54 protein-coding genes and 2 tRNA genes (2 of these 56 only partly in view) are annotated in these 55,436 nt (G+C 70.0%); 31 read left to right on the top strand and 25 right to left on the bottom strand.

Annotated features, from left to right (window positions below; all coding sequences use genetic code 11):
• The 3 genes from ACZZZB_RS12830 to ACZZZB_RS12820 form a co-directional block, all read left to right on the top strand.
• A protein-coding gene (locus tag ACZZZB_RS12830) for an LLM class flavin-dependent oxidoreductase (protein ID WP_463529869.1) crosses the window boundary here: on the top strand, positions 1-369 show its end. The gene continues 1,101 nt to the left of window position 1, outside the view; the window shows 369 of its 1,470 coding nt (coding positions 1,102-1,470); the start codon falls outside the window, past its left edge; the stop codon is at positions 367-369.
• Positions 366-1,628 carry an acyl-CoA dehydrogenase family protein gene (locus tag ACZZZB_RS12825; RefSeq protein ID WP_463529868.1) on the top strand — a complete coding sequence of 421 codons (1,263 nt, stop codon included), beginning with the start codon at positions 366-368 and terminating at the stop codon, positions 1,626-1,628. Before ACZZZB_RS12830 ends, ACZZZB_RS12825 begins: the two co-directional genes overlap by 4 nt.
• Before the next feature lie 159 nt (positions 1,629-1,787).
• Positions 1,788-3,023 carry an acyl-CoA dehydrogenase family protein gene (locus ACZZZB_RS12820; RefSeq protein WP_463529867.1) on the top strand — a complete coding sequence of 412 codons (1,236 nt, stop codon included), beginning with the start codon at positions 1,788-1,790 and terminating at the stop codon, positions 3,021-3,023.
• Between the two features lie 117 nt (positions 3,024-3,140).
• Here ACZZZB_RS12820 and ACZZZB_RS12815 read toward each other — a convergent pair whose 3' ends face one another.
• The 5 genes from ACZZZB_RS12815 to ACZZZB_RS12795 form a co-directional block, all read right to left on the bottom strand.
• On the bottom strand, positions 3,141-3,590 hold the full coding sequence (locus ACZZZB_RS12815) for a hypothetical protein (RefSeq protein WP_463529866.1): 450 nt from the start codon (positions 3,588-3,590) through the stop codon (positions 3,141-3,143).
• Between the two features lie 378 nt (positions 3,591-3,968).
• Positions 3,969-5,351: an LLM class flavin-dependent oxidoreductase gene (locus ACZZZB_RS12810; RefSeq protein WP_229939672.1), complete on the bottom strand. Its 1,383-nt coding sequence runs from the start codon at positions 5,349-5,351 to the stop codon at positions 3,969-3,971.
• Positions 5,352-5,374: 23 nt separating this feature from the next.
• Positions 5,375-6,889, bottom strand: a complete 1,515-nt coding sequence (locus ACZZZB_RS12805) for a hypothetical protein (protein WP_229939673.1) — start codon at positions 6,887-6,889, stop codon at positions 5,375-5,377.
• A gap of 87 nt (positions 6,890-6,976) precedes the next feature.
• The gene (locus ACZZZB_RS12800) at positions 6,977-7,378 is read right to left on the bottom strand and encodes an MmcQ/YjbR family DNA-binding protein (RefSeq protein ID WP_229939674.1); all 402 of its coding nucleotides are present in this window, start codon (positions 7,376-7,378) and stop codon (positions 6,977-6,979) included.
• Between the two features lie 39 nt (positions 7,379-7,417).
• On the bottom strand, positions 7,418-7,831 hold the full coding sequence (locus tag ACZZZB_RS12795; RefSeq protein ID WP_086475320.1) for a winged helix-turn-helix transcriptional regulator: 414 nt from the start codon (positions 7,829-7,831) through the stop codon (positions 7,418-7,420).
• Positions 7,832-7,910: 79 nt separating this feature from the next.
• Here ACZZZB_RS12795 and ACZZZB_RS12790 point away from each other — a divergent pair, with 79 nt between their 5' ends.
• Complete coding sequence (locus ACZZZB_RS12790) at positions 7,911-8,708, top strand: NAD(P)H-binding protein (RefSeq protein ID WP_463529865.1); 798 nt, start codon at positions 7,911-7,913, stop codon at positions 8,706-8,708.
• A 58-nt stretch (positions 8,709-8,766) separates the two neighbouring features.
• Here ACZZZB_RS12790 and ACZZZB_RS12785 read toward each other — a convergent pair whose 3' ends face one another.
• Both ACZZZB_RS12785 and ACZZZB_RS12780 read right to left on the bottom strand, forming a co-directional pair.
• Entirely contained in the window at positions 8,767-9,804 is a 1,038-nt protein-coding gene (locus tag ACZZZB_RS12785) for a DUF418 domain-containing protein (protein ID WP_463529864.1), read from the bottom strand.
• A gap of 79 nt (positions 9,805-9,883) precedes the next feature.
• Positions 9,884-10,126 carry a hypothetical protein gene (locus ACZZZB_RS12780; RefSeq protein ID WP_064296841.1) on the bottom strand — a complete coding sequence of 81 codons (243 nt, stop codon included), beginning with the start codon at positions 10,124-10,126 and terminating at the stop codon, positions 9,884-9,886.
• 38 nt (positions 10,127-10,164) lie between these two features.
• On the opposite strand from ACZZZB_RS12780, the gene ACZZZB_RS12775 reads away from it, so the two are divergent.
• Positions 10,165-10,656 (top strand): MarR family winged helix-turn-helix transcriptional regulator, encoded by a 492-nt coding sequence (locus ACZZZB_RS12775; protein ID WP_191941939.1) that lies wholly within the window; start codon positions 10,165-10,167, stop codon positions 10,654-10,656.
• A 27-nt stretch (positions 10,657-10,683) separates the two neighbouring features.
• On the opposite strand, the gene ACZZZB_RS12770 is transcribed toward ACZZZB_RS12775, so the two are convergent.
• Entirely contained in the window at positions 10,684-12,066 is a 1,383-nt protein-coding gene (locus tag ACZZZB_RS12770; protein WP_463529863.1) for an MFS transporter, read from the bottom strand.
• Positions 12,067-12,208: 142 nt separating this feature from the next.
• Here ACZZZB_RS12770 and ACZZZB_RS12765 point away from each other — a divergent pair, with 142 nt between their 5' ends.
• From ACZZZB_RS12765 to ACZZZB_RS12735, 7 genes are all read left to right on the top strand, one after another.
• Positions 12,209-13,480: a coiled-coil domain-containing protein gene (locus ACZZZB_RS12765; protein WP_194644971.1), complete on the top strand. Its 1,272-nt coding sequence runs from the start codon at positions 12,209-12,211 to the stop codon at positions 13,478-13,480.
• Positions 13,481-13,602: 122 nt separating this feature from the next.
• The gene (locus ACZZZB_RS12760) at positions 13,603-13,830 is read left to right on the top strand and encodes a hypothetical protein (RefSeq protein WP_463529862.1); all 228 of its coding nucleotides are present in this window, start codon (positions 13,603-13,605) and stop codon (positions 13,828-13,830) included.
• Between the two features lie 446 nt (positions 13,831-14,276).
• Positions 14,277-15,257, top strand: a complete 981-nt coding sequence (locus ACZZZB_RS12755; protein WP_463529861.1) for a MetQ/NlpA family ABC transporter substrate-binding protein — start codon at positions 14,277-14,279, stop codon at positions 15,255-15,257.
• Between the two features lie 100 nt (positions 15,258-15,357).
• Positions 15,358-16,497 (top strand): methionine ABC transporter ATP-binding protein, encoded by a 1,140-nt coding sequence (locus ACZZZB_RS12750; protein WP_192019180.1) that lies wholly within the window; start codon positions 15,358-15,360, stop codon positions 16,495-16,497.
• Positions 16,490-17,155 carry a methionine ABC transporter permease gene (locus ACZZZB_RS12745; RefSeq protein WP_071260563.1) on the top strand — a complete coding sequence of 222 codons (666 nt, stop codon included), beginning with the start codon at positions 16,490-16,492 and terminating at the stop codon, positions 17,153-17,155. The genes ACZZZB_RS12750 and ACZZZB_RS12745 overlap by 8 nt, the downstream gene beginning before the upstream one ends.
• Complete coding sequence (locus tag ACZZZB_RS12740) at positions 17,152-18,333, top strand: acyl-CoA dehydrogenase family protein (RefSeq protein ID WP_192019179.1); 1,182 nt, start codon at positions 17,152-17,154, stop codon at positions 18,331-18,333. The genes ACZZZB_RS12745 and ACZZZB_RS12740 overlap by 4 nt, the downstream gene beginning before the upstream one ends.
• Positions 18,330-19,529: an acyl-CoA dehydrogenase family protein gene (locus tag ACZZZB_RS12735; RefSeq protein WP_192019178.1), complete on the top strand. Its 1,200-nt coding sequence runs from the start codon at positions 18,330-18,332 to the stop codon at positions 19,527-19,529. The genes ACZZZB_RS12740 and ACZZZB_RS12735 overlap by 4 nt, the downstream gene beginning before the upstream one ends.
• 79 nt (positions 19,530-19,608) lie before the next feature.
• Here ACZZZB_RS12735 and ACZZZB_RS12730 read toward each other — a convergent pair whose 3' ends face one another.
• From ACZZZB_RS12730 to ACZZZB_RS12710, 5 genes are all read right to left on the bottom strand, one after another.
• Positions 19,609-20,538 carry a carbohydrate ABC transporter permease gene (locus tag ACZZZB_RS12730; protein WP_085513716.1) on the bottom strand — a complete coding sequence of 310 codons (930 nt, stop codon included), beginning with the start codon at positions 20,536-20,538 and terminating at the stop codon, positions 19,609-19,611.
• Positions 20,531-21,460 carry a carbohydrate ABC transporter permease gene (locus tag ACZZZB_RS12725; protein WP_463529860.1) on the bottom strand — a complete coding sequence of 310 codons (930 nt, stop codon included), beginning with the start codon at positions 21,458-21,460 and terminating at the stop codon, positions 20,531-20,533. Before ACZZZB_RS12725 ends, ACZZZB_RS12730 begins: the two co-directional genes overlap by 8 nt.
• Positions 21,461-21,471: 11 nt before the next feature.
• On the bottom strand, positions 21,472-22,806 hold the full coding sequence (locus ACZZZB_RS12720) for an ABC transporter substrate-binding protein (protein ID WP_228501925.1): 1,335 nt from the start codon (positions 22,804-22,806) through the stop codon (positions 21,472-21,474).
• Between the two features lie 23 nt (positions 22,807-22,829).
• Positions 22,830-24,062, bottom strand: a complete 1,233-nt coding sequence (locus tag ACZZZB_RS12715; protein WP_463529859.1) for a Gfo/Idh/MocA family protein — start codon at positions 24,060-24,062, stop codon at positions 22,830-22,832.
• Positions 24,063-24,444: 382 nt separating this feature from the next.
• Positions 24,445-25,233, bottom strand: a complete 789-nt coding sequence (locus ACZZZB_RS12710; RefSeq protein ID WP_079706484.1) for a DeoR/GlpR family DNA-binding transcription regulator — start codon at positions 25,231-25,233, stop codon at positions 24,445-24,447.
• 175 nt (positions 25,234-25,408) lie between these two features.
• On the opposite strand from ACZZZB_RS12710, the gene ACZZZB_RS12705 reads away from it, so the two are divergent.
• From ACZZZB_RS12705 to ACZZZB_RS12675, 7 genes are all read left to right on the top strand, one after another.
• Positions 25,409-26,293 (top strand): SIS domain-containing protein, encoded by an 885-nt coding sequence (locus ACZZZB_RS12705; protein ID WP_159876038.1) that lies wholly within the window; start codon positions 25,409-25,411, stop codon positions 26,291-26,293.
• Positions 26,290-27,168: an ROK family protein gene (locus tag ACZZZB_RS12700; protein WP_192019174.1), complete on the top strand. Its 879-nt coding sequence runs from the start codon at positions 26,290-26,292 to the stop codon at positions 27,166-27,168. Before ACZZZB_RS12705 ends, ACZZZB_RS12700 begins: the two co-directional genes overlap by 4 nt.
• Positions 27,165-28,115 carry a 1-phosphofructokinase family hexose kinase gene (locus ACZZZB_RS12695; RefSeq protein ID WP_463529858.1) on the top strand — a complete coding sequence of 317 codons (951 nt, stop codon included), beginning with the start codon at positions 27,165-27,167 and terminating at the stop codon, positions 28,113-28,115. Before ACZZZB_RS12700 ends, ACZZZB_RS12695 begins: the two co-directional genes overlap by 4 nt.
• Positions 28,112-28,951, top strand: coding sequence for a class II fructose-bisphosphate aldolase (locus ACZZZB_RS12690; RefSeq protein WP_463529857.1), 840 nt, complete (start codon positions 28,112-28,114; stop codon positions 28,949-28,951). Before ACZZZB_RS12695 ends, ACZZZB_RS12690 begins: the two co-directional genes overlap by 4 nt.
• Before the next feature lie 571 nt (positions 28,952-29,522).
• A complete protein-coding gene (locus tag ACZZZB_RS12685; protein WP_153303529.1) occupies positions 29,523-29,693 on the top strand; it encodes a hypothetical protein in 171 nt (56 codons plus the stop codon).
• Between the two features lie 145 nt (positions 29,694-29,838).
• Positions 29,839-31,419: a cation:proton antiporter gene (locus ACZZZB_RS12680; protein ID WP_064296856.1), complete on the top strand. Its 1,581-nt coding sequence runs from the start codon at positions 29,839-29,841 to the stop codon at positions 31,417-31,419.
• A 73-nt stretch (positions 31,420-31,492) separates the two neighbouring features.
• On the top strand, positions 31,493-32,521 hold the full coding sequence (locus ACZZZB_RS12675) for a YdcF family protein (RefSeq protein WP_463529856.1): 1,029 nt from the start codon (positions 31,493-31,495) through the stop codon (positions 32,519-32,521).
• Positions 32,522-32,618: 97 nt separating this feature from the next.
• Here ACZZZB_RS12675 and ACZZZB_RS12670 read toward each other — a convergent pair whose 3' ends face one another.
• The gene (locus ACZZZB_RS12670; RefSeq protein WP_463529855.1) at positions 32,619-32,993 is read right to left on the bottom strand and encodes a hypothetical protein; all 375 of its coding nucleotides are present in this window, start codon (positions 32,991-32,993) and stop codon (positions 32,619-32,621) included.
• A 126-nt stretch (positions 32,994-33,119) separates the two neighbouring features.
• Between ACZZZB_RS12670 and ACZZZB_RS12665 the strand changes: the two genes are divergently transcribed.
• Positions 33,120-34,010: an alanyl-tRNA editing protein gene (locus tag ACZZZB_RS12665; protein ID WP_463529854.1), complete on the top strand. Its 891-nt coding sequence runs from the start codon at positions 33,120-33,122 to the stop codon at positions 34,008-34,010.
• 26 nt (positions 34,011-34,036) lie between these two features.
• On the opposite strand, the gene ACZZZB_RS12660 is transcribed toward ACZZZB_RS12665, so the two are convergent.
• Positions 34,037-34,549, bottom strand: coding sequence for a DUF4190 domain-containing protein (locus tag ACZZZB_RS12660; RefSeq protein WP_463529853.1), 513 nt, complete (start codon positions 34,547-34,549; stop codon positions 34,037-34,039).
• 180 nt (positions 34,550-34,729) lie between these two features.
• Here ACZZZB_RS12660 and ACZZZB_RS12655 point away from each other — a divergent pair, with 180 nt between their 5' ends.
• Positions 34,730-36,967: a HelD family protein gene (locus ACZZZB_RS12655; RefSeq protein ID WP_463529852.1), complete on the top strand. Its 2,238-nt coding sequence runs from the start codon at positions 34,730-34,732 to the stop codon at positions 36,965-36,967.
• Positions 36,968-37,069: 102 nt separating this feature from the next.
• Entirely contained in the window at positions 37,070-37,780 is a 711-nt protein-coding gene (locus ACZZZB_RS12650) for an endonuclease/exonuclease/phosphatase family protein (protein WP_079706474.1), read from the top strand.
• 132 nt (positions 37,781-37,912) lie between these two features.
• Here ACZZZB_RS12650 and ACZZZB_RS12645 read toward each other — a convergent pair whose 3' ends face one another.
• The 3 genes from ACZZZB_RS12645 to ACZZZB_RS12635 all read right to left on the bottom strand — a co-directional run bounded on the left by ACZZZB_RS12645 (position 37,913) and on the right by ACZZZB_RS12635 (position 40,725).
• On the bottom strand, positions 37,913-38,656 hold the full coding sequence (locus ACZZZB_RS12645) for an RNase H family protein (RefSeq protein ID WP_191941950.1): 744 nt from the start codon (positions 38,654-38,656) through the stop codon (positions 37,913-37,915).
• 91 nt (positions 38,657-38,747) lie between these two features.
• Positions 38,748-39,641, bottom strand: a complete 894-nt coding sequence (locus ACZZZB_RS12640; RefSeq protein WP_137244118.1) for a putative RNA methyltransferase — start codon at positions 39,639-39,641, stop codon at positions 38,748-38,750.
• A gap of 181 nt (positions 39,642-39,822) precedes the next feature.
• Positions 39,823-40,725 carry a hypothetical protein gene (locus ACZZZB_RS12635; protein ID WP_463529851.1) on the bottom strand — a complete coding sequence of 301 codons (903 nt, stop codon included), beginning with the start codon at positions 40,723-40,725 and terminating at the stop codon, positions 39,823-39,825.
• A gap of 102 nt (positions 40,726-40,827) precedes the next feature.
• On the opposite strand from ACZZZB_RS12635, the gene ACZZZB_RS12630 reads away from it, so the two are divergent.
• Both ACZZZB_RS12630 and ACZZZB_RS12625 read left to right on the top strand, forming a co-directional pair.
• Positions 40,828-41,076 (top strand): DUF2795 domain-containing protein, encoded by a 249-nt coding sequence (locus ACZZZB_RS12630; protein ID WP_192019163.1) that lies wholly within the window; start codon positions 40,828-40,830, stop codon positions 41,074-41,076.
• Between the two features lie 208 nt (positions 41,077-41,284).
• A complete protein-coding gene (locus ACZZZB_RS12625) occupies positions 41,285-41,968 on the top strand; it encodes a hypothetical protein (RefSeq protein WP_463529850.1) in 684 nt (227 codons plus the stop codon).
• 199 nt (positions 41,969-42,167) lie between these two features.
• Here ACZZZB_RS12625 and ACZZZB_RS12620 read toward each other — a convergent pair.
• The 6 genes from ACZZZB_RS12620 to serS form a co-directional block, all read right to left on the bottom strand.
• Positions 42,168-42,256: transfer RNA gene (locus ACZZZB_RS12620), tRNA-Ser, on the bottom strand.
• 202 nt (positions 42,257-42,458) lie between these two features.
• Positions 42,459-43,799, bottom strand: a complete 1,341-nt coding sequence (locus ACZZZB_RS12615) for an LCP family protein (protein ID WP_463529849.1) — start codon at positions 43,797-43,799, stop codon at positions 42,459-42,461.
• A gap of 91 nt (positions 43,800-43,890) precedes the next feature.
• Positions 43,891-43,975, bottom strand: a tRNA-Ser gene (locus tag ACZZZB_RS12610).
• Between the two features lie 96 nt (positions 43,976-44,071).
• Entirely contained in the window at positions 44,072-45,319 is a 1,248-nt protein-coding gene (locus ACZZZB_RS12605; RefSeq protein ID WP_079706469.1) for an LCP family protein, read from the bottom strand.
• 146 nt (positions 45,320-45,465) lie between these two features.
• Entirely contained in the window at positions 45,466-46,290 is an 825-nt protein-coding gene (locus ACZZZB_RS12600; RefSeq protein ID WP_086475291.1) for an HAD family hydrolase, read from the bottom strand.
• Positions 46,287-47,552, bottom strand: a complete 1,266-nt coding sequence (gene serS, locus ACZZZB_RS12595; RefSeq protein WP_463529848.1) for a serine--tRNA ligase — start codon at positions 47,550-47,552, stop codon at positions 46,287-46,289. Before serS ends, ACZZZB_RS12600 begins: the two co-directional genes overlap by 4 nt.
• A gap of 57 nt (positions 47,553-47,609) precedes the next feature.
• Here serS and ACZZZB_RS12590 point away from each other — a divergent pair, with 57 nt between their 5' ends.
• Positions 47,610-48,578, top strand: a complete 969-nt coding sequence (locus ACZZZB_RS12590; RefSeq protein ID WP_137244124.1) for a diacylglycerol/lipid kinase family protein — start codon at positions 47,610-47,612, stop codon at positions 48,576-48,578.
• 22 nt (positions 48,579-48,600) lie between these two features.
• Here the strand turns inward: ACZZZB_RS12590 and ACZZZB_RS12585 are convergent, their stop codons facing one another.
• Positions 48,601-50,049 (bottom strand): aromatic amino acid lyase, encoded by a 1,449-nt coding sequence (locus ACZZZB_RS12585; protein WP_463529847.1) that lies wholly within the window; start codon positions 50,047-50,049, stop codon positions 48,601-48,603.
• Between the two features lie 160 nt (positions 50,050-50,209).
• Between ACZZZB_RS12585 and ACZZZB_RS12580 the strand changes: the two genes are divergently transcribed.
• The 6 genes from ACZZZB_RS12580 to hutU form a co-directional block, all read left to right on the top strand.
• The gene (locus ACZZZB_RS12580; RefSeq protein WP_079706464.1) at positions 50,210-50,929 is read left to right on the top strand and encodes an IclR family transcriptional regulator; all 720 of its coding nucleotides are present in this window, start codon (positions 50,210-50,212) and stop codon (positions 50,927-50,929) included.
• Positions 50,926-52,017 carry an ABC transporter ATP-binding protein gene (locus ACZZZB_RS12575; RefSeq protein ID WP_079706463.1) on the top strand — a complete coding sequence of 364 codons (1,092 nt, stop codon included), beginning with the start codon at positions 50,926-50,928 and terminating at the stop codon, positions 52,015-52,017. Before ACZZZB_RS12580 ends, ACZZZB_RS12575 begins: the two co-directional genes overlap by 4 nt.
• Positions 52,014-52,664, top strand: coding sequence for an ABC transporter permease (locus ACZZZB_RS12570; protein ID WP_162852302.1), 651 nt, complete (start codon positions 52,014-52,016; stop codon positions 52,662-52,664). Before ACZZZB_RS12575 ends, ACZZZB_RS12570 begins: the two co-directional genes overlap by 4 nt.
• Positions 52,661-53,395 carry an ABC transporter permease gene (locus ACZZZB_RS12565; RefSeq protein WP_463529846.1) on the top strand — a complete coding sequence of 245 codons (735 nt, stop codon included), beginning with the start codon at positions 52,661-52,663 and terminating at the stop codon, positions 53,393-53,395. The genes ACZZZB_RS12570 and ACZZZB_RS12565 overlap by 4 nt, the downstream gene beginning before the upstream one ends.
• 75 nt (positions 53,396-53,470) lie before the next feature.
• The gene (locus tag ACZZZB_RS12560) at positions 53,471-54,397 is read left to right on the top strand and encodes an ABC transporter substrate-binding protein (protein WP_463529845.1); all 927 of its coding nucleotides are present in this window, start codon (positions 53,471-53,473) and stop codon (positions 54,395-54,397) included.
• 132 nt (positions 54,398-54,529) lie between these two features.
• Positions 54,530-55,436, top strand: partial view of a urocanate hydratase gene (hutU, locus tag ACZZZB_RS12555; protein WP_159876082.1) — the 5' portion only. The gene runs 755 nt beyond the window's last position; 907 of the gene's 1,662 nt are visible here — the first part of the coding sequence; the start codon lies at positions 54,530-54,532; its stop codon lies beyond the right edge, outside the window.

The following is a 55,436-nucleotide window of genomic DNA, read 5'->3' as shown; positions in this document are numbered from 1 at the left end:
GGGCCCGTGTTCGTCGGCAGTGCCGCGACGGTCGCCGACGAGATCGAGCGCTGGATCGACGTCGCCGGGACCGACGGCTTCAACCTCGCCTACGTCATCACGCCCGGCACGTTCGAGGCCGTCGTCGACCTGCTCGTGCCCGAGCTGCGTCGCCGTGGCCGCGTCTGGGACGAGTACCCGGAGGGGACGCTGCGCGGCCGCCTGAACGGCACCGGCTCTCCCGTCGTGCCCGAGTGGCACCCGGCCCACCGCTACCGCGGTGCGTACGTCGGGCAGCCGTCCGCCGCCGACGACACCGCGCCTTCCCTCTTCGACACCGACAACGCCGACGAGACCAACGCCTACGCCCCAGAAGGAGCCTCAGCATGAGCATCGACACGATCAGCACTTCGACAGGCTCAGTGACCGGGCAGCCGGTCCCCGAAGGGCGTACGCACTGGTCCGGCACCGCCGACGACGCCGAGCTCGCGCACTGGGACGCCGTCGCCACCGAGGTCGCCGCCAAGCTCGCGGTCGACGTCCTCGAACGCGACCGCGCGAACCTCGACCCCACCACCGAGCTCGACCTCCTCCGCGAGTCGGGCCTCGTCAACCTGCTCGACCCCGCCGAGTTCGGCGGGGGTGGCGGACACTGGGAGAGCGCCTTCCGGGTCGTCCGCATCCTGTCGCGCGTCGACGCCTCCATCGGCCAGCTGCTCGCCTACCACTACATCAACGCGGGCAACATCGGCTTCACCGCCGACCCGGCCACGCAAGCCGAGTGGCACCGCAAGACCGTGGAGGGCCGGTGGATCTGGGGCGACTCCGTGAATCCGACGGACCCCGACCTCTCGCTCACCCAGGACGGCGACGCGTTCCGTCTCAACGGCCTCAAGCGGTTCTCGACGGGCGCCTCGGCCGGCGACGTCATCCTCGTCAACGCAGTCGTCCGCGGTGGCGACCACGACGGCACGATCTTCCAGTTCGTCCTCGACCACGACCGCGCGGGCATCACCTACCTCGGCGACTGGGACGCGCTCGGCCAGCGGCTCTCCGCGTCGGGTTCCGTGCGGTTCGAGGACGTCCTCGTCGAGCAGACGGACATCCTCGGCACCGTCGGTGACGAACCGTTCTCCTCTCTCGTGACGCCCGGCATCCAGCTCGCGTTCGGCAACCTCTACCTCGGCATCGCGGAGGGAGCGCTCGCGCAGGGCACGGAGCTCGTCCGGGCGCGGAAGAACGCCTGGTTCCTGAGCCACGCCGAGACCTACCGCGACGACCCGTTCGTGCAGCGCGTCGTCGGCGAGTTCGTGTCGTCGATCGCCGCCGTCGAGGCGCTCGCCGACCGCACGAACGCCCGCTTCGACCGCATCATCGAGCGGGGAGCTGACGTGACAGCGGAAGACCGTGGCGCCATCGCCATCGAGATCGCGAAGCTCAAGGTCGTCTCCACGGAGCTCGGCATCGAGGTCGCGAACCGCATCTTCGAGGTCACCGGGTCCAGCTCGGCGAAGGCCTCCGTTGGGCTCGACCTGTTCTGGCGGAACGTGCGCACGCACTCCCTCCACGACCCGGTCGACTACAAGAAGCTCGAGGTCGGCGCGAACCACCTGAACGGCGAGCTGCAGCCGATCTCGCTCTACACCTAGGCCTTCGCGCCACTCCCGCCCTTCGACAGGCTCAGGAACCACCCGTCGACAGGCTCACGGGCCGAACCCCAGCCCAGGGACCGGACCAGCCCTCGGTCCCTGAGCACCTCCACCGGTCCCTGAGCTTGTCGAAGGGCCCACTCAGGAACGGACTCCACCATGACCACCACCTCCACCACTGCCCGCCCGGTCGGCTTCGCGGCCGCCCGCGAGCTGCTCCTGCCGCTGTTCGCCGAGATCCAGGCCGGCGCCGTGGAGCGCGAACTCGAGCACCGGCTCCCGCGCGAGGAGGTGCGGAAGCTCGCCGCCGCCGGCTTCGGCGCCCTACGGGTCCCCGCCGAGTTCGGCGGTTCTGGACTCACCTTCCCGGAGTTCACCGAGCTCCTGATCGAGCTCGCAGCGGCGGACTCGAACCTCCCGCAGATCTTCCGTGGGCACATCGCCCTCGTCGAGGACCAGCTGGTCGCGGCCCCGAGCGACCGACGCACCGCATGGCTCGAGCGGTTCGTCGCCGGTGAGATCGTCGGCAACGCCTGGAGCGAAGTCGGCTCCGGCGCACTCGGCGTCTCCGGAACGGTCGTCACCGAGCGCGACGGCCGCTACGTCGTGAACGGCCGCAAGTTCTACACGACGGGCAGCATCTACGCCGACTGGACGGACGCCACCGCGCGACTCGTCGTCGAGGGCAAGCCCGACACCGAGGTCACCGTGCTCGTCCGCACGAACCAGCTGGGCGTGACGATCGCCGACGATTGGGACGGCTTCGGGCAGCAGCTCACCGGCACGGGGACGATCGTGTTCGAGGACGCGGTCGTCGACGCCGACCAGCTGCACCCCTTCACCGAGCGGTTCCGCTACCAGACCGCGCTCTACCAGCACGTGCTCATCGCCGTGCACGCGGGGATCGCGGCGGCGGTCGAGCGCGACGCCGGGGAGCAGATCCGCGCCCGTACCCGCGTCTACACGCACGGTCTCGCGCCACTCGTGAAGGACGACGGGCAGATCCAGGCGGTCGTCGGCGAGATCTCGTCGATCGCGTTCGTCGCGAAGCAGACCGTGCTCGGGGTCGCCGCTGCGATCGAGCGGGCATCGGAGACCGCCGCCGACCGCGATTCCGCGGACGACGTGCAGGCGAACATCGAGGCCGAGATCCGTTCCGCCCAGGCGCAGGTAGTGCTCTCAGAGCTCGTCCCACGGTCCGCGACGCTGCTGTTCAACACGCTCGGCGCCTCAGCCGTCAGCCGCACGAGCGCCCTCGACCGCCACTGGCGCAACGCCCGCACGGTCGCGTCGCACAACCCCGTGATCTACAAGACGCGGATCGTCGGCGACTGGTCCATCAACGGAACGCCGCCGCCCTTCGTCTGGGCCGTCGGTACGGCCAAGCCGCAGTAGCCCGCCGCGGCACGAGACCAGGGCATCGGCCCGAGAGCAGGACATTCGCCCGTAAGCAGGACATTTCGCTTCGAAACGTCCGGCTCTCGGGCGGATGTCCTGCTGCCAAGCGGAGGATCAGCGAGCGGGGACGTCGTCCGCGGGTGCGACGTCAGGTCGGAGCCGTGACGCTCCTGCCATGAACAACCAGACTCCGATGACCGCTGACGCCGGCACGGACAACCAGTACGCCAGAGCCCATTCAGGCGACGTGAAGAGCCCGACGAGGAACACCACCACCCCGGCGACGAGCGCGACCGCGCCGAGGATCCGCAGGGCAACGACTCCACCGTCGAGCCAGTCAGCCGGTACCTGGGCACGTCGCGCGCTCATGGCGACCACACCCGCGGCGATGATGAGCCCGAGGGGCCCGATGATGAAGAGCGCCGGGGCGTCGAGCACGTGCGTCGACGCCAGCGAAGGCAGAGACCCGAAGACCGAGATGGCCCCCGAGGCGACGATGCGTCGAGCCTCACCAGCGGGCATCGGCCCCCGGCGCGGAGCAGCGATCGTGGTAGCGGTGGTCATCTGAGCCTCCCTCGGTTCCGTGCGGGCCACCATACCTGGCGACCCAGGCGCATGCCACCGACCGCCGCCGGGTAGCGCGGCGAGGCCGCAGGAGCCAGACGGCATGCAACCCCAGAACACAGCCGGTCCCTGAGCCATTCGTGGTCCCTGAACCGCAGCCTCTCCGGTCCCTGAGCTTGTCGAAGGGCAGCCCCACCGGACGAGCCCTTCGACAAGCTCAGGGACCGGAGGAGGTCACTCGATGGTCGGGGACCGGGACGTCACACCGGAGACCACCTGCCGGCAGCCCGCGGCACGAGGGCAGGGCATCCGCACGAGGGCAGGACATTCCGCGTCGAAACGTCCTGTTCTCGGGCGGATGTCCTGCTGCCAGGCGGGTCAGCGGCCGGCGAAGGCGCCGCGGTAGGCGCGCAGCGGGTGCGTCTCCGGGAGGGTGGGCTCCGCACCGAAGAGCTTCTCGCGGAGCGTGCCCGGCGCGTACTCGCGCTGGGCGAGCCCGCGCTCCTGCAGCACCGGCATGACCTCGTCGACGAAGACCTCGTACGAGTGCGGGATCATCCAGTTGGCGACGTTGATCCCGTCGATCCCGGCCGCGCGCCACTCGGCCAGGTGGTCGGCGATCTGCTCCGGCGTGCCGACGACGCGGCCACGCAGCTTCGCGGTGAGCTTGGCGAGATCGCGCACGGTCGGCTCGCGGTCCGGCGAAAGGGCCTTGAGCGCCTCGAGCATGCTGTGCCCGCCCTGGGTCTCGACGTCCTTGAGTGGGGTGTCCGGGTCGATCGGCTTGCCGGTCGCCTGGTCGGTACCGAGGTTCGAGTGCGCGAGGAACGCGTCGGCCGACAGGAGTTCGTCGTACTCGGCCTCGATACGCTTCGCCTCCTCCTCGGTGCTGCCGACGATGAACGACATCGCCTGCCAGAACTTGACGTCGCGCGGGTCGCGGCCGGTCTCGGCGACGAGCGCGCGCGTCGACTCCGCGGACGCCCGCGCCGCCTCGATGCTGGGCGCCATCATGAACTGCACCTCGGCGTAGTTCGCGGCGAACGCCTTCCCCGCGCCGGACGAGCCTGCCTGGAACAGGAGCGGCGATCGCTGCGGCGACGGCGACGACAGGTGCGGGCCCTCCACGCGGTACCGTTCGCCGACGTGGTCGATGCGGTGCACCTTGGTGGGGTCGGCGAAGACGCCGCTGGCCTTGTCGGCGAGGAGTGCGCCGTCGTCCCACGACCCCTCCCAGAGCTTGCCGACGACCGCCACGTACTCCTCGGCCCACGCGTACCGCTCGTCGTGCTCGACGAGGCGGTCGAGCCCGTAGTTGCGCGCCGCGTTCTCGAGGAAGCTGGTGACGATGTTCCAGCCGACCCGACCGCCGGACGCGTGGTCGATTGTCGAGATCTTCCGCGCGAAGGTGAACGGGTGCTCCTGCAGGATCGACGACGTGAACGCGAGGCCAAGGTGCTCGGTGCTGATCGCCAACGCCGACAGCAGCATCGACGGGTCGTTGCTCGGCAACTGCATGCCCTCGCGGGCGTTCACGTCGAAGGACGCCCCGGCACCGCCGTAGACCCCGACGACGTCGGCGAAGAAGATCGTGTCGAACCGGCCCCGCTCGAGCGTCTTCGCGAGGTCGACCCAGAGGTTCACGTCGTCGAAGGTGTGCTGCTTCGCGTCCGGGTGGCGCCAGAGGCCGTGCTGCATGTGGGAGCCCGTGTTCATCACGAAGGCACCGAACTGGAGGCGGGAGGGCTGAGCGGCGGTCATCCCCTCACGCTACCGGCAGGGGCTCAACCGAAGGTGCCTTCGAGGTACACGTCGCCGTCGGGGCCGATCGTGTGGATCTGGTACTCGGCGGGGTACCCGGAGGGGCTCGTCCCGGCAAGCGCCGGGTCCCGGAGGATCGCGTCGATCGCGGCTGCGGCCTCAGGGGTCACGTGATTCACGTAGAGCTTCGGCTGTGCTGTGAGCTCGAACTCCGCGTTCGGGTTTGCGACGACGACCCCGACGATCGCGTCGACCATCGCCGGGCTCAGCTCGAGCGGGTCGAAGACCATCGAGAACCGTTCGGGGACCGAGACGTAGGCTCCGTCGGGGGCGATCTCGGCCAAGGCGGCGACGACGCCCGGCAACGCTGCGATCGAGGAGACGGTGATCGCCGGCCGATCGCCCGTGATGACCATCTGGACGCCGAGCGCCTCCGCGCGCAGCAAGCGATCCACCTGGGTGGTCAGGGTGCCCGCCGGGAACTCGGAGGGGACGAGCTGCAACCGCCAGGGCGCCGCTTGCGGGTCATCGGCGGCCAGGTCGGTGCCGCTCGACTCGCGGGCCATGACGACCATGACGATCGCGGGCTGGATCTCGGCGGCCTGTGCTGCAGCGGCTTGCTCCTCCGAGACCTGCCGCGCAGCCTGAGCTGCTGCGAGCACCTCGTCGGCGCCGGCGTCGGCGGCGATCAGGACGGTCGCCCCCGCACCGACGACCTCGACGGACGCCACGCCGTCGAGCGGTTCCAGAGCCTGCGTGAACGCCGCGGCCTCCCCGCCGATGGGCGGACCGACCACTGGCTCCAGCGCGGGCGGGCGGAAGAGTCCGATCGATCCGGCGACGACTGCGACCGCGAGGACGGCACCGAGGATGAGCAGGAACCGACGCCGTCCACCGCGGTCGGCGAGCGTGGCGAGGCCGATGACGGCCGCGACGACGAGCAGGATCGGCAGCCCGTAGACCACCGCCAACCACACGATGGTCCCGAAGGAGGTCCAGCCCACGAGCCATGCTGGCGAGTTGCCACCGGTGATCCCGAACGCTGCGATGACGCAGATCACGAGGCCGACGACGGCCACCGGCACAAGCCCGAAGAACGCACCGAACCCGCGGGACCTGGCCCATCGTCCGCCGAGCTCGGTCGCCGGCTGCACGAGGAGGAGCACGACCGCGAGGGCGAGCCAGAGGAAGGATCCGATGGTGCCGAGGACGCTGTACCACTCCCCTGCCGGCGAGAAGGAGACGGCGTCGGACCAGGTCGCCGGGTTGGGGCCTCCCGTGATCCGGTACCCGTCACCGTCGCGGTACTCCATCTGTCGGGCGAGGATCCCCCACGCGGCGATGACACCGACGACGACGGAGACCACCACGGTCGTCGATGCTGCGAGCACGGCGCTGCGCAGCAGGTAGGCGCTCGTGCGCGGGTGGCGCGCGAAGCGGCTTCGGAGCCCTGCTCGACCGGTCGGCGCCGGACTGCCGGACGGCGCCGCGTCAGGCTCGGCATCGGCGATCCGCATGCCGGATCCGTCGTCGCTCACAGCTCCCCGTCCTCGAACCGCAGCGCGCGGCTCCCCCGCTGGTCAGTCTGGCATGGTGCCGTCCGTGGGGCGAGGTCGCCGCCTTCGTCAGAGCGCGTCGAGCGCGCGGAGCTGGCGTTGGAGGGCGACCTGCCTATACGAGGTGTCGATCAGTTCGGCGATGAGCCCCCAGTCGACGTCATCGAGCGTGCGGGTGTCGTCGCCGTCGAGGCCGGCGTCGAACGCGAGTTTGCCCGACGGGCCGTCGTACTTCGGCGACCAGAACCGCTCGTCCTCGAGCCAGGCACCGCGCTCCTCATCGGCCGGGGTGAACGTGATGCTGTGCGGGATGCGCATCTCCGACCCGACGGTCACGAACACCCGCTTGCCCGCCTTGAAGCGCGGGCGTCCGTGGCCGAACGTCTCGACCGCCTCCGGGTAGGCGAGGCACAACCGTCTGACGCGTTCGACGAACGGATCGTCGGGATCGTGAACGATCGGATGCTCCATGTGCTGACGCTACTCCCCGCCGGCGTCACGCGACAGCGATCACCTGATGCGGTGCCCCGGGTGGGCGGCGTCGTACGCCGAACGCGACGCCGCGATCGCGGGCCGTTGCTCGAGCGACCAGTCGGCGAGCGTCTTGATCAGGTGCGAGAGCCCCGCACCGGACGAGGTGAGGGCGTAGGACACCTGCGCGGGCACCGTCGGGTACACCGTCCGGTCGACGAGGCCGTCACGTTCGAGTCTGCGGAGGGTCAGCGTCAGCATGCGTTGGGAGATCCCGTCGATCGCCCGCTGGAGCTCGCGGAACCGACGGTCGCCCGACGCGAGCTCGACGACGACGAGGACCGACCAGGTGTCGCCGATGCGGTCGAGGACGTCCCGGATACCGCAGTCCGGGTGGTCCTCCTTGCCGCAGGGTTCGAGGTCGGCGGTTACCGCGGTGTGCGTGAGTGACATGGAAGTGCCTTCTTGTGGGGCCGGAACGGGGGACGCAGACTCGTCCGAGTCATCAGTCCGAACACCGAAAGGCCCTGAAATGATCCTCGTCACCGGAACCACCGGCCAACTCGGCAGCGCGATCCTCGATGCGCTCACCACCCGTGGGGCCGCACCGCTCGCGAGCAATCGCAGCGGTCAGGACGGCGCGCGACGGATCGACTTCGACGACCCCGACACCGTCTCCTTCGTCGGGGTCGACACGCTCGTCCTCGTGTCGGCGGGTGAAGCCGAGGACGACGTCGTGATCGCCCGACACGAGACGGCGATCACCGCGGCCGAGCGGGACGGGGTGCAGCACGTCGTGTACACGAGCCTCACCTCGGCCGGAGACCACCTCGCGTTCGCGCTCGCGCACCGGTGGACCGAGCGTCGACTGCAGCACAGCAGCCTGTCCTGGACGATCCTGCGGAACGGCCTGTACGCCGAGCTGTTCGGGTCGCTCCTGGCATGGTCGGGGGACTCGCTCGGTTCGGCGTTCGGCGACGGCGCGCTCGCCGCCGTCGCGCGAGCCGACCTCGCCGAGGCCGCAGCCGTCGTCGCGATGTCACCGTCGGACCACGTCGGTCGCAGCTACGACCTCGTCGGCGAACCGATCACGGCCGCACAGGTGGCCGATCGACTGGGCGTCCCAATCCAAACCGTCTCCCTCGCCGAGCAACGGGAGGCACTGACTGAGGCCGCGCTCAAGCCGTTCCAGCCCGCCATGCTCATGTCGATCTTCACCGGCGTCCGGCACGGATTCCTCGACGGCACGGGTGACGATCTCCGGACGCTGCTCGGACGCGAACCAGCGGACGCGGTCGCGGTCGCGGCCGCCTCACTCCCACCCCGCTGAGTCGCCCGGATCTGCACGAATCCGAACCGAAACCGTGCAGTTCAGGGCGACTCAGTGCTCAGGCGGCCGGCAGCGCAGCGCCCCGCAGCGGGACGACGCGACGCCAGGTGGCCATCCGCCAGACCCACTCGACCGGCCCGTAGCGGAAGTGCCGCAGCCAGACCCGGCTGAGCACCGACTGCACCGCGATGAGCGCGAGCGCCCCGACGCTCACCGCGGCCAGGTCGTCGATCTCCCGGAAGGGGACGAGCAGCCCGACGACCGCGAACACGGCGCTCGCGGCGAGGTAGTTGGTGAGCGCCATGCGGCCGAGGGGTTCGAATACGGCCGCGAGGGCTCGACGCACCGGCGTCTGCCAGAGCAGCGCGAATCCGGTGACGTACACGACGGCGAGGACCCCGCCCGCGATCCCACCGGCGGTCGTGAACCGCGGGTCGCCGGGCTCGGTGGTCTGCCAGACGATGGCCGGGACGGCGAGGGCCGTCGCCACGAGGAAGGTGATCCACACGGGCCGCCCGCCGGCGTCGAGCACCTTCGGCAAGCCGTACGCCGCCGCCCCCGCACCGGCGAGGAACAGTCCGGGCAGGGTAGCGAGCCCACCGCCGGTGAGCGCGTAGGCGGCGATCGTGAGCACGACGCCGGACCCGAGCAGCGCCCAGCGCGGCAACCACAGCATGAGGGGGAGCATGAGGATCCCGCAGATCGCGTACTCGCGGAGGATCTCCCCCGGGTAGAGGAACCCGTGCGCGATGCCGATCACCGCCAGCGCACTCAACCGCAGCAGCATCGGCACGAGCGCGCCGGTGCCGCGACGGCGGGCGCCCTGGATCACGAGCATCGCGCTCAGCCCGAAGAGGAAGGCGAAAATGGGGACGAACCGCGTCTGCACCGCGAACTCGAGCACGGTGTCCATGAGCGTGGACTGTCGCTGGTCGAACGGGATGTCGCTGCCGAGCCGGGTGATGTCGGGGACGTTGACGAAGAGGATGCCGACGAGTGCGAACCCGCGGAGGGCGTCGATGAGGTGCCAGCGACGCGAGGTGGCGTCGCCGGTGGACGGGACCGGCGGCGTGGAAGAAATGTTGACCTGAGGCATATCACCAGTTCAGCAGGCGTGGCGGAAGCCCGCATGCACCTGGAGGATGACGTCCTGCCACCCGGGATGGAGATCGCCCTCAGGCAGCTGGCGCCTTCGGGCAGTGCAGCTGCGTGCGCGGGCCGGTCGTGCGGTCGACGATGTGCTCCGACATGGCGTGGCCGCAGATCGGGCACCCCGACTGCGCGGCCGGCGGCAACGGCTCCTCGTTGTAGGGACCGAGGGGCGGCGGACCGAGCACCTTCCACATGCGGCCGTTCACCCAGCCGTACAGACCACCGGCCTCGCGCACGGACTCCCGGAAGGATCGCTTCTCGCTCATATTGATGAGTGTACTAATCATTTGGGTACGATGGGACCGTGACCGCCAACGAATCCACCACCGTCGCCACGGCCGATGACCTTCTCCAGCTCGAGAACCAGGTCTGCTTCGCGCTCGCCGTCGCGTCGCGCAGCGTCATCTCGCTCTACAGGCCGATCCTCGAACCGCTCGGTCTCACCCATCCGCAGTACCTCGTGATGCTCGCCCTCTGGCAGCACAGCCCGCGCTCGGTCAAGGACCTCGGCGGAGCGCTGCAGCTCGAGCCGGCGACGTTGTCCCCGCTCCTCAAGCGCCTCGAGACCGCCGGGCTCGTCCGACGCGACCGCAGCCGACTCGACGAGCGCGTCCTCGACGTCTCACTCACCACCGCCGGCCGTGAGCTGCGCACCCAGGCGGAGGCCATCCCGCACCGGGTCATGAACGAGCTCCGGATGGACGCCGAGCACCTCACCCAGCTCCGCGAGATGCTCCACGCGGTGATCGGGGCGGCCACCACCGCGCCCGCCGTCACGGGTGTCGACCCGCGCTGACCGAGGGCTCGCCGCCAGGCGACAGCGTCAGGCCGGCGACGAGGCCGTCGTCTCCGGCGCGGTCGCGGTCCGCGGATTCCGGATGCCGACGAACGACACCACACCGCCGACGAACATGAACACGGCGGTCGCCAGGACCACCCGTGGGAACCCGTCGACGCCGAGCGCGCCACCGGCGATGATGCCGACCAGGGCGATCGACACGAGGCCGGCCACGCGCGACACCGCGTTGTTGACCGCCGATCCGATGCCGGCATGGGCCGGGTCGATCGATCCGAGGATGCCCGCGGTGAGCGGCGCGACCGTGATCGCGAGGCCGAGACCGACGAGCAGGATGCCCGGGAACAGCTGCACCCAGTAGTTCAGGTCCTGCTGCGCACCCATCATCAGCAGGAAGCCGACGCCGGCGACGATCGGCCCGATCGTCATGAACAGCCGCGGTCCGTGCTTGCCGGCCAGCTTGCCGAACCAGGACGACAACGCGAGCATGACGAGCGTCGGCGGCAGCGTCGCGATGCCTGCCAGCGTGGCGCTGAAGCCCGCCGTCTGCTGGATGAAGACGGCGATGGCGAAGAAGCCGAGCGAGAGGGCGCCGTAGATGAAGACGGTCGCGATGTTGCCGTAGCCGAAGTTGCGCACGCGGAAAAGCGACAGCGGCAGCATCGGGTCGGGGTGGTGGCGCTCCCACCAGAGGAATGCGATGAAGGACACGACCCCGCCGATGAGCGGCACGAGCAGCATCGGGCTCGACCAGCTGTAGCGCTCCTGCTCGATGAGCGCGAAGACAGGGCCGCCGAGCCCGACGGCGCCGAGCACCGCGCCGACGACGTCGATCCGCGGGCGGTGTTCGGGCTCGGGTACGCGGTCGGTGCGCATCATGAGCCACAGGGTGACGATGATCGGGATGATGTTGATGGCGAAGATGAGGCGCCAGGACAGCGTGTCGACGAGCACCCCGCCGAGCAGCGGGCCGGTGATGCCTGCGGCCCCCGTCCATGCCGTCCAGGTGCCGATCGCCTTGCCCTGCGCGACGCCGCTGAACGTCGAGATGATGATGGCGAGCGAACTCGGCACGAGCAGCGCGGCCGCGCCACCCTGGAGCAGCCGGGCGACGATGAGGACCTCGGCGGTCGGTGCGACCGCGCACAGGATCGAGGTGACGCCGAAGCCGATGAGCCCGATGCGGAGGATGCGGATGCGCCCGAACGCGTCGGAGAGCGAGCCCGCGAGCAGGATCAGGGACCCGAGGGTGATCAGGTAGGCGTCGACCACCCACTGCTGCACGATGAGGCCGCCGCCGAGTTCCTTCGTCATCGCGGGGAGCGCGACGTTCACGACCGAGCCGTCGAGGAACGCCACGAACGAGGAGAGGATCGCGATCGTGAGCACGAGGCGCTGCTGGCGGGTCATGGGTTCAGGGTAGCCCCGCGGACCGACGTGCCGAGCGTGATCCCGAGGACGCTCGACAGCCGTCGGAACGCCGTCGACGACCGACGTCCGACGCCACGTCCTTCCCAGCCGATCCCCGTTCCGCGTTCGTAGACTGGAGCCCATGGACGACCTGTGGTGGCTCCCCTCGCTGATCGTGTTCGGGGGCGTCGGCATCATCGTCTGGTTGCTCGTCACCCTGCTGCGTCGGCGCAACCCGAAGACCCCCGTCGCCTCCATCGACGACCTCCACCGCCGCGCGGGCATCGCCCTCGTCCGCACCGACGACGCGGTCCGCGAGGCCGAGGACGAGGTCGGATTCGCCGAAGCGGAGTTCGGGCGCGAAGCCGCCCGAGGGTATGCGGCCGACGTCGCCTCGGCGCGCTCGGCGCTCGGGGAGGCGTTCCGGCTCCGTCAGTCGCTCGAGGACGAGATCGCCGACACGGAGGCGCAGCGCCGCGCCTGGAACGAGCGGATCATCAGCGTCTGCGAGGACGTCGAGCGCACGCTGAGCGCCCGACTGCGCGGCTTCGACGAACGCCGTGGCGCGGAGCGATCGGCGCCCGAGCTCCTCGACCAGCTCGAGCGACGCATCGACCGCGCGCGCGAACGACTCACCACCACCGGCCTCGCGATCGCCTCGGCCGCCGATCGCTATGCGGCGAGCGCCGTCGAGGACGCGCGGGTGCTCCGCCGGACCGCGCAGGACGCAGTCGACCAGGCGACGGCCGATGCGGCGACGACGAAGGATCGGATCGACACCGGCCGGCCGGCCGCCGCGGCACTGCACGCCCTGGGGCGCGAGCTGCAGCAGGCGGAGGACCGGCTGGACGCCGTCGAGCGTTCGCTCGCGGGCATCGCTGCAGCGGAGACCGAACTCGCCGCAGCGGGGCGGGAGCTCCGCACGGTGATCGCCGAAGCGGAGGCGTTGGGCGCGGCGGTGGAACGCGCGGAGACGGCCGCCGTCATCGCGGCTGCCGTCGAGCGGGCGAACCGTGCGCTCCTCGAAGCGGAGTCGACCACGTCCACGGACGGCGACCGCGTCCTGCCCGATCCGGTGCGACGTCTGGAGGCGGTTCGCGCCGCCGACATCGATCTCGACGCCGCCCTCGCGACCGCCCGGAGCGCGCAGCAGCGCCTCGACAACGCTCGCGAGGCGCTGCGCGGGGCACTGTTCACCGCGGACAGCAACATCCGCGTCGCCGTCGACGTCATCGCCGCGCACCGAGGGAGCGTGGGTGCCGACGCGAGAACGCGCCTCGCCGAGGCACAGCGGCAGCTCGCGCTCGCGGAGGCGGCAGCGGTCGACGATCCGGTCGAGGCGCTCGACGCCGCCCGCCGGGCCTCGCGGATCGCCCAGGACGCGGACGCATTGGCCCGGTACGACGTCGGGTGACCCTCGCCACCTGACGAGTGGAGGTCGACACTCAGCATTCATGTTCTAGAATATGAGAACCGCTGTCGCGACGTACTCACCGTCATCGCGAAGCCCTCGCCGCCGACTCCCGAGAGGACCCCGTGCCCAGCTCGTCCGCGCGCCCGCCGCGCTCCGCGTCCCCGATCTTCACGACGCTCACCCACGGGTTCGACGCGCAGGCGGCGTCATCTGCTCCGGAGCAGACCCGCTCGACCGGAACACCGATCCAGCACGGGTCACCGCTCGCCTCGGCCGACTGCCCCATCTTCGATCAGCTCGCGGGCCGCCGCCTCGCCCGCCGCCGGAGTAACTTCGTTCACCCCGCCTGACCCCACCCTTCGACAAGCTCAGGGACCGGAAGAGGTGCGCGCAGCGAACACGGTCGCTACGTTCCGGATTCGGCCACGGGCCTCCGGATTCGTTCGCTGAGCCCCAGCCCCGGTCACTGAGCTTGTCGAAGTGCCCACCACCCTTCGACAAGCTTCAGGGACCGGAGTGGGAGCTCATGGGCCGGAGAGGGAGCTCAGGGACCGGAGGAGGAGCCCAGGGACCGGAGGAGGAACTCAGGGACCGGAGTGGGAGCTCAGGGACCGGGGGTGCGGAGCGCCGGTGGACGTGCCGCAGTGTAGGGACGATCGCCCGTCCGTGCAGCACGTTTACGTTTCATCTCGAACGGTGACGGTCGGCGGTAACGCAACGGGCGTCCCTCCGCACGCCTGTGGAAACTGGCTCCGTGCACGCACCAGTGCACCCACAGACAGAGCCGAGGACCATCATGAGTGAGCACACGGGACCAGAACCGACCGAATTGCGGGCGTCGATCGCCTCAGGCAAGCGGAAGCGCCGGAACCTGCTGATCGGCGGTGTCGCGGTCATCGCCGTCGCCGCGATCGCTGTCGTCATCTCCGTCGTCGTCGGTGGCCAGAACGGGACTGCTGACGCAGCGACCGGTTCCGGCGCACCCGCGGAGCGCCTCAGCGTGAAGATCGCGGTGTCCGAGGACACGCAGTTCCAGGACGCCGTGAAGGAGGTCGCCGCCGAGAAGGGCCTCGACGTCGAATGGGTGAACGTGAAGGACTGGGTCCTCCCCAACACCGAACTCGTCGCCGGCACCGTCGACGCGAACGCCTTCCAGCACATCCTCTACCTCTCGGCCTTCAACGCGGAGAACGACGCCGACCTGACGCCGGTGTTCTCGACCGTCATCACCCAGTGGGGGATCTTCTCGAAGACGCTCACCGACGTCGGGGACCTCGCCGACGGCGCGCGCATCGCGATCCCCGACGACCCGTCCAACGGCGGCCGTGCCCTGAACATCCTTGCTGCGGCCGGACTCATCGAGATCGCAGCGGACGCCGGGAACTTCCCGACCGTCGAGGACGTGACCGCGAACGACAAGAACCTCCAGTTCGTGCCGCTGCCGGCGACGAGCATCCCGCAGCAGTTCGACGACCCGTCCCTCGCAGCCGTCGTCGTCGGGACCTCCTACTTCGACCCGAGCCAGGGCATCACGAAGGACGACGCACTCTTCCTCGACGACTCGCTCTCCGAAAAGAACCTGCCCTACGTCAACGTCATCGCCACCCGCGAGGAGGACAAGGACAACCCGGCCTGGAAGATCCTCGAGGACACCTACGCCGACCCGCGCGTCGCCGAGGCGCTCGACGACGAGTTCGCCGGGAACTCGGTCCTCGTGAAGGTGCCGGTGAAGGACCTCCGCGACAAGCTCGCCGAGCTCGAAGCCGAAGCCGAGTAGGACGACGGCGGCCGGTCATCGCCTCCCGCGATGACCGGCCGCCACCACGCAGTGGCCGTCCGGGGTCTCCCGGACGGCCCTCCCGCGAGAGGAGCAGGTGATGAACACAGCAATCGTCTTCGAGGACGTCAGCAAGACGTTCGAGGTGAAGGGCCGTGCCTTCGAGGCGCTGCGCCACGTCGACCTGACGGTCGAGCGGGGTGAGATCTTCGGCATCGTCGGGTACTCCGGCGCCGGGAAGTCGACGCTCCTGCGCACCGTCAACGCCCTCGAGCGGCCGACGAGCGGGCGGGTGGTCGTCGAGGGCCTCGAGATCTCCGCGCTCGCCGGGCAGGCGCTCTACGCCGCCCGTCAGCGGATCGGCATGATCTTCCAGCAGTTCAACCTCCTGGAGTCCCGGACCGTCTACAAGAACATCGCCTACCCGCTCAAACTCGCGAAGGTGCCGGACGCCGAGATCCTCGACCGCGTCGAAGAACTGCTCGCGTTCGTCGGGCTGAGCGACAAGGCCCTCGCCTACCCGTCGCAACTCTCCGGCGGGCAGAAGCAGCGGGTCGGCATCGCCCGCGCCCTCGCCACCCGCCCCGAGATCCTCATCTCCGACGAGGCGACCAGCGCCCTCGACCCGCAGACGACCGGCGAGGTCCTCGAGCTCCTCCGGCGGGTGAACGAGGAGTACGGCGTCACGATCCTGCTCGTCACCCACGAGATCGACGTCATCCGCGAACTCGCCGACCGGGTCGCCGTCATGGAGGACGGCGAGGTGGTGGAGCAGGGCAGTGTGTACGAGGTGTTCTCGGCACCACGCACCGCGACCGCGCGACGCTTCGTCTCGTCGGTGCTCCACCACATCCCCTCCGACGAGGTGCTCGCGAAGATCCGGGCGGTGCACCACGGGCGCCTCGTCCAGCTGCACGTCGAGGACCGCGACACCAACCACCCGTTCCTCTCGCGGGTCGCCCGCGACAACGACATCGACTTCAACGTCGTGTTCGGCGGCGTCGACGAACTCCAGGGGCGACTGTTCGGCAGTCTCACGGTCGAGCTGCTCGGACCGGACGACCGCGTGGACGCCGCCATCGCGGGGCTCCGAGCCACGGCGACCGTCACCGCGATCGACCCTGCGCACGCCCTTCGACAAGCTCAGGGACCGGGCGTGGGGCAACACGGACCGATCGCCGCCGGGCACGAACCGCTCGCCGAGGACCCCGACTCCCTGAAGGAGCACACCCATGCGTGACTTCGATCCCGACGCGTTCTTCCCGCGTCTCCTCAAGGCCATCGGGGAGACCGGCCTCATGGTCTCCGTCTCCTTCGCCGTCGCGACGGTCATCGGGATCCTGCTGGGCCTCCTGCTCTATGCGAGCCGGCCCGGCAACCTCCTGCAGAACCGCGTCGTGTTCGGCGTCCTGAACTTCATCATCAACGTCATCCGACCGGTGCCCTTCCTCATCGTCGCGATCGCGCTCATCCCGCTCACGCGGCTCGTGTTCGGCACCGGCCTCGGACCGCTTCCGGCGACGATCCCGCTCATCCTCGTCGCGAGCGTCGCCATCGGGCGCGTCTCCGAGTCGAACCTCGTCGCCGTCTCACCGGGTGCCATCGAGGCCGGCGCGGCCATGGGGGCGAGCCCTGTGCGAGTGCTGTTCACGATCGTCGTACCCGAGGCGCTCGGCCCACTCATCCTCGGACTGACCTACATCCTCGTCGCCCTCGTCGATGCGACGGCCGTGGCCGGGGTGCTCGGCGGCGGCGGCCTCGGTGACCTCGCCATGACCTACGGCTACCAGCGGTTCGACTGGATCGTCGTCGGACTCGTCGTCGTCACGCTCGTCCTGCTCGTGCAGCTCGCCCAGTTGCTCGGCAACGTGCTGGCGAAGCGGGTGCTGCACCGATGAGCACCGACGATTTCGACTCGTTCCTCTCCTCCATCCGCGGCGGCGCCGTGTCGCGTGAGGCCGACCGGCGCCTCCTGTTCGACGAGGTCGCCGAGCTCAAGCACCTGGGCTTCGCCGCTGCCAGAGTGCCCGTCGCGTCCGGCGGCGGCGGGCTCACGCTCGAGCAGCTGTTCGCGCGGCTCATCGCACTCTCGGCGGCGGACTCGAGCCTCGGGCACGTCTGGCGCGGACACATCCTGTTCGTCGAGGCGCTGCTCGCTTCGCCCGACGCCGCCTATCGGGAGCACTGGTTCGCCCGGCTGAGCGCCGGCGACCTCGTCGGGAACGCGCAGTCGGAGCGGCACGCGACCGCACACCTCGAGACCGTCCTCGACCGCGACGACGAACTCCTCACGGTGACCGGCACGAAGTACTACACGACCGGCAGCATCTACGCCGACTGGATCTACCTGTCCGCGCTCGACGGGACCGACCGCGTCGCGGTGACCGTCTCCGCGCACGATCCAGGCACCCGCTCGGTGGACGACTGGGACGGCTTCGGACAGCCGTTGACGGGAAGCGGGACGACCACCTTCGACCGCGTGCCGGTGGACCCGCGCGACCTCGTCGTTCACAGCAGCGACGCGGCGGGGTGGCACCGGACGGGCGCCCTCCAACAGCTCATCCTGCTCGGTGTGGTGGCGGGCATCGCGCAACGTGCCCTCGAGGACACCGTCGACTATGTGCGCGCCAGGCGACGGACCGTCGGCCACGCGGGCGAGCACCTGCCACGCGAGGATCCGCTCGTGCAGTCGATCGTGGGCCAGCTGAGCAGCGTCGTGCACACGGCCCGCGCGCTCGTCCTCGCGTCTGCTCGGACCCTGGAGGAACCGGCCACCGATCCCGACGCCGCGCGTTCGGCGCTCCTGGAGGTCTTCCGCGTCCAGCAGGTCGTCCTCCCGCTCGTCCTCGATGCCCTCAGCCGCCTGTTCGAGGTCGGTGGTGCCTCCGCCGTCGGCCGGTCGACCGCGCTGGACCGGCACTGGCGGAACGTCCGGACGATCGCCTCCCACAATCCCGCCGTGCAGCGTTCGGCGGCACTCGGGCAGTTCGAACTCAACGGCACCCTGCCCGAGTGGCAGGCTCCGGGGGCGCGGCCCGAGACCGAGCCCGTTCCGGCGGATGGAGAGCAGGCATGAGCGAGACGGCGACGATCGACCGGGACCTGGCGCAGCGCTTCGCACCGCTCTTCGACGAGCTCGGGCGGGACGCCGTCGAGCGGGAACGCGAGCGCCGGCTGCCGTATGCCGAGGTGGAGGCGCTGCGTGAAGCGGGCTTCCCCCGCGTGACGCTGCCGCGACGGTATGGCGGCGAGGAGGCCACGCACGGCGAGCTGTTCGAGCTGCTCGCCGAGCTGGCCAGACGCGACCCGAACCTCGCGCAGCTGTTCCGATCCCACTTCTCCTACATCGACCGCACCCTGCACGCGCCGGCGTCCGCGGACCGCGAGGCGCGCCTGGCCCGGCTGGCCGACGGAGCCATCGTCGGCAACGCGAGCCACGAGCGGTCGACCGCGAAGGTGGGCTCCCTCGCCACCCGGCTCACCGAGACGCCGGGCGGTCTCCGACTGAACGGGACCAAGTTCTACAGCACGGGGACGCTGTTCGCCGACCTCGTCGGGGTCGCCGCCGAGCAGGACGGCGAGTTCGTCTCGGTGCTCGTCGAGACGGAGGCCGCGGGTGTCGATCGGATCGACGATTGGACCGGGTTCGGACAGCGGCTGACGGGCAGCGGCACCACCGTCTTCACGGAGGTCGCCGTCGACGCGTCGGCGGTGACCCGACGCGAGCCGGAACGCCCCTCGCACGGCGGCGCGTTCGTACAGTTGGTCCTGCTGGCGGCGGTGACGGGCATCGGCCGCGCAATCGTCGACGACGCCGGTGCGTTCGTCCGGACGCGGACCAGAACCTACAGCCACGGTGCGGCGTCGACCGCCCAGGCCGACCCGATCGTGCAGGAGGTCGTCGGTGAGCTGTCGGCGAAGTCGTTCGCCGCCGACGCCGCCCTGGCCGCCGCGACGACCGCACTCGGTCGTTCGAGCGCGGCGATCCTCGGTGCCGACCCGGATCTCGTCCAGGAACGGATCGCCGCCGTCGAACTCGCGACGGCGCGCGCGCAGCTGGTGATCCTGCCCGCCGTGCTCGACGCCGCGACCGCCCTGTTCGACGTGGGCGGTGCGAGCGCCGTCGAGACGCACCGGGCGCTCGACCGGCACTGGCGGAACGCCCGCACGATCGCCTCACACAACCCGTCCCGCTTCAAGGCCAGGGCGATCGGCGACCACGTCGTGAACGGGACGCCGATCGCCTCCTGGTGGAGCACCGGCGAGGCGTGACGCCCCGCCGGTCACGCCCTTCGACAAGCTCAGGAACCGGAAGCAGCGCAGAGACCCGGTCACTGAGCTTGTCGAAGTGCTACTTCAGCCCGGAGAACGCCAGCCCGTCGATCACCCGGCGCTGGAGCACGATGAACAGGATGAGTACCGGTGCCATCGCAAGGATCGACGCCGCCATCATCACCGGGTAGTCCGTCGTCTTGTCACTCGAGAGCGTCGCGAGACCGGCGGCGAGCGGCATCGAGTTCGCGTAGGTGGACACCACGAGCGGCCAGAGCAGTTCGTTCCACGACCACAGCACGGTCGTGATCGCGAGGACGCTGATGCTGGGCCTCGCGAGCGGCAGCATGATCTTCCAGAAGATCTGGAACGGCCCGGCGCCGTCGATCCGTGCCGCCTCCTCGAGCTCGGTCGGCAGGTTCAGGAACGCCGTCCGCATGAGGAAGGTGCCGAACGCGCTGAAGAGGCCGGGTGCGACGATGCCGAGCGTGGTGTTCAGCCAACCGAAGCCCTGCACGATCTGGTACTGCGAGATGAGGTACGCCTGCGAGGGCACCATGAGGATCGACAGCGTCACGGCGAGCAGCACCGCGCGCCCCCGGAACCGCATCCGAGCGAACGCGTACCCCGCCATCGTGCAGAGGACGATCTGCGCGAGCGTCCTGATGACCGTGATGACGATCGAGGTGCGCAGCTGATCGAGGAACGGGAGGCGCTCGAACACCGCGGCGTAGTTCTGCCACTGCAGTTCGGCCGGCCAGAACGTGGGGACCACGCTCTGCACCTCCGCGTTCGTCGACAGCGACATGATGATCTGCCAGATGAACGGGAACGCCATGATGAGGCCACCGACGCCGAGCACGATGTGGGCGACGACGTGCGACCCGCGCCGCTGGCCGGGCCGACCGGCGTCGCGGCGTCGCGCGGACGCGGCGGACGGACGACCCGAACCCGGAACGGTGACGGCACGGGTGGTGAGCGGTGCTGTGGCCGTGAGTTGCTCAGTCATTGTTGACCCATCGTTTCTGGAGCCGGAACTGGAGGAGCGTGACGAGTCCGATGATCAGGAAGATCACGATCGCGATCGCCGCCGCATACCCCTTGTCGTTCTGGACGAAGCCCTGGTCGTAGAAGAAGTAGACGAGCGACATGCTCTTCGGGAGCACCGGGTTGGTGCTGCCGAGGATCGCGTACAGCAGGTCGAAGAGCTGGAAGCTCGAGATGACCGTGATGATCGTGACGAAGAAGATGCTCGGGGTGAGCAGCGGCACCGTGATCGAGCGGAACTGCCGCCACCGGGTCGCGCCGTCGAGCTCCGCCGCCTCGTACAGCTCCGGTGCGATGTTCTTGAGCCCGGACGCCAGGATGATCATCGAGAAGCCGAGAGACGACCAGAGGCCGACGATCGCCACGGCGAACATCGCGGTGCCCGGCGTACTGATCCAGTAAGGGCCGTCGACACCGACGAGCGACAGCGTGTAGTTGAGGATGCCGAAGTCACCGTTGAAGATGATGCGCCAGACGATGGCCACGGCGGTCGGCATCGCGACGTACGGCAGGAAGAAGAGCACCCGGTAGAAGCTCGCGAACCGGAGCCCCGGGAGGTTCAACAGGCTCGCGAGGTAGACGGCGATCGGGATGCCGAGGAGCACCACCGCCGTGTAGATCAGCGTGTTGCCGAGGGAGGAGTAGAGCCTCGGATCGGCGAACAGCCGGACGTAGTTCTCGACGCCCGTGAAGGTGGTGCCGCCGAACACGCCCCACTCGGTGAACGAGTAGTAGGCGGTCTGGATCATCGGCCAGATGAAGAAGACGCCGATGCCGGTGAGGAGCGGGAGGACGAAGACCCACGGCCAGGCACCGTCGCCGCGGGCGGCACCCCGCCGGGCCGCTCTCGGTGAGGAGAGCGGCGCCGACGGGGTGCGCAGCACGGTCTGACCGGTCACTTCTTGGCCAGCGCGGCGTTCATCTGCTCGGCGAGATCCTTCGCCACGTCGGCGACCGGCTTGTCGCCACTGAACGCGTCGGGCAGGAGCTCGACCTCGAGCGCGTTCCACGCGGCGGTGTTCTCAGACACCGGCAGTGGCTTCGCGTAGTCGAGGGCGTCGAGGAAGACCTGCAGGTTCATCGTCGGGTAGGAGTCGACGAACGACTGCTGCGTGCCGGTGAACGCGGGGATGACGGCGCCGAGGTCGCCCTGCTGCTGCTGGGCCTCCTCGCTCGCCAGGAACACCTGCAGCGCCTGTGCGGCCTGCTTGTTCTTGCTCGCCGATGCGACGACGTTGGAGACACCGTGGATGACCGTCGCCTGCTCCTCGCCGGTCGGCAGCGGGAAGGCCTGGGCGGTGGCGGCGACGTCGGACTCGCCGACGAGCGGACGCAGCCAGCTGCCACCCCAGTACATGGCGAGTTTGCCGGAGGTGAACCACTGGTCGGCCGGCGTGTCAGTCAGCTGTTGGATGCTGGGTGATGAGCCGTTCGCGATGAGGTCGGTCCAGAACTGGAGCCCTTCCTGGGCCTCGGGGCTGTCGTACTCGGACTCGGTCTGGTCGTCGTTGATGACCTCGCCGCCGGCCTGCAGGATCGTGTTGTAGTAGGTGGTCTGGCCGTCCATGCCGCCGGCAGCGCCGTAGACACCCTGATCCTTCAGCTTCGTCGAGATCTCCTGCGCGGCGGTGTCGAAGTCGTCCCAGGTCCAGCCGTCGGCGGGCAGCGCGACGCCGGCCTGCTCGAAAAGGGCCGTGTTGACCCAGACGCCGATCGTGTCGAAGTCCTTCGGCACGCCGTACTGGGTGTCGTCGAGCGAGTACAGCTCGTTCAGTGCCTCGGGGTAGTTCTTCGGGTCGATGTCGCCCGCCTTGACGGCGCCGGTGATCGGCTCGATCTTGCCGTTCGCCGCGTAGACCTGGAAGTTCGGGCCGTTCAACCAGAAGAGGTCGGGCAGGGTGTCGCTCGAGGCCTGCGTCTGGAGCTTCGACCAGTACGAGGCCCAGGGTGTGACGTTCACGTTGACGGTGATGTCGGGGTAGACCTTGTTGAAGGCCTCGATGTTGGCGTCGATCGCCTCGACCTGGGCCTGGTCCCAGACGCCGTAGGTGATCTCGGCCTTGAGGTCCTTCGGAGCGGCGGCGTACTCGCCACCGGTGGCGCCCCCGCCACCGGTGCTGCAGCCGGCGGTGAGCGCGGCGGCGGCGAGGAGGCCGATGCCGCTGAGGACGGCACGGCGGCGGTTGCGACCGCCGGGTGCGGTGTTGCGGTTCATGAACGGCGAAGGCATGACTGGAGTCCTTTCGAGGTGCGCTACCGGGCGGCGGCGTCGAGGGAGTGCGGTGCGGTGCTGGCGGTGAGGGAGGAGAAGTACTCGACGAGTGCGGGGTCGAGTGGCGGGATGTCGAGCGGGATCGAACCGTTGCGGAGCGAGTGGGCGGCGAGGGAACCGGCGGCGACGGCCTGGCGTGCGGCGACCGGCGACAACGTGGTGGGGGTGCCGTCGGCGACGAAGGCGAGGAACTCGTTCATCGTGTCGAGGTCGGCGTCGGCATGGCCCTCCTCGACGCCCGCGATCGGGTACTCGACGTCGCCCTCGGTGCTCCAGGTGCGACGACGGTTCCAGACCTTGACGGTGCCACCTGCGGTGTCGCCGATGTTCTCGAGCCGACCGTGCGTCCCGATGACGGTGTAGTTCCGCCAGTAGTCGGGAGTGAAGTGGCACTGCTCGTAGCTGGCGGTGATCCCGTGCTCGAGGGTCATGAGCATCATCGAGACGTCCTCGACGTCGACCACGGGGTTCAGGCCGCGCTGCGCCTCGGGCGGCCAGTTGTCGTAGGAGAACCAGTCGGCCATGGTCTGGCCGCTGCGGTCCTCGTGATCGTCGATGTCGCCGTAGACCGCGAGGTCGCCCATCGCGACGACGCGCTGCGTGTACGCGCCGGCGAGGAAGTGGACGACGTCGATGTCGTGGCTCGCCTTCTGCAGGAGCAGGGTGTTCACGCGCGAGCGGTCGGCGTGCCAGTCCTTGAAGTAGTAGTCGCCGCCGTTGCCGACGAAGTGACGCACCCAGACGGACTTGACCGCGCCGATCTCGCCGCGCTCGATGACCTCATGCATGAGCCGGACGACGGCCGCATGCCGGAAGTTGTGCCCGACGTAGAGCGGCGTCCGCGACTCGTAGGCGGCCTGGAGGACCGCGTCGGCGTCGTCGAGCGTGATCGCGAGCGGCTTCTCCAGGTAGACGGCGATGCCGGCGCGCAGCAGGTCGACCGCGATCTCCTTGTGGGTCCAGTCGGGCGTCGTCACGATCGCCGCGTCGATACCGCCCTGCGCGATGAGCGCCTCGTGGGAGTCGAACACCTCGATGTCGTCGCCGAACAGCTGCCGTGCCCGACCGCGACCGATCTCGGTGGTGTCGACCGCCGCGACGACCGATGCGGACGTGGGGCTCGTGGCGACGTGTTCGGCGATGTAGGCCCGCTGGCCGGTGCCGATGACGGCGACCCGGAGGCCTTCTGGGGTGGTGGCTGGTGCAGTGCTCACTCGATCACATCCGCTTCCTTGCGTGAAGTTGATTCATATGATGCCAAAACGATCATGAAATGACAATAGGCGATCACAGCGCTGACGCAAGTGCGGAGCGGCCGATGTGGAGAGGTTTTACCGCGCGGAAACATGGGGAGCGGGGTCGCACTTCGACAGGCTCAGTGACCGGGAGGGCGGCTCAGTGACCGGAAGGGCGGGTCAGTGACCGGAAGGGGGATGGCTCAGCGGCCGAGAGGAGGGGTCAACGACCGGGAGGGTGCGGCACTTCGACAGGCTCAGTGACCGGAACGCGGCTCAGTGACCGGAAAGCGGCTCAATGGCCGGAGGGGGCGACTCAGTGACCAGCAGGGCGACTCGCCGGTCGGCGACCGCAGAGGACTCAGGCAGCGATGATGAGCTCGACGCCGGCCGCGGCCAGGGCGTCGGCGAGCGTCGGATCCACCGGCTGGTCGGTGACGAGCACGTCGATGCGGTCGAGCGGGCAGATGCGGGCGAAGGTCGCCTTCGTCATCTTGGTGCTGTCGGCGACCACGATGACCCGCTTCGCGACCTTGACGAACTCCTGACTCACCGAGGCCTCACCCTCGTGGAGGGTGGTGGCGCCGAACTGCGCGCTCAGGCCGTCGACGCCCAGGATCGCGACGTCGAGGGCGATCTCGGCGAGCGCCCCAGCGACGAGCGAGCCCACGAGTTCATAGGACTGGCGTCGTGCGACGCCACCCGTCACGACGATCTTCACGTGCGAGCGCACGGACAGTTCGAAGGCGATGTTGAGCGCGTTCGTCACGATCGTGACCGAGGCGTCGCCGTCCGAACGGACGAGGTGCTCACTCCGCCCGATCACGCGCGCGACCTCACTCGTGGTGGTACCGCCGTTGAGTCCGACGGCGTCGCCGACGTTGATCAGGGCGGCCGTGGCCTTCGCGATGGCCATCTTGGCGTCGGCCTGGCGGGCGATCTTGTACTGCAGCGGCAGCTCGTAGCCGGTGCCGAGGGCGGCGGCACCGCCGTGGGTCCGCGTGACGAGTCGCTGTTCGGCGAGTGCCGTCAGGTCGCGACGAGCGGTGGCCGCGGAGATGCCGAGCGCTTCGCCGATCTCCGCGATCGTCACGTTGCCGCGTTCGCTCACGAGCTCGAGCAGGGCGTTGAGTCGCTGTTGCTGCGTCATCTGTCCTGCTTTTCCGGTCGGGTCGGGCGTACTGTGACCATCATATGGGCGCTCAGCCAGCGCCTGTCTGATTGATTCTGACGATTTGCACTGGTATCGATCAGATTCGATCCGGTATGGTTGCGGCAACGCATCGCCACGCTGCGATCGCGTCCCCTCACGTGAAAGGCACGTCATGCCCGAGACCTTCGTCGCCGCCGAACTGGCGTCGCAGCCCGAATCCTGGCGCACCGCCGCCGCCCTCGTGCCGGAGGCCGCCGCCGTACTGCCGCAGCCAGGTGAGCGCGTCGCGGTGGTCGGGTGCGGCACCAGCTGGTTCATCGCGATGAGCTACGCCGTGCTGCGCGAACAGGCGGGGCTCGGCATCACGGACGCGTTCGCGGGCTCGGAGTTCCCCGGCATCCGCGACTACGACCGCATCGTCGCCATCTCACGCTCCGGCACGACCACGGAGATCGTGCACCTGCTGGAGGCGGTGGGCGACTCGGTCACCACCGTCCTCATCACCGCGGTCGACGACTCCCCCGCGACCGTTCCGGCGGCACACGTCATCGCCCTCCCCTTCGCCGACGAGCGTTCCGTGGTCCAGACCCGCTTCGCCACGACGACGCTCGCGCTCCTCCGCGGCTCGCTCGGACACGACGTCGAGGCACTCGCCGTGGAAGCCGAGCGGGCGCTGCAGATCCCGATCGACGAGTACCTCGCCGCCGACCAGGTCTCCTTCATCGGACTCGGGCACGCCGTGGGCCTCACCTTCGAGGCCGCGCTCAAGACCCGGGAGGCGGCACAATTCTGGGCGGAGTCCTACCCCGCCATGGACTACCGCCACGGTCCTATCGCGATCGCGCAGCCCGGCCGACTCGTCTGGTCCCTCGGCCCGACACCCGCCGGCCTGCCGGAGGACGTCGCGGCCACCGGAGCGACCTTCGTGCAGCACGACCTCGACCCCATCGCCGGGCTCGTCGTCGCCCAGCGCTTCGCGGTCGCGTTGGCTGAGGCCCGCGGCCTCGATGCTGACCACCCCCGTTCGCTCACGCGCTCCGTCATCCTGACGCCGTGACCGAGCGGGCGGTCCTCGGCATCGATGTCGGCGGGACCGGGATCAAAGCCGCACTGACGGATGCCGACGGCACGGTCCTCGGGCGCTGGCGCGAGGCGACGCCTTCGGGCGACACCTCGGGTGTCCTGACTCGCGACATCGTCCTCGGACTCGTCGCCGCCGCGAGCCGCGTCGCGGCCCCAGCGGCCGTCGGGGTGGTCGTGCCCGGCGTCGTCGACGAGGAGCACGGCGTCTGCATCCACGCGGTCAACCTCGGTTGGCGCGACCTCGCCTTCCCCGAGCTCCTCCGTCCCGCGCTCGACGTCCCGCTGGCCTTCGGGCAGGACGTCCGCGCCGGGGCGCTGGCGGAAGCGGTCTCGGGCGCTGCAGCCGACGTCACGGGCACGATCGCGTTCGTACCGGTCGGAACCGGTCTGGCCTCGGCGCTCGTCATCGACGGCGTCCCCTTCGCCGGCGGCGGCTGGGCCGGCGAGATCGGCCAGCGCGTGATCCAGGACGGCCCGCATCGTGGGCTCCGGGTCGAGGAACTCGCCTCAGCGGGCGGCATCGCACGACGTGCGGGCGCCCGCGACGCGAAGACCGTCGCCGACGCCGTCGCCAGTGGTGACGCCGCCGCGATCGCCATCTGGAACGACGCCGTCGATGCACTCGCCGAGGCCCTCGCCGGCATCACCGTCGTCGCCGCACCCACCGCCATCGTGATCGGCGGTGGGCTCGCCCTCGCCGGAGCCGCCCTCTTCGAACCGCTCGAGCACGGACTCCGCGAGCGGCTCGACGTCGTCCGTGTCCCGCAGCTCCTGCCCGCTCGTCACGGCGACGAGGCGGCCACGGTCGGTGCGGGGATCCTCGCGCGCCGACTGGTGGCAGCCCGATGACGACCACGCCCGCGCCGCGTCGCGTCGTGGTCGTGACGCCGAACCCGGCCGTCGACATCACCTACACGGTCGCCGAGCAGCAGCTCGGGGTCACGCAACGCGTCCAGTCCGTCGTGCGGCGTGCCGGCGGGAAGGGCGTGAACGTCGCCCGCGTCCTCGAGTCGCTCAGCGTCCCGACTCTGCAGGTGCTCCCCCTCGGTGGCGCCTCCGGCACCTGGCTCGCGGACGCCCTCACAGCCGACGACCTCCCCACCCGGGTCGTGGAGCTCCGCGCCGAGACACGCTCGACGGTCGCGGTCGTCGACGGCATCCTCCATCCGACCCTCTTCGCCGAGGCCGGTCCGGTCGTGACGACCGAGGAGTGGACCGCCCTGACGACCGAGCTCCGACGCGCCCTCCACGACGCGAGCGCACTCGTCATCTCGGGCTCGCTCCCGCCGGCCACGCCCGACGCCGTCGTCGAAGCGCTCGTCCGAACCGGGCACGACGCCGGCGTCCCCGTGATCGTCGACGTCAGCGGCACGGCACTCCTCGCCGCGGCCCGCGCCGGTGCGACGATCCTCAAACCCAACCTCGACGAGGCCCTCGAGGCTACGGGCGCCGCCGACCTCGCATCGGCTCGCGCGGCACTCCTTGCGCTCGGCGCCCGCGCGGTCGTCATCTCCCGTGGGGCCGACGGCCTCACCGCCGGCGACGCCGATGGTGCCCACGAGGTCCCGGCCGTCCCCGGCGTCAGCGGCAACCCGACCGGCGCCGGCGATGCCGCCACGGCCGGCCTGGTCGCAGCACTCCGCGCGGGAGCCACACTTCCCGAGGCACTCCGCACGGCGGCGGCGGCAGGTGCTGCGGCCGTGCTCGAACCGATCGCCGGCGCGATCGACCTCGCCGCCTTCCACCGATTCCTCGACGCACCCGCCGCACCCGACCCCATTGGAGCAACCGAATGACCACCGCCCTCGACTTCACCACGCTCCTCGCCAACGCCTCGGCCTCGAACGCCGGCATCGCGGCGTGCAACGTGGTCCTCCTCGAGCACGCGGAGGCGATCGTCGCCGGCGCCGAGGAGGCCGGGCTGCCGGTCATCCTGCAGATCAGCGAGAACTGCGTGCGGTACCACGGGTCGCTCGCCCCCATCACGCTCGCCTCACTGGCCATCGCCCGCGCAGCGACGGTCCCGGTCCTCGTCCACCTCGACCACGTCGAGTCGGCCGAGCTCGTGCGCGAGGGCGTCGAGCTCGGCGTGGACAGCGTGATGTTCGACGCCTCGACCCTGCCGTACGACGAGAACGTCCGCGCGACGAAGGAGATCGTGGACTTCTGCCACGCGCGCGGCGTGGCCGTCGAAGCGGAGCTCGGCGAGGTCGGCGGGAAGGACGGCGTCCACGCTCCGGGCGCGCGCACGGTGCCGGCAGAGGCCGTCGCGTTCGTCGCAGCGACCGGCGTCGACGCCCTGGCCGTGGCCGTCGGCACCTCGCACGCGATGACGAGCCGGGAGGCCGCCGTCGACCACGCGCTGATCGCGCAGCTCCGCCGCGAGGTGCCCGTCCCGCTCGTGCTGCACGGCTCCTCCGGACTCCCCGACGACGAGCTCCGCGCGGCGGTGCGTTCCGGGATGACGAAGATCAACCTCTCGACGCACCTCAACGGACTGTTCACCCGGGCGGTGCGCGACGTCCTCGACGACCAGCCGAAGCTCGTCGACCCCCGCACCTACGTCCGCGCCGGTCGCAGCGCGGTCGCGACCGAGACCGCGCGGATTCTGCGCCTCCTCGCAACGGACTGAGCACTCCCAGGAATCCCACAGCAACACGCAACGCTGAGCTGTTAATATATATTGTGTTGGAGTTCTTCCAACGCCTCCACCGGTAACCGATCGTCCCCCGCGATCACCCTCCGGCCTCCCGAGCCCGATATCCCTTCGGGTGCGCGGGAGATACGGCCACCCCTCCCCTAGGTGCGGTGGCCCGAAGCTCTGCGACACCGCCGGTCGATGCTCGGGTCTGACCTCGGGCATCGACCCGCGCAAGCACTGACGCCAGGCATTCCCAGGTTGTTCTCAGCTTGGTCGCGTATGTTCGTTCCTCGAGTGCCGATGTCACAACCGGCTTCCGTGTGCAGAGTCCACACCTCCACGGATACGCCGATGCTCCCGACACGACACCACCAGCCGCCCTCCAGAGCGGCGAAGAACGATCCACCGGACGGCCCCAGCCGACCAGCGCAGCCGAATCTCGGCGCAGCTGCATACCGGACGGTCTCGTCGCTCCATCCATGCGACCTGCACCGATCGTCATCGCATTCCCCCTCTGGAACCGGCCCATCCATCATCCGTAACACCAGAATCGAGAACCACCATGTCCATCACTCAGACTCGGACCCCAGCGTCCTCCAACCGTTCAGCGGGCACCGCCGTCCACGGCCGCGGTCACTCCACCGAGAAGCTCACCTACCGCTTCGGTCTCCGCACCCGCGAGACCGGTGCGGAGCAGCGCGGCTCCAGCAGCGCGGCCAACCGCCGCGGCTGAGCCGCCTCACCGTTCCACCCGACGCCCCCGCACGGCCTGACCGTGCGGGGGCGTCGTGCGTGCGGAACCGGTGCCGATCACGGCCACTCCGGAGTTCGGACGATCGTACGGACGACCACGGCCTCCCAGGTGGGAGAATCCCCACATGGATCCCGTCGCGCTCATCTCGTGGATCGTCGTGTTCGTCGTCGTCACCGTCATCGTGTCGGGCCTGTCCGGCCGAGCGGGTGTCTCCGCCCCGGTGGCCCTGGTGCTCGTCGGCGGCGTCGCGTCGTTCATCCCCGCCGTTCCGACCGTCGAGATCGAACCCGACCTGATCCTCTACGGCCTGTTGCCGCCGCTGTTGTTCGCGTCGGCGATCCGGATCTCCCTCATCGACATCCGTGCCCGTAACGACGGCATCATCCTGCTCTCGGTGGGTGCGGTCGCGTTCACCGTCGTGTCGGTCGGGTTCGCCAGCTGGCTCCTCATACCGTCGATCACCCTCGCGGCGGCGTTCGCGTTCGCGGCGGTCATCGCGCCGACCGACGCCGTCGCCGTGAGCGCGATCGCCGGACGACTCGGGCTCCCCCGCCGTGTGCTGACGATCCTCGAGGGCGAGAGTCTGCTCAACGACGCCACCGCACTCGTGGCACTCAACGCCTCGATCCTCGCCATCACGAGCGTCGTCAACCCGGTCATGATCGCCGGCGAGTTCGTCATCGAGGTCGTCGCCGGCGTCGGCGTCGGTCTCGCGGTCGGCTGGGTGCTGTCCGAGGTCCGCCGACGCCTGCGCGCCCCAGTCCTCGACACCTGCCTCTCCCTCATCACCCCGTTCCTCGCATTCCTCCTGGCGCAGGCGATCCACGGTTCGGGTGTGCTCGCGGTCGTCACCGCCGGGCTACTGCTCGGCTACCGGGCACCCATCGTGCAGTCAGCCGAGGCGCGCATCGCCGAGTCGCTCAACTGGCGCACCATCCAGTTCCTCCTCGAGAACGCCGTCTTCCTGTTCATCGGGCTCAACCTGGCCGGCATCCTCGAGGGGGCGATCCAGACCGGTCCGGGGCTCTGGCCGACCGTGTTCATCAGCATCGGGGTCCTCGCGGCGCTCATCGTCTCGCGGTTCGTGTGGGAGATGACGGTCACGGCGATCTACCGGCTCGGGCCGAGACGGCTCCGTGAGCGGAGCTGGTCGTGGGGCAACGGGATCGCCGTCTCCGCAGCCGGCGTCCGTGGCGTGGTGACCCTGGCGGCCGTGTTCCTGCTGCCCGAGGACACCCCGTCGCGCGAGTTCCTGCAGTTCCTGGCGTTCGTCGTCGTGGTCGGCACGCTCCTGTCGGGGCTCGCGCTCCCCCGGATCATCCGCGCGCTGCACCTCCCGCCGCCGAACCACAGCCAGGAGCGCGTCGAGCAACTGATGCTCATGGCGGAGGTCCAGACGGCCGGCTTGGACCGCCTCGACGAGCTGACGACCGAGGCGGACGAGGAGCAGGTGCTCAACCGTCTGCGGACCAATGCGAGCTTCGTGGCCAATGCCCTCGAGCAGTACACGGGTGACGGCTCGGAGCTTCGCACGGTCGCGTTCGCCCGACTCCGCCGCCAGATGATCGCGGCGGAACGCGAGGCGCTCCTCTCGGCGCGCGCCGAGGGTCGCTACCAGGAACCGGCGGTCGCCGCGGTCCTGGCGGCGATCGACGCCGAGGAGGCGACACTCAAGGCGATGACGCCGAAGCCGCCGCGGTCATAGCACCCCGGACGCGCTGCCCGCACGCCCCAGCCGAACGACCGGCGCAGGACGATCGGTCGGGCAGGATGAGGGCATGATCATGTTGTTCCCGGCCGCCATCTTCGCGGTGCTCTACGTCGTGAGTCGACGCCACGACGCCCGCCGCCTGCGCAACGGGGTCTTCCTGGTCTCCGCGATCGCCTGCGGACTGGTGGCGCTCCTCTCGGAGGCCTCACGCACGACGCCGTTCACCGTGCTCCTCGCCGCGTTCGGCACGGTCCTGCTGGTGGGCGTGCTCGGGGTACTCCTCATCGGCAACGGCATCACGATGCTCCGCCTCGAAGGACGCAGCCTGGGCAACCTGCTCTCGCTGTTCGCCGGGGTCGCGATCCTCGTCCTACCCGTGCTGGCCGTGCTGCTGGTCCTCGGAGCGCACCCCCAGTCCCTGCCCTCGTGGCTGACGATCGTCCTCGTCGCGCTGGGTCTCCTGCTCGGGTTCGCGTGCTTCTACGCGGCTGCGACCTTCGCGGCCTTCGGCGTGTACTCGCTCGTCTACAGCCGCTACCGCCACACGCGCACGCCCGACGCCCTCGTCGTCCTCGGTTCCGGCCTCATCCACGGCGAGGTCCCGCCGTTGCTGCGCAGTCGCCTGGACCTGGCCCTCCGCATCTATCGGGCCACGTCACCGGGGAGGACGCGACCGATCCTGATCCCATCCGGCGGCCAGGGCGACGACGAACCACGCCCGGAGGGGACGGCCATGGCCGAGTACCTCGTCGCGAACGGCGCGGACCCGTCCGACGTGCTCCCCGAGACCACGTCCACGAACACGCGCGAGAACCTGTTGCTCTCCCGGGACCTGCAGCAGTCGGCCGGACGGGACGGCGAGACGATCGTGGTGACGAACAACTACCACGTCCTCCGCGCGGCGCTCCTCGCACGTTCGATCGGGAGCGACGCGCAGGTGATCGGCTCCCCGACGGCCGCCTACTACGTGCCGAGCGCGTTCCTCCGCGAGTACGTCGCCATCATGGTCGAGCACCGTCTGCTCAATGCGCTGGCGATCGCAGGCGTCGCGGGCCTGATCGCCCTCGCGGTGGTCTGGTCGCTCCTGCCGATCTGAGCCGCCCTCCCACCCGAGGACGACGACGCCCGCAGCGCACGACGGGCCGTCCTCCGAATGGAACGGAGGACGGCCCGTCGGTCGCGTGATGCCCGACTCAGTCGGGTGCGGTGTCGTAGACCTCGCGGGCGTCGTCGGTGGCCTCGGAGGCCGGCCCGGAGTCGGGCTGGTGATCGGTCGAGCCGTCGGCGTCGCCACCGTCACCCTCGGCCAGCGGCGCGTCGAGTTCGGTCGAGGGCTCCGGCGTCTCGACGGCCTCCTCGGTCGCCTGCTCCTCGTCGGGAGCCGCGTCCTCCGAGCCGGTGCCGTCGACGGTCTGACTCGACCCGTCCGAGCCCGGTCCGGCGGTCGTCTGGTCGGAGCTCACGAGCTCTGCGGTGTCGATGTCGGCACCCTCCCAGGCTTCCTGGTCCGCTCCGGCCGCACCGGTCGCGAGGTCGTCGCTTGAACGCTGGTCCTGCTGATCCGTCATGATGCACTCCTCTCCGCGGAACGCGTCGCGCTCCGTGTCCTCGGACTCTACGACGTGATCCTCCACGGTCTCCCGGGGTTGACAGCCGCCGACGGGCGTCCGGGCCGGTCGCGATAGCGTGGGGACATGAGCCTCCCCGTCACGGACTCGCGCGTCACCTATCCCTTCGGAGCCCTCGTCTCGACGGGCACGGTGCTGCACGTCGAACCCGCTGGCGACCACCTCGCCGTCGTGCTCGACGAGACGGCCTGCCACCCGGTCGACGCAGCATGGCCCGACCAGCCCGCCGACACGGCGACCATCACCTTCGGTGCGGGCACGAGCGCCGTGGAGGTCGCCGTGACCGACTGCGTCGTCGCCGCGAGCGACGGCACCCGGCTGTACCTCGGCGCCGACATCCCCGTGAAGAAAGGCACCGAGGGGTGGGCCTTCCTCGTCGCGCACCTGGTCTCCACCGAAGCGGCCTCGAGCGCTGTGCAGGGCGCGACGGCCCGCATCGAAGTGGACGCGTCCACCCGGCACGCGCTCTCCGCCGGGCACACCGGGTGCCACCTCGCATCACTCGCCTTGAACGCCGCGCTCGCCGACGCCTGGCGCAAGGAGGTCGTCCCCGACGCTCTCGGGGCCCCGGATTTCGACGCGCTCGCCTGCGAGTCGTCGCGGATCGCTCCGAACGCGTCGACCGACCGTTACCGCATCGGCAAGTCACTCCGGCGGAAGGGGTTCGACCCGGCCGCCCTCGACGACCTCGACGTACTCGGGTCACGCATCCGGAACACCCTCGACGGTTGGTTGGACAGCGGCGCCGCCGTCCGGATCGATCGCGAGGGCGAGCTGCTCACCGATCGGCGCAGCTGGCACTGCGAGCTGCCGGGCGGCCCCGCGGTCATCGCCTGCGGTGGCACCCACGTGGCGTCGTTGGGCGAGTTCTCGAGTGTCGCCGTCTGGCTGGAACGCGAAGAGGTCGACGGCGCCGTAGTGCTATCGATGGTCAGCACGGTCGTCCCGGCCGGCTGACCGATGGCTCGGCGGCTGACCGGCGGCTAAGCGGCGATGCCCGTGGAGGCCGCGCCGCCGACGCCGGCGAGTAGGCCACCCATGACGAACACCCAGAGCAGCACGAGCGCCGCCCAGCCGAGCAGGAACAGCCCGTTGAGCACGACGCCCGTGATGGCCATCGCGCGACCGGCGGGCTCGCGGCGGAGCCCCATGAGGCCGAGGACGAATCCGACGACCGGGAGTACAAAGGTGAACCCGAAGAACAGCGACACCAGGCCGATGACCATGCTGGAGATGCTGAGCCCCTTCGGCGGCGATGCCGGGTAGGGGTAGGGCGCGGGGTACACGGGCGCATACGGCTGCGCGTACGGCTGCATGGCGTACTGCGGCGGGTAGGGCTGCTGCGGCGGGTAGGGCGCCTGCTGGGCGTACGGCTGCACCCCGTACTGCTGCGGCTGGAGCTGCTGTTGCGGGTACGGCTGCGGCGGAACCGACTGCTGCGAGTGCGCCTGCTGCGGCGCAAGGGGCTGCGGCTTCGATCCGTCCGGTGTGCTCATGCCCGTCAGCCTATCGACCAGCCCGCGCTCGGTGCCCGACCCCGCGCCCCGACGGCAGCCTCCAGGTCTCTGGGAACTCACGCTCAAGGGCGGTGAGGGGCCCGGAAAGCGACTACCGTATTCGTGCGGTCCTCGCAGTGAACCCGGAACACGGACCGCGCCACACCCAGAAGGAGCACCGTGCAGAACGACGCGATCGCCGAGGAACAGGACCATCTCGATCGGCTGCACGACGTGATCCGGTCGCAGTCGGACCTCGAGGAACGACGCTCCGAACTCGCCCTCCGCGCCTTCGACGGCGACGACGACTCGAGCTTCTCGGAACGCGACGCCCTGGTCGCCCACCACCGCCAGCGGATGGTCGAGCTGCGTTCGTCCAGCTTCGGACTCCTCTTCGGTCTCCTCGAACGCGAGACCGACGAACGGCACCACATCGGGCGCATCGGTCTGCGCGACCCGGAGAGCGGCGACCAGCTCCTGTTGGACTGGCGCGCACCGGCCTCGCGCCCGTTCTACACCGCGACGCCACTCCGCCCCGAAGGCCTCCGCCTACGCCGCCGCATCGGCACGGCCGGTCGCCGCGTCACGGAAGTCCACGACGAGGTCCTCGACACGACCATGCTCAGCGACGACGAGCCGAGCGGCATCGGCGAGTCCGGTGCGCTACTGGCGGCCCTCGGTCGCGCCCGGACCAAGCACATGGCGGACATCGTCGACACCATCCAGGCCGAGCAGGACGCGATCATCCGGGCACCCCTCCCCGGCACGCTCCTCGTCCAGGGCGGTCCGGGCACCGGGAAGACCGCCGTCGCCCTCCACCGTGCCGCGTACCTCCTCTACGAGCACCGCGAGCGACTCATGCGCAGTGTCGTGCTCATCGTCGGCCCGAACTCGACCTTCCTCGACTACATCAGCCGCGTGCTGCCGTCGCTCGGCGAGACCGCCGTCGTCCTCGTCACACCGGCGACCCTCGTGCCCGGACTCGACGCACACGCGGAGGACTCGCTCGAGGCCGCTGAACTCAAGGGTCGGCTGCGCATGGCCGACGTCGTCGCCCGGGCCGTCCGCGAGCGTCAGGTGCCGCTCGACCAGCCGGTCACGATCCGCATCGCCGGCGACGGCCCGCTCCGCGTCACGCCGGGCGTCCTCCGCCGGATCAAGGCCGGGATCGAGCGCTCGGGCACCCCGCACAACGAGGCCAAGCTGCGGTTCGACCGCGCCGTGCTGACGCATCTCATCGGGCTCGAGGCGAAGCGCGACGGCTTCGAACCCCGCACGGGCGAGGACGCCGACGAGCGTCGACAGGAGCTGAGCGAGGAGCCCGAGGTCGAGGAGCTGCTCGACACCATGTGGCCGATCCTCGAACCGGCCGAGATCATCGACCGTCTCTTCACCGACCCCGAGCTGCTGGCTCGTGTCGCGCCCGACCACACCGAGGAGGAGCGTCGCCTGCTGCTCCGCGAACCCGTCGCCGGAACGGACGGCGCAGGTGAGACCGACTGGGCCGCCCGGCTCACGCCCGGCGACATCGCCCTCGTCGACGAGGCCGCCGAGCTCATCGGCGAGGACCAGCGCCCCGAGCTGGAACGGCAGCGCCGCGCCGCTTACGAGCGCCGGCACGACGTCGAGTACGCGCGCAGTGTGCTCGAGATGATCGGTGACATCAGCATCGACGACGAGGCCCAGGACGACGACTACCTCCGTTCCGCCCAGGATCTCGCCGACCGCCAGACCGTGGAGGACGACCGCAGCCCCGCTGAACGCGCCGCGAGCGACCGCACCTGGGTCTACGGGCACGTCATCATCGACGAGGCGCAGGAGCTCACCCCCATGCTGCTGCGGGCCGTCCTGCGACGCGGCCCCAACCGCTCGATGACGCTCGTCGGCGACATCAACCAGCAGAGCACCTCCGCCACCCGCTCCAGCTGGCAGGAGCTGCTCGGCCCCCAGCTCCCGCGCTGGACGGAGGAGCTGCTCACCGTCAACTACCGGACGCCCGAGCAGATCATGGCGCTCGCCGATCCCGTCCGGCTCGAACTCGACCCGGACTCCCCGGCGCCCGTGTCGATCCGTCGCGGCGAGGAGGAGCCCGTGCAGCTCACGGTCGAACCCGCCGCGCTGGCCCCGACGGCGGTCCGCGCCGCCGTCGACGCGATCACCGCACACGCCGGTATCGCGGGCGTCATCGCACCCCGCTCGCTCCTGGCGGAGATCGACGCCCTCCTCGTCGACGCCGGAGCCGATCGCGCGCGGGTGTGGACCGGCACCGCGCGTGAGAGCAAGGGCCTCGAGTTCGACAGCGTCGTCCTCGTGCAGCCCGACGCGCTGGGCGGGACAGGCCACGCGGCCCTGTCGCTCCGGTACGTCGCGCTCACCCGCGCCACCCAACGGCTCACGGTCGTCGACTCGTCGAGCTGACCGTCGGCATCCGGCGACGCACCGTCGTCCGGACCCCTCCAGAGCACCGGTCGACGGGAAGGACCGTAGGCTTGGGCTCTGCCAACAGAATGTGAGGCTGGGATGAAGGTCATCAGCTACAACCTCCGCAAGAACAAGGCCAGCGGCGAGCTCGTCGCACTCACCGAAGAGTTCGGCCCCGACGTCCTCGCGTTGCAGGAGGCCGACACTCTGCAGCTGCCCGCCGAACTCGGCGGCCTGCACCTCGCCGACAGCACCCACCGCAACCGGCTCGGCCTCGCGATCTACTACCGCCGCGACCGGTTCACCGCCGAGTCGACGCAGACGTTCGCGCTGAAGAAGTCGCTGCACGACATGGTGCTCGCGCCGGCGCACGAGCGCCTCATCGGCACCCGCCTCACCGACGTCGAGGCCGGGCGCGAACTCATCGTCGCCTCGTTCCACGCGGCCCCGCTCACCGCGCTCAACTCACTGCGTCGGCACCAGATCAAGGCCGCGCACGAGCAGCTGCACGCGATGGGCGACGTCCCGACGCTCATGGTCGGCGACTACAACTACCCGCTCTTCCAGAAGGGCCTCGGCACCAAGATGCAGGAGAGCGGCTACGACCTGAGCCTCAGCGACCGCAGCACCTACACCCGCTACAAGATGTTCCGTGGGCACTTCGACTTCGCGACGTCCGTGGGCCTCAAGATCGACCGGGTGCAGACGCTCCGCCGCGGTATCTCGGACCACCTGCCGATCCTCGTGGACGCGAGCTACGGCTTCGCCGTGCCCGAGGACGACGACGCGCCGGAGTCCGCCGCCCGCTGACCCGGTCGTCTGCCCCTGCGCGCGCCCCGTCCGGTTCGCAATTCAGGATGCGCTCGGCGCGGCGCCCTTCTGCCGCAGCGTGTCACGCGGGACACGCCGCGTTCGTCCTGAGTTGTGAACTCGGAAGCGACGTCAGATGAGGCCGCGGAGGAACTCCTGGACGCTCGTCCCGGCCTCGCGGGCCCGGCGGACCAGGCGTTCGTGCTCATCGGTCGTGAGGTCGAGGGTGAGCTGGTGCCACGTCGGCTCGACGTCGAGTGAGAACAGCGCGCCGTCGTCCTCCGCGTCGAAGACGGGGGCGGTGCGCTCTTCCTCCACCTCGAGGTCGGCGAACAGCTCCGGCTCGGTCGTCTCTGTGGCGGTGTCTGCGACGACGTCGGCCTCGGGGGTCGACGGGGTCGACGCAGCTCCGGCGCCGGTCCACCCTGGTCCCTCCGGCACCGGCGTCTTGCGCTGGAAGGCCTCAGCCGCCGTGCGGGCGCGGATGTCGGCGGCCTCGTTGAGTCGGTGACCGACGTGCCCCTTCACCCACTCGAACCGGTAGCGCCGCCCGGCGATGGCGGCGTCGATCTCCTGCATGAGCTCGAGGTTCATGACGGGTTTGCCGTCGCCCTTCTTCCAGCCCTTCTTCTTCCAGCCCGGCATCCACTTCGTGATCGAGTCGATGACGTACTTGCTGTCGCAGAGGATGTGCAGGTCCTCGTCGAGGTGCTCGGTGGCGCGGAACAGTTCGAGGACGGCGCGCAGCTCGCCCATGTTGTTCGTGCCGTGCGGCCATCCCCCGGCTGCCCAGCAATCGTCGTCGACATACCAGGCCCAGCCGGCGGGTCCGGGATTGCCGAGGGCGGAGCCGTCTGCGGCAGCGGTGATCGTCATGAGCGCCTTTCGATGAGTGCCCTCCATCGTATCGACGCACCACCGACGCCCTGACGCCGGTCCCGCGGTGCCGGTGTCGGGCCGGCCGACGTCAGGCGGGCGCGAAGACGCTGAGCGTGACGGCGACCGTGACCGTCGTGTAGCCGGGCAGGTCGGCGATCGCCTGCTCGAAGACGTCGTCGTCGAGGTGGTGGGCGCTCGGCCCCATGCGGACCTCGTCGCGCACCTCTTCCGGCATCAACTCGACGGCATAGTCGAGCGTGTCGCGGGAGCGGAGCTCGAACCCGTCGAGCTGCGCGTCGAGGCGGGCGTCCTTGCGCTCGGCGATCCCGATCATGCCGAGCCGGTCGCGCAGCTCTGCCAGGTGACCGGGTTGCGGCGTCACGACGGTGAGCAGGCCGTCCGGGCGGAGCACCCGACGCATCTCGGGACCGTTGCGTGGGCCGAAGATGCTCAACAGGTGGTCGACCGAGGCGGTCCGGAGCGGGAAGGGTGCCCAGGCGTCGGCCGTGGCGGCTGCCGCTCGTCCGTGCGCACGGGCGGCGCGACGAGCGGCGAGCGGCGACAGGTCGAACCCGAACCCGCGCCAGGCCGGCCGGGCGTCGAGGATCCGGCCCAGGTAGTAGCCGGTCCCGCCGGCGATGTCCACGACGAGCGGGGCGCTGTCGTCGTCGACCGAGCCGTCCGGGAGGAAGCGCGCGAGCGGCAGGGTCGTGGCGACGTGGTCCGCGATCGGCTCGTAGTGCTCGGCCTCGAGGAACGCTGCGCGGGCCGCGACCATCTCCTGCGTGTCGCCGGTCTTCGGCGTCCGACCGCCGACGACGAGCGAGGCGTACCCCTGCCGGGCGATGTCGAAGCTGTGACCGGCGGGGCAGCGCAACACGCGGTCGCCGAGCTCGAGGGTCGCGGTGCAGATCGTGCACGCGAGATCGGGGGCGACGAGGCTCAGCCGATCGTGCTGCGGGACGTCAGCGAGGATCGGCATGCCTTCGAAACGCTCCGCTTCCAGCTGCTGTGTCCGTCGCCGCCGCGATGCTTCCGGTTGTCGCACTTCACCCACACGGTGAGTCTAGGCGCGTGCCGCATGGTGCGTGCGCCGGAACATTCGAGCGGCGATCGGTCGCGGCGGGGCTTCGGCACCGCGGTGACTCGATCAGCTCGGTGACTCAGTCCTCGAGCGCGCTCCGCAGACGCTCGACGTCCTCGTGTGCGGCGTCGCTCGCACGCTGCGCCCGGTCAGCCTCTCGTTGGCGTCGGGCCCACTCGCGATCGGCGTCGGCGATGTCCGCGTCGAGCTCCTCGAGCCGCCGCGCGAGGTCCTCGCGGTCACGCTGCAGTCCCGATCGCCGGACCGCCGACTCGTCCAGGAAGGCGGTCGCCTCCTCACTCGCGCTGGACGCTGCCTCCTCGTCGCGCTCGGCCGCCTCCAGCCGGGCCCGAAGGCGTCGGCGTCGGTCGTCGTCTTCGCCGGAATGGTCGCCGTCTCCGTCGCCCCGCGTCCCAACGGACCCGTCGGCGGTGGAGCGCCTACCGGGGGAACCGATCCCGCCGACGACACCACCCCAGCCCGCTCCGCTCGAGGTCGGGGCGTCGGTCAGTCGACCGGACGACACCTGCGCGGCGAGGTCGGCGTCGGCACTCGCCGCCTGCAGGCTCTGGCGGACGGTCTCGATCACCGCTCCGGAGAGGGACGCCCCCTCTGCCGCGGCGGACTCGACAGTGGCGGTGACGAGCGTCGCGATCAGCGAGCGACGTTCGGTGCCGAGCGTGCGGAGCGCTGCGGCGTCCCCTGAGCGTTGAGCGTCGCCGAGCGCGGAGCCGAGCTGTTCCAGTTCGCCGAGGAGGTCCGGGTGGTGCGCCGTCAGCACGTTGAGCGCCCAGGCGGCGACCGACGGTTTTCGGAGCGCGAGGATCGCCGTCGCCAGCTCGTCGTCCCCGTCGTCGCGCGCTGCGACGGCCAGGCGTTTGCGCTCCGCCACGAAGCCACTGAGCGGGACGCGCAGCAACTCGACGGCTGCGGACGCGAGGCCCGTCGGGGCCGGCGTCCCGGTGTCGCGGTCGTCGGGCACGGTGCCGCTCCCTCGCATCATTTCACGTCAGGCTAGCGCCCTCTTGCGCCAGAACGGCGTCCGACTGTCGCCTTTTCAGGGGGTGCTACCGACAATGTGGACATGGATGCCAGACCTTACCCCGACACGGTGGAGCCGCCTGTGACAGCGGGCTTCACCGACCTCAAGACCCTCCTCAGGACCGTGGACTTCCCGATCTCCCGCCGTGAGCTGCAGTCGATCGCGGTCCGATCCGGACTCGACCGGGGGACGCTCGCCGCGCTCAACACGCTCACCGAAGAGCACTACGCCGGCTCGTTCGGCATCCTCCGCGAACTCCGCCACCACGGCGAGCTCCGTCGCTCCGCCTGACCACCCCGCCCCGGCACCTGGTGGATTCCCCAGCGCGGTGCGCTGACGTGAGCGCGGGTCACAGCCCCGGGCGCGGGTCTCCGGAGGGGCGCGCTCACGCGTGCGGGACGCGGTGACGTCAGCGCACCGCGCTGGCGACTCGGCCGGACACGCTCGGCACGGCGCGTAACGCCCTGGCTGCTCGCGTTCGGGCTCCTAGACTGGCCCGATGGGGAAACGCACACGGTCTGCAGCTGTCGGAATCGTCATCGCGCTCGGAGTCGCACTCACCGGCTGCGCGCCGAGTGCACCGGCACCCACCGGTACGCCCATCGGTTCCCCGACCATGTCGGCCACGCCGGAACCGACTGCCACTCCTGCTGAGGACGTCGTCGCCATCGTCGTCGGCCCGCTGGCACTCGAACTCGTCGATACGACCGGGACACCACTGGAGAGCTTCGCCTACGACGACCCGTCGGAGGAGGCGCGCGCCAGGCTCACGAACCTGTTCGGACAGGAACCCGTCCTCGCGGACAACTCGACGGGCAAAATCCCGAACACCGCCTATCAATGGGCGGGTATCAGCATCTTCGACAGCCAGGGCGACGGCAGCGAGTTCGTCCCTGACTGGTCGGTTACCGTGACGGCGTCGGCCCTCGGCGAGGTCGATTTCCGGTCCATCGAGGGGACGGTGGTCGGAGCATCGGTCAGTACCGTCCGTGAGCGCTATCCGGAGCACCCCGACCAGGTTGATGCGAACGGCGGACGTCACTTCAGCATCTCGGTGGCGGAGACACCGGTCGGTACCGACGACCAAGGCAACGAGCACACGTACTCCGTCTTCATTTCCGCGCAGGATCCCGACAGCCTCATCGAGAGCATCGGCGCACCGTACACGAACTTCGGCGACTGAGCTCACCGCCACCTGGTGGATTCCCCAGCGCGGTGCGCTGACGTGAGCGCGGGTCACAGTCGCGGGCGCGGGTCTCCGGAGGGGCGCGCTCACGCGTGCGAGGCGCGGTGACGTCAGCGCACCGCGCTGGCGATTCCGCCAAGCGTCTTGCAACGCAGAAACCCCCGGCGAACCGAGGGTTTCGAGCTGAGATCCAGTGCGGAGACGGCGGGATTTGAACCCGCGGTCCCCTTACGGGGACTCCACCTTAGCAGGGTGGTGCACTAGGCCGAACTATGCGACGTCTCCATGTGCGCTCGCAAGCGGACGCACGACGACCAGCATAACCGGAGATGGGCGTGGTGACGAATCCCCGGGTCCGAGACACCCTTCGACACTTCGACAAGCTCAGTGACCGGGACTCTGGTTCCTGAGTCTGTCGGAGGACAGGGACCGGGGCGGCCACTTCTGCGCTCGCTGAAAGACCGGCGTCGGAGCGGGACCGGGACGCCTACTGGTTGTCGAGGGTGCGACCGCGGGAGCAGGTGCGCTGGTCGGCGGTCTGGCCGGTCACGGTCGACGGAAGGACCACTGCACCACCGGCGGAGGGGTCGGTCGCATCGGCAGGCGGAGCCGTCGCGGCCGGGTCGGCTCCTGCATCTGCACCCTCGGCCGGGTCTACCGCGGTCGGGTCGGTCGGGTTCGCCACCGCACCGGCGCCGGTCGCGCCCGAGAGCTGGATGGGCTGGTCGTTGCCGAGCGCCTCGAACAGCGCGGTCGCCGCATCGTCGATCGGCTCGACGCCACCCTCCACGGCGGCGTTCGGGTACTGCACGAACGCGATGTTCGCGAGGTCGACCTCACGGAGCGTCATGGCGATCGCGATCATCGTGTCGAGGCTCGTCAGGCTGTCGGACAGCTGCATGTTCTTCGCCGCCGCTTTGGCCAGGGAGTAGAGGATTCCAGGATTGGTCAGTGTCTCGGCGCTCTTGACCTGCTGCATCATCGCCGACAGGAACACCTGCTGGTTGCTGATGCGACTGAGGTCGCTGCCGTCGCCGACACCGTGCCTGGTGCGGAGGAACTGCAGTGCCTCATAGCCCTCGAGCGTGTGCTCGCCAGCCGAGAGGAAGGTGTTCGTGTACTCGTCCTCGATCGGGTCGGCGACACACACCGTCACCCCACCGAGCGCGGTCGACATGGCCATCACGCCACTGAACTGGACCTCTGCGGCGAACGGGATCTCGAGCCCGGTGAGCTGCGACACCGTCAGCGCCGTGCAGGCGAGCCCGCCGTAGCTGAGCGAAGTGTTGATCTTCTGCCGGCTCATCGAGTCGAACGAGCCGCCGGACGGGTCAGGACAGGACGGGATGGGGACGAACATGTCGCGCGGGAAGCTGACCACGGTCGCGTTGCTGTGGTCCTCGGAGATGTGCACGAGCATCGTGACGTCGTTGAGGTTGCCCGTCTCCTCTTCGGCATCACCGAAGACGGGGTCCTGACCGGCGCGCGAGTCGCTACCGACGATGAGGAGATTGACACCACCCGGATACGCTCCGATCGCGGGCAGGTCGGTGACCGCCTCACCCTGCGAGTCGACGAGCGCGACGCCGGGCTTCACGGTCGCGGCGACGTCCCAGAGGGCGATGCCGGCGACGATGCCACCGCTGACCAACGCGACCGCGAGCGTCGAGGCGACGATCTTCAGGCCGGTCGTGATCGGGTTCGAGCGCTTGAGTCGTCCGTGGCGGGCGATGGTCGCGAGCTTCTTCGGGCGAGGCCCACGAGCTGCCGTTCGGCGAGCCGGGGCGTCGCCGGCGGGCTCGTCGATGTCGGTCGAATGCGGGGGCATTCGTCGATTCAACCACGGGTTCATGTGAAGCGCACAGCCCGGGGCCCTGGGCTCCGAGGTGCGGGAGCCTCTCGGGGCGGTGAAAGGAGTGCGGAGGGCGTGGGATTCGAACCCACGAGACATTTCTGCCCACCAGTTTTCAAGACTGGCTCCATCGGCCGCTCGGACAGCCCTCCTGATGGTCGATCGCCCGCGATGACGCAGCTGACGACCAGGATCGAGTGTATCGGATGGGACCAGCGGCGAAGCGGCCCCATCCGATCACGCGGAGACTACTGGTCTTCCTCCGGACGACCGGCCGTGCAGGTGTTCTGCGCGGCGTTCTGGCCCGTGATCGTGTCGGGCAGGGCGACAGGGCCGGCAGCGGACGGGTCCGCGGGCGCTGCCGGGTCCGCCGTCGCAGCGGGGTCGGCCGCCGCATCGGTCGTCGCCGGGTCTGGCGTGACGGGCGCGTTCGGGTCGGTCACGACGTACTTGCCGGTGGCGGACAGGGCGACGGCCTGGTCGCTCTGCAGCGCCGTCCACAGCACGTCGGCATCGGAGGTCGCCTCGACCCCGCCCTCGACCGTGGCCGTCGGCGTCTGGACGAACGCGACGCGGTCGAGCGGGATGTCCTTGAGCGCTGCGGCGATCGACACCATCGTGTCGATGTTGTTCAGGCTGCTCGACAGCGTCACGTTCTTCAGCGCGGCACGGGCGATCGAGTAGAGCTTGATCGGGTCGGAGAGCGTGTCGCTGCTCTTCAGCGTGCGGACCAGCGAGGAGAGGAACACCTGCTGGTTCGAGATGCGAGAGAGGTCGCTGCCGTCGCCGACGCCGTGACGTGAGCGGAGGAATGCGAGGGCGGACGCGCCCGAGAGGTCGTGGGTGCCGACGTCGAGGTTGATGCCGCTCCAGGCGTCGTTGAGGGGTTCGGTGACACACACCGGCACGCCGCCGACCGCGTTCGACATCGAGATGACGCCGTCGAAGCCGATCTGCGCGGCGAACGGGATGGAGAGGCCGGTGATGCCCTCGACCGTGGAGACCGCGCAGGCGAGCCCGCCGTCGGCCCCGCCGTACATGAGGGCGGTGTTCATCTTGTCGCGACCGTTGCCGCCGTCGGCGCAGTCGCCGATCTGCACGTACATGTCGCGCGGGAAGCTGACCACGGTCGCGCTCGAGTGGTCTGCCGAGATGTGCATGAGGATCGTGACGTCGTTGAGGTTCTCGTCTCGCTCGCCGTACGCCTGGTTGCCGTCGCCCGAGTCGCTGCCGACGAGGAGCAGGTTGACGCCGCCCTCGATCGCCCCGATGTTGGGCGGCGGAGCACCCGGCGTCTCGTTGTCGAGGTGGGCGACGGGCTTGACGCTGTTGGCGAGGTCGAGGGCTGCCACGCCGGCGACCGCGATGCCGCTCACGCCGACGACGGCGGCCGTCGCGGCGACGATCTTCGCGACGGTGACGAACGGGTTCGACTTGCGGAGTCTGCCGTGACGGACGGCGGCGCGCGGTTTGGACGCGTCGGCGTTGCGGGTCATGGATCTCGCTCTCGTCTCAGGAACAGGGGTGGCCGGAACCCAGGAGACCGGGCTGCGGCGAGTCGTCCGGTGACCCCTGGAGCAGGCGCGCACCGACGCCCCGTGCCCACCGGAAACGGCGAATCGGCACGGAGCTTTGGACGATGCTAACCCGAAATGCTCCTCAGGAGCTGAGAGAGACCGTCGTCGGTGACCGTGCCGGTGACCTCCGACGCGACTGCGAGGACCTCCTCGGGCGCCTGGCCCATGGCGACACCGCGTCCTCCGGCGGCCGCCCAGCCGAGCATGTCGACGTCGTTGCGGCCGTCGCCGACGGCGACCATCTGCGAGCGCTCGAGCCCCAGCCACTCCCGGACACGCTCCAGCGCGGTCGCCTTGTTGACGCCCTTCGGCGCGATGTCGAGCCACGCCGTCCAGCCGATCGCGTAGCTCACCTGGCTGAGCCCGATCTTGTCGACGATGCGGAGGAACTCCTCCTCGTCATGACTCGGTGAGACGACGACGACGCGCGTGACGGGGCTCGTCACGAGCTCCTCGAACGGCACCTCGATCGCGTTCTCGAGGTTCCAGTCCTCCATGCCGACCGTGTACTTGCGGAAGCCGTCGGGGTACTCGACCATGTAGCTGCCCTCGGAGAGGTGCGGCTGGATGAGCCCGAGGACCTCGGTCGGGTCGAAGGTCTCCATGAAGAAGCGCTCGTAGGAGTCGGGCTTCGACTCGTCGCGCTTCATGATGAGCGCACCGTTCGCGCAGACGACGTACTGCGGCGTCAGCTCGAGCTCCTCGAGCACCGGGCGCGTGCTCTCCCAGCTGCGACCGGTGGCCAATGTGACGATGTGGCCGAGCGAGACCACGCGGCGCACCTCGTCAGCGACCGACAGGCTGAGCGAACCGTCCTCGTGCAGCACGGTGCCGTCGATGTCGAGGGCGATGAGCAACGGGGTCGCGGTGGTGGTCGTCTCGTCCGTCATCGGATCGGCCTCGCGACCTCGATGCCGCCCAGATACGGACGCAGCACCTCGGGGATGACGACGCTGCCGTCCTCCTGCTGGTGCGTCTCGAGGATCGCGACGATCCAGCGGGTGGTCGCGAGCGTTCCGTTGAGCGTCGCGACCGGCGTGGTCTTGCCCGACTCCGTGCGGTACCGGGTGTCGAGGCGACGCGCCTGGTAGGTGGTGCAGTTCGAGGTGCTGGTGAGCTCGCGGTAGGAGTCCTGCGTCGGCACCCAGGCCTCGACGTCGAACTTGCGTGCCGCGCTCGACCCGAGGTCGCCGGCGGCCGTGTCGATGACCCGGTAGCTGAGGCCGAGCGACTGCAGCATCGCCTCCTGGTACGACAGCAGGCGCTCGTGCTCGGCGGCGGCGTCCTCCGGCTTGGTGTAGACGAACATCTCGAGCTTGTTGAACTGGTGCACCCGGATGATGCCGCGGGTGTCGCGCCCGTAGGACCCGGCCTCCTTGCGGTAGCAGGTCGACCAGCCGGCGTAGCGGAGCGCGCCCTGCTCGAGGTCGAGGATCTCGTCGGAGTGGTACCCGGCGAGCGCCACCTCGCTCGTACCGGTGAGGAAGAGGTCTTCGCCGGCGATCTGGTAGACCTCGTCGGCGTGCTCACCGAGGAAGCCGGTGCCCTTCATGATCTCGGGGCGCACGAGCGTCGGCGTGATGAGCGGGACGAAGCCGGCCTCGATCGCGCGGTCGAGCGCGAGGTTCATGAGGGCGATCTCGAGGCGGGCACCGATGCCGCGGAGGAAGTAGAAGCGCGAGCCGCTGACCTTGGTGCCGCGCTGCATGTCGATGGCGCCGAGGAGTTCGCCGAGCTCGAGGTGGTCGCGCGGGGTGAAGGCGAAGGAGGGGCGTTCACCGACCTCGCGGAGCGTGATGAAGTCGGCTTCGCCGCCGGCGGGCACGCCGTCGAGCACCGGGTTCTGGATGCGACCGGCGACGTCGGCGAAGTAGGCCTCGGCCTCCGTCGCGACCTGCTGGGCCTCCTTGACGCGGGCGGCGAGCTGCTGCGCCTGGGCGACGAGTGCGGCCTTCTCCTCCTTGGGGGCCTTGGCGACCTGCTTGCCGAACGCGTTCTGCTCGGCACGGAGTTCCTCGAACCCGGTGATCGCAGCGCGGCGTGCGGTGTCGGCGTCGATCGCCTGGTCGACGAGGTCGACGGAGGACCCTCGCTTCTGCTGCGACGCTCGGAGGACTTCTGGCTGTTCGCGGAGGAGTACGGGATCGATCACCCGGCAAGTCTAGCGATCGAGGTCGGTGACGAGGCCCCGGGACAGTACCGTTGGGCCATGCCGACTCCCCCGCACGCCGCGCTCGTGTACAACCCGGTGAAGGTCGACGCCACCCGGCTGCGGAGCGCGTTGGAGGCGCGGTCGCAGGAGGCGGGATGGGCGGCTCCGCACCTGTACGAGACGAGTGTCGACGACCCCGGTGTCGGTCAGGCGAGGCGCGCGGTCCTCGACGGCGCCCAGGTGGTGCTCGTGGCCGGCGGCGACGGGACCGTGCGGGCCGCCGCCGAAGGGCTGCGCGGGAGCGGTGTGCCGCTGACCCTCATCCCGTCGGGGACCGGCAACCTGCTCGCGAGGAACCTGAAGCTGCCGCTCGGCGACCAGGTGGCCGCGATCGGGACGGCGTTCACGGGCGACACGCGCGCGATCGACATCGGCGTGGCCATGATCACCCGCGCCGACGGGTCGGAGGAGGAGCACGCGTTCGTGGTGATGGCCGGCATGGGCGTCGACGCGATGATGATCGCCACCGCGAACCCCGACCTCAAGAAGTCGCTCGGCTGGCTCGCCTACGTCGAGTCCGGTCTCCGCTCGATCGCCACGGCCGCGCCGTTCCGCATCCACTACCAGTTGCGCGGGCACCGTCAGCATGCGGCGACCGTGAGCTCGGTGCTCGTCGGCAACTGCGGCACGCTGCAGGGCGGGGTGCAGCTCATGCCGGACGCCGAGCTCGACGACGGGTTCCTCGACGTCGCGGTGCTGCAGCCGAAGGGCGCCTTCGGGTGGCTGCTCGTGTGGCGGAAGGTCACGTGGGAGAACCGGGTCCTGCGGCGGACTGCCGTGGGGCGACGGATGATCCGCTTCACCGAGGGCCGGGGCGGGAACACCGTGACGAACCTGCGTGCTGAGGCGCTGACCGTGCGGGTCGACGAGGCGCAGGACCTCGAGCTCGACGGCGACGCGTTCGGTATGGCGACGATGGTCGCGTTCGACGCGCACCGCGGCGGGCTGCTCGTCAAGCTCCCGTAGCCGGCGACACCGCTGAGCCCGGCTACCGTCCCTCGACGAGGTCCGCGATTTCGGCGAGGTGCGCCGTCGCCCGCTCGAGGTCGGGGCGGAGGTCGCGGTCGGCGTCGTCCGAGCCGAGCGACGCCGATGCCCGGGCGAACACGTCGGCGAGCGCCCCGGTCAGTCGATCGGCCACACCGCGACGCCGCACGACCCGCACCGCTCCGAGGAGTTCGCAGGCGATGAGCGTCCTCGTGGCGACGACCGCGTCCTCCAGCTGGGCGACGGCCTGCGCGGCGAACGGTGCGTCCTCCTCGGCTCCGCGCGACAGGACGACCGTGCCGAGCGCCGCCGGTTGCGCCGCGTGCCGGATGTCGGCGACCGCGCCTGCCGCGACGTACTCCACCATCATCAGGCCTGAGGCACCCGGTTCCCCGTCGCCGAGGAACGGCGGCAGGCCCGTGAAAGCGGGCTCGTTCACCAGCCGCAGGCGCGACAGGGTGACCGTCGACGTCTGCGCGAGCGCGAGCGCGGTCGCGTCCAGCTCCGCGGCCAGCTGCGCCTGGAAGAAGGCACCGTGGTGGAGGACCGCCCGTGACCCGGCATCGGCACCGAGGACGTACAGCGGGTTCTCCTGCGCAGCACCGATGAGCGCTTCCACCTGGTCCGCGAGCCGGTCCGTCGCCGTCGCCACGACACCCTGCGTGATCGCGGCGATGCGGAGTGCGAACGGGTCCTGGATCCGAGCCGGTTCCGGCGCGGGTCCGATGAGCGCGCGCAACGCCGCAGCAGCAGCTTCGACACCGGGCGCGGCTGACGCACCCGCCGCCGCCTCGGCGTACGCCTGCGCGTTGCCGTCCAGCGCGTGGAAGCTGAGCGCACAGACCGCCGACCAGGCACGGTCGAGCCTCCGCAGCTCCGCGACCGCGAGCGCCGCACGCGCGATGGTGAGGGCGCTGCTGCTGATGAACGACAGGGCGCTCTCCGACCCCCAGGCGTCCATCGGCTCCAGTGGCGTCGACGCCGGCCGTTCGCCGAGGAGGGTCAGCGCCGTACCGGCGAGCGCGGTGAGGTCGCCGGTCCCGATCGACCCGAGGGTCCGGACGGTCGGCAGTGCATCGCGGCGCAGCATCTCGGCGAGCGCCGCGACGACCGCGGGCTCGACACCCGATCCGCCGACGGCGAGCTGGTTGAGCCGGACCGCGAGCATCGCCCGCACGACCCGGTCGGGGACGACCTCCCCGGCGTCGACCGCGTGGCTGCGGAGCAGGCGGCGTGCGTGGGCATCGCCGTCGTCGGCCACCGCGGTGTCCTTGTTCGCCCCCACGCCCGTGCTCCTGCCGTAGACGGCCGCGTGCTCGGCGAGGTCCCGCGCTTCGTCATGAGCGGTGGCCAGCCGGTCGAGCACCGCGCGAGGCACCGAGGCCTCCTCCTCGAGGTCCGCGATCCGCCGCAGCTCGTCGATGCCCAGTGCTCCCGCGATCTCGATCATCCCGACACCCTCTCTTGCGCTCCGCCGTCGTGTGCACCATCCTTGCTCACACGGCGAACGTCCCACCAGATGAAATTCGAGTTTTACCTGACGGAAACATTCGAGGCGGTTCGCTGAAACGGCGGAGCCATAGCGTGGTGGCTCGACAGAGAGGGATCTGATGGCTGAATCATCGACTCGAACCGTGGAGCGTGCACTCTCGCTCCTCGCCGTGGTGTGCGACCGCGGCCGCACGACCCTCGCCGAGAGCGCGCGACTCGTCGACCTCTCGCCGAGCACCGCCCTCCGGCTCCTCCGCACCTTGGAGTCCACGGGCTTCGTCCGGAAGGACGCCGACGGCAGCTACCGACCCGGCAGCCGCGTCGTCCAGCTCGGCACGCAGGCACTCAGCAACGAGTCGCTCGTCGGCTTCTGCCACACGGAGATGCTCGACCTCGTCGAACGCACCGGCGAGTCCGCCTACCTGAGCGTCGAGGGTCATGCGTCCACCGCGCTCTACCTCGCGATCACCGAGGGCACCCACTCCGTCCGTCACGCGAGCTGGGTCGGTCGCACGATCCCCCTCGACGGGTCGGCCGCGGGTGCCGCACTCACCGGGCGGACCCCCACCGCCGGCTACGTCACGGTCGAGCGGGGCGTCGAGTCGGACGTCACCGCGATCGCCGCTCCCGTCCGCTCGGGAGCACGGATCGTCGCGGCCCTGAGCCTCGTCATCCCGAGCTACCGGATGACCGACGACCTCATCGCCTCCTACGGCGAGCTCCTCGTCGCCGCCACGGACCGGCTCTCCAGCGGGCTCGCCTCGTACACCGGCCCCACCGACAACACACCCGCGACCGTCCCCGACGACGCCGCGGACCTCCTGGAGGGACGCGCATGATCCGCTTCACGAACGTCAAGAAGGCCTACCCGGACGGCACGGTCGCCGTCCACGACCTCTCCTTCGAGGTGCCGACCGGATCCCTCACGGTGCTCGTCGGCCCGTCCGGCTGCGGCAAGACCACCTCGCTCCGGATGATCAACCGCCTCATCGATCCGACCTCGGGGTCGATCCTGCTCGACGACGTCGAGACCCAGTCGCTCGACCGCGTCACCCTCCGCCGTCGGATCGGCTACGTCATCCAGAACGCCGGTCTCTTCCCGCACCGCACCGTCGTCGACAACGTCGCGGCCCTCCCCCGCCTCCTCGGCGGCTCGCGTCGGGAGACGCGCACGGCGGCCCTCGAGCTGCTGGAGCGCGTCGGTCTCGACGAGAAGTTCGCGAAGAAGTACCCGTGGCAACTGTCCGGCGGTCAGCAGCAGCGCGTCGGCGTCGCCCGCGCCCTCGCGACGAACCCGCCGTTCCTCCTCATGGACGAACCCTTCAGCGCGGTCGACCCCATCGTCCGGACGCAGCTCCAGGACGAGTTCCTGCGCCTGCAGGCCGACATCTCGAAGACGATCGTGATGGTCACCCACGACATCGACGAGGCACTCAAGCTCGGCGACCAGGTCGCGGTCCTGCGCGAGGGCGGTCTCCTCGCGCAGATCGCGCCGCCGGTCGACCTCCTGACCCGCCCCCACGACGCGTTCGTCGCCGACTTCGTGGGTGAGGCCCGCGGCTACCGTGCACTCGGCTTCCTCGGGCTCGACCACGACGACGCCCTCCACCGTGAGCCCGTCGCCCGGCTCGGCGACACCGCCGTGACCGGTGTGCACGCGAGCGGCTGGGTGGTGGTCACGGACGACGAACGCCGTCCCCTCGGCTGGTTCGACACCGCAGCCGGTCACGGCTCCGTCTCGATCGACACCATCAGCGGCCACGGCCTGTTCGTGCCGCGCACGGCGTCGCTCCGCATCGCGCTCAACGCAGCGCTCGCGCACCCGAGTCGACGTGTCGGGCTCCTCGACGACGACGGCCGTCTCACCGGCACCATCGCCGCCAGCGAACTGCTCGAGCGCCCCGCCCCCGAGCGGAGCCTCCGATGACGATCGACTGGATCTGGGAGAACCTCCCGCTCATCGGCGACCTCACGCTCAACCACCTCTGGTTGACGCTCACCCCGACGGTGCTCGGCCTCCTGGTCGCCCTCCCGTTCGGCTGGTGGGCGCACCGCTCGCGTCGCGGCCGACCGTTCATCGTCGGTACCGCCGGGCTGCTGTACACGATCCCGTCACTCGCACTGTTCATCATCCTGCCGACGATCCTCGGCACGAAGATCCTCGACCCGATCAACATCGTCATCGCCCTGACCGTCTACACGGTGTCGCTCCTCGTCCGTGTCGTCTCCGACGGACTGTCCTCGGTGCCGGTGGACGCGGTGCAGGCGGCCGAGGCCATGGGCTACCGGTCCTGGCAGCGACTCGTGCTGGTCGAACTGCCCGTGGCCGTCCCGGTGATCGCCGCCGGCCTGCGCGTCGCGGTCGTCTCCAACGTCAGCATCGTCACGATGGCCGCCCTGCTCGGCATCCCGCAACTCGGGACCCTGTTCACCCAGGGCTTCCAGCTCCGCCTGTTCGTGCCGCTCGTCACCGGCATCCTGCTCTGCGTCGTCCTCGCCGTGATCCTCGACCTGATCATCGTCCGGCTCGGCTCGCTCGCGACACCCTGGCGTGATCGGACGGTGGCAGCATGAGCGTCATCGGCTGGCTGACCGACCCCGCCAACTGGACCGGCCCCGACGGCATCCCCTCGCAGATGGGCTACCACCTGCTGTACACGGGCATCGCGCTCGTCATCGCCGCGGCGATCGCCGTGCCGCTCGGCATCCTCGTCGGCTACACCGGCAAGGGCGAGCGACTCGTCGCCGGATCTGCCAACGCCCTCCGCGCCCTGCCGACCCTCGGCCTCCTCATCCTGTTGTTCCTCCTCATCTCGCCGGTGGTCCCCGGGCAGCTCGTCTACGTCATCCCGACGATCGTCGTCCTCGTGCTCCTCGCCGTCCCGCCCATCCTGACCGGGACGTACACGGGCATCCAGAGCGCCGATCCCGACGCGGTGGGTGCCGCCCGTGGCATGGGCTACACGAAGCTGCAGATCCTCTGGCACGTCCAGCTCCCCTGCGCCCTCCCCCTGCTGCTGTCCGGCATCCGCTCGTCCACCCTCCAGGTCGTCTCGACCGCGACGGTCGCCGCCTACCTCGGCCTGCAGGGGCTCGGCCGCTACATCATCGACGGCCGCGCCCAGGCCGACTTCTTCCAGATGGCCGGCGGCGCGATCCTCGTCGCCGCCCTCGCCTTCGCACTGGAGATCGCCTTCACCCTCCTCGGCACCCTCATCGTCTCCCCCGGTCTGCGACGCACCAGCCGCAGACGGCGGACGGCGGCCCCGACCACCGTCACCGGGGCGATCCCCCGGCCGGCCTGAGCCGCACCCGCACCGCACGACCACCTCCGCACGACCGCACCACCGATCCGTCCATCTCACCGAATCGAGGTCCTCATGCCCTTCCTCACCTTCCCCCGTCGACTCGCGGCCATCGCCGCGACCACCGCAGCCGCCGCTCTCGTCCTCACCGGCTGCGGCGGCCAGGACGCCCTCAGCAGCGACGGCGCGTCCGGCTCCTCCGGCGACGCCGTCATCATCGGCTCAGCCGACTTCACCGAGAGCCAGCTCATCGCCACCATCTACTCCCAGGCACTGCAAGCCGAGGGCGTCAAGGTGAAGGAACAATTCAACATCGGCAGCCGCGAGGTCTACATGGCCGCGCTACAGGACGGCTCCATCGACCTCCTCCCCGAGTACTCGGGCGCACTGCTCAAGTACCTCGACTCCGAGTCGAAGGCCAGTACGAGCGAGGACGTCGTCGCGGAGCTCGGCGACAAGCTCCCGAAGGGTGTCAGCATGCTCGACATCTCCCCCGCGGAGGACAAGGACGTGCTCGCCGTCACCCAGGAGACGGCCGACAAGTACGACCTCAAGACGATCTCCGACCTCGTGCCGTACATGTCCGAGCTCAGCCTCGGCGGCCCGCCGGAGTGGAAGACGCGCGTCAACGGCGTCGTCGGCCTCGAGCAGGTCTACGGTCTCACCTTCAAGGAGTTCGTCAGCCTCGACGCCGGCGGACCGCTCACGATGACCGCGCTCACGAGCGGCCAGGTGCAGGTCGGCGACATCTTCAGCACCGACCCCGGGCTCACCGCGAACAAGCTCGTCGCCCTCGAAGACGACAAGTCGCTCTTCGCGGCCGAGAACATCGTCCCCGTCATCAGCACGAGCAAGCTCGACGACACGATCTCGAAGACGCTCGACAAGGTCTCCGCGGCCCTCACCACCGAGGACCTCATCGAGATGAACGGCAAGGCGTCCGACGGCACGAGCCTGAAGAGCATCGCCGAGGAGTGGCTGAAGGACGCCGACCTGGGCTAGCGACACCCTTCGACGGGCTCAGGGGCCGAGAAGCAGCTCGGAACCCAGAACCCGTTCAAGGACGGCGACCCGCCCCTGAGCCCGTCGGAACAGCACCACCACCACCGCACCGCAGACGTAAAGGACCAGCGCATGCCGACCACCACCCGGACCATCCGTGCCGCTCGCGGCACCACCCTCACCGCCAAGAGCTGGCAGACCGAGGGCCCGCTCCGGATGCTCATGAACAACCTCGACCCCGAGGTCGCCGAGCACCCCGAGGACCTCGTCGTCTACGGCGGCACCGGGAAGGCCGCGCGCAACTGGGAGGCGTACGACGCGATCGTCCGCACGCTCGAAGGGCTGGAGGCCGACGAGACCCTGCTCGTGCAGTCCGGCAAGCCCGTCGGCGTCTTCCGCACGCACGAGTGGGCACCGCGCGTGCTCATCGCGAACTCCAACCTCGTCGGCGACTGGGCGACGTGGCCCGAGTTCCGCAAGCTCGAGGCCGAGGGTCTCACCATGTACGGGCAGATGACCGCCGGCTCGTGGATCTACATCGGCACGCAGGGCATCCTCCAGGGCACCTACGAGACCTTCGCCGCCATCGCCGACAAGCGGTTCGGCGGCACCCTCGCCGGGACGCTGACCCTCACCGGCGGCGCCGGCGGCATGGGCGGGGCACAGCCGCTCGCCGTGACGCTCAACGAAGGCGTCGTGCTCATCGTCGACGTCGACCCGAGCCGACTGGAGCGACGCGTCGAGCACCGCTACCTCGACGAGATGACGGACGACCTCGACGACGCCGTCGAACGCGTGCTCGCCGCCAAGGCCGAACGGCGCCCGCTGTCGGTCGGTCTCGTCGGCAACGCCGCGACCGTCTTCCCCGAACTGCTGCGGCGCGGGGTCGCCATCGACATCGTCACCGACCAGACGAGCGCTCACGACCCGCTCGCCTACCTGCCCGAGGACACGGCGCTCGCCGACTGGCAGACCGAGGCGGCGGCCGACCCGGTCGACTTCACGCGCCGCTCGCGACTCGCCATGGCGAAGCAGGTGC

The sequence above is a fragment of the Plantibacter sp. AC185 genome (genome assembly GCF_979258065.1).
Note: the sequence above shows the minus strand (reverse complement) of the source record. Positions and strands in the feature narration are given on the sequence as shown.

Bases quoted from the DNA above. Each gene is read 5' to 3' on its own strand.
- ACZZZB_RS12825 (WP_463529868.1), top strand. From the start codon at position 366: ATGAGCATCGACACGATCAGCACTTCGACAGGCTCAGTGACCGGGCAG.
- ACZZZB_RS12820 (WP_463529867.1), top strand. From the start codon at position 1,788: ATGACCACCACCTCCACCACTGCCCGCCCGGTCGGCTTCGCGGCCGCC.
- ACZZZB_RS12815 (WP_463529866.1), bottom strand. From the start codon at position 3,590: ATGACCACCGCTACCACGATCGCTGCTCCGCGCCGGGGGCCGATGCCC.
- ACZZZB_RS12810 (WP_229939672.1), bottom strand. From the start codon at position 5,351: ATGACCGCCGCTCAGCCCTCCCGCCTCCAGTTCGGTGCCTTCGTGATG.
- ACZZZB_RS12800 (WP_229939674.1), bottom strand. From the start codon at position 7,378: ATGGAGCATCCGATCGTTCACGATCCCGACGATCCGTTCGTCGAACGC.
- ACZZZB_RS12795 (WP_086475320.1), bottom strand. From the start codon at position 7,831: ATGTCACTCACGCACACCGCGGTAACCGCCGACCTCGAACCCTGCGGC.
- ACZZZB_RS12790 (WP_463529865.1), top strand. From the start codon at position 7,911: ATGATCCTCGTCACCGGAACCACCGGCCAACTCGGCAGCGCGATCCTC.
- ACZZZB_RS12785 (WP_463529864.1), bottom strand. From the start codon at position 9,804: ATGCCTCAGGTCAACATTTCTTCCACGCCGCCGGTCCCGTCCACCGGC.
- ACZZZB_RS12780 (WP_064296841.1), bottom strand. From the start codon at position 10,126: ATGAGCGAGAAGCGATCCTTCCGGGAGTCCGTGCGCGAGGCCGGTGGT.
- ACZZZB_RS12770 (WP_463529863.1), bottom strand. From the start codon at position 12,066: ATGACCCGCCAGCAGCGCCTCGTGCTCACGATCGCGATCCTCTCCTCG.
- ACZZZB_RS12765 (WP_194644971.1), top strand. From the start codon at position 12,209: ATGGACGACCTGTGGTGGCTCCCCTCGCTGATCGTGTTCGGGGGCGTC.
- ACZZZB_RS12755 (WP_463529861.1), top strand. From the start codon at position 14,277: ATGAGTGAGCACACGGGACCAGAACCGACCGAATTGCGGGCGTCGATC.
- ACZZZB_RS12750 (WP_192019180.1), top strand. From the start codon at position 15,358: ATGAACACAGCAATCGTCTTCGAGGACGTCAGCAAGACGTTCGAGGTG.
- ACZZZB_RS12745 (WP_071260563.1), top strand. From the start codon at position 16,490: ATGCGTGACTTCGATCCCGACGCGTTCTTCCCGCGTCTCCTCAAGGCC.
- ACZZZB_RS12740 (WP_192019179.1), top strand. From the start codon at position 17,152: ATGAGCACCGACGATTTCGACTCGTTCCTCTCCTCCATCCGCGGCGGC.
- ACZZZB_RS12735 (WP_192019178.1), top strand. From the start codon at position 18,330: ATGAGCGAGACGGCGACGATCGACCGGGACCTGGCGCAGCGCTTCGCA.
- ACZZZB_RS12730 (WP_085513716.1), bottom strand. From the start codon at position 20,538: ATGACTGAGCAACTCACGGCCACAGCACCGCTCACCACCCGTGCCGTC.
- ACZZZB_RS12720 (WP_228501925.1), bottom strand. From the start codon at position 22,806: ATGCCTTCGCCGTTCATGAACCGCAACACCGCACCCGGCGGTCGCAAC.
- ACZZZB_RS12710 (WP_079706484.1), bottom strand. From the start codon at position 25,233: ATGACGCAGCAACAGCGACTCAACGCCCTGCTCGAGCTCGTGAGCGAA.
- ACZZZB_RS12705 (WP_159876038.1), top strand. From the start codon at position 25,409: ATGCCCGAGACCTTCGTCGCCGCCGAACTGGCGTCGCAGCCCGAATCC.
- ACZZZB_RS12695 (WP_463529858.1), top strand. From the start codon at position 27,165: ATGACGACCACGCCCGCGCCGCGTCGCGTCGTGGTCGTGACGCCGAAC.
- ACZZZB_RS12690 (WP_463529857.1), top strand. From the start codon at position 28,112: ATGACCACCGCCCTCGACTTCACCACGCTCCTCGCCAACGCCTCGGCC.
- ACZZZB_RS12685 (WP_153303529.1), top strand. From the start codon at position 29,523: ATGTCCATCACTCAGACTCGGACCCCAGCGTCCTCCAACCGTTCAGCG.
- ACZZZB_RS12680 (WP_064296856.1), top strand. From the start codon at position 29,839: ATGGATCCCGTCGCGCTCATCTCGTGGATCGTCGTGTTCGTCGTCGTC.
- ACZZZB_RS12675 (WP_463529856.1), top strand. From the start codon at position 31,493: ATGATCATGTTGTTCCCGGCCGCCATCTTCGCGGTGCTCTACGTCGTG.
- ACZZZB_RS12670 (WP_463529855.1), bottom strand. From the start codon at position 32,993: ATGACGGATCAGCAGGACCAGCGTTCAAGCGACGACCTCGCGACCGGT.
- ACZZZB_RS12665 (WP_463529854.1), top strand. From the start codon at position 33,120: ATGAGCCTCCCCGTCACGGACTCGCGCGTCACCTATCCCTTCGGAGCC.
- ACZZZB_RS12660 (WP_463529853.1), bottom strand. From the start codon at position 34,549: ATGAGCACACCGGACGGATCGAAGCCGCAGCCCCTTGCGCCGCAGCAG.
- ACZZZB_RS12650 (WP_079706474.1), top strand. From the start codon at position 37,070: ATGAAGGTCATCAGCTACAACCTCCGCAAGAACAAGGCCAGCGGCGAG.
- ACZZZB_RS12645 (WP_191941950.1), bottom strand. From the start codon at position 38,656: ATGACGATCACCGCTGCCGCAGACGGCTCCGCCCTCGGCAATCCCGGA.
- ACZZZB_RS12640 (WP_137244118.1), bottom strand. From the start codon at position 39,641: ATGCCGATCCTCGCTGACGTCCCGCAGCACGATCGGCTGAGCCTCGTC.
- ACZZZB_RS12630 (WP_192019163.1), top strand. From the start codon at position 40,828: ATGGATGCCAGACCTTACCCCGACACGGTGGAGCCGCCTGTGACAGCG.
- ACZZZB_RS12625 (WP_463529850.1), top strand. From the start codon at position 41,285: ATGGGGAAACGCACACGGTCTGCAGCTGTCGGAATCGTCATCGCGCTC.
- ACZZZB_RS12615 (WP_463529849.1), bottom strand. From the start codon at position 43,799: ATGCCCCCGCATTCGACCGACATCGACGAGCCCGCCGGCGACGCCCCG.
- ACZZZB_RS12605 (WP_079706469.1), bottom strand. From the start codon at position 45,319: ATGACCCGCAACGCCGACGCGTCCAAACCGCGCGCCGCCGTCCGTCAC.
- ACZZZB_RS12600 (WP_086475291.1), bottom strand. From the start codon at position 46,290: ATGACGGACGAGACGACCACCACCGCGACCCCGTTGCTCATCGCCCTC.
- ACZZZB_RS12590 (WP_137244124.1), top strand. From the start codon at position 47,610: ATGCCGACTCCCCCGCACGCCGCGCTCGTGTACAACCCGGTGAAGGTC.
- ACZZZB_RS12585 (WP_463529847.1), bottom strand. From the start codon at position 50,049: ATGATCGAGATCGCGGGAGCACTGGGCATCGACGAGCTGCGGCGGATC.
- ACZZZB_RS12580 (WP_079706464.1), top strand. From the start codon at position 50,210: ATGGCTGAATCATCGACTCGAACCGTGGAGCGTGCACTCTCGCTCCTC.
- ACZZZB_RS12575 (WP_079706463.1), top strand. From the start codon at position 50,926: ATGATCCGCTTCACGAACGTCAAGAAGGCCTACCCGGACGGCACGGTC.
- ACZZZB_RS12570 (WP_162852302.1), top strand. From the start codon at position 52,014: ATGACGATCGACTGGATCTGGGAGAACCTCCCGCTCATCGGCGACCTC.
- ACZZZB_RS12565 (WP_463529846.1), top strand. From the start codon at position 52,661: ATGAGCGTCATCGGCTGGCTGACCGACCCCGCCAACTGGACCGGCCCC.
- ACZZZB_RS12560 (WP_463529845.1), top strand. From the start codon at position 53,471: ATGCCCTTCCTCACCTTCCCCCGTCGACTCGCGGCCATCGCCGCGACC.